The organism is Marinitoga sp. 1155, assembly GCF_001021175.1.
Classification (GTDB): domain Bacteria; phylum Thermotogota; class Thermotogae; order Petrotogales; family Petrotogaceae; genus Marinitoga.
The window spans coordinates 1-47,499 of record NZ_AZAX01000018.1 but is presented as its reverse complement, the minus strand read 5'-3'; the positions used below and the strand labels follow the sequence as shown (position 1 = coordinate 47,499).

Genomic DNA, 47,499 nt, shown 5'->3' with positions numbered 1-47,499 from the left:
AATTTCTTTGTAAGAAGATTCTAATTCTTCGTTCATAGCATTAATTTCTTCAAATGATGTCATAATATCTTCAGCCATTTTTTGATATTCAGTCATCAACTCATTAATTTCTTTAATTTCACACTTTTCCATAATTTTATCAAATTCAAGGTAACGTGTTTTCTGAAATTTTTTCATATTATCAAGCATTATTTCAAATGGTTTTGATATCTGTTTTGATACTTTATGTGCTTTTTTAACTATTGATATAATAACTATACTTAACAATATAAAAAATAAAATAATGCTTATTATTATTGAACTTCGATATTTATTAAAATCTAATTTTAATATTATACCAATTGGCCTGAATAAAGTTTTTTCATCTTCATATTTCCATACATAGTAAAATTTTACTTTTTCATTATTTTTTATAACGATATCTTTTTCAGTAGAAAAAACTTTTTCTAAATACTTTTTATCTTCATCTGTTAAATTAGAAAAGTTTTGTGACAATCCTTCAAATTCATGCGTACATATATTGATATCTGAAATAAAGTCATATTCATTTTTTAAATTTGCTAAATTATTTATTGTTTTTTTTATTTTATCTATAGATAGTATGGAGCTTAAAACATAAAAATTCTCATCTGTTTTTATATATATATTTCTTAGTAATTTGTCAGATTTTAAATCTAATTCTATTAGATAATTATATTTTTGAAGATTAATCAGTTTATTTTTTAATTTTAGATCTATAGACTCAATATTTACTTTTTTTATGACATTATTTTCTCTATTTGATTTGTATGATGTTGAAACAAATTTTTCTATTGATTCATTTATATCCTGTGATGTTTTTATTTCATTCATTAATGTATCTAATTTTTCATAAAAAACAGAATCAAAATCATATAGCGCATTATATAATGAATTAAATGCAAATCTTATTAGACTTTCTGTATTATTTCTTAGTGATTTTTCTACTTTTAATAAATTTATATAGCTAAATACGCTGACTAAAATTAATACTAAAACAATACTTGTTATAACTATTGTCATTATACTTTTTGATATTAACTGATATAAAGATACCTTTTCTTTTTTCATTTTTAACCTCCAATCTATTATCGTTGATTACTTTATAAATCCATTTAATCCTCCGTTTATATCTGAATATAATATTATTCCTAAAATGTCATTTGGATTTTTCTGATATCCTACTGATATCAAAGCTTTATCATCAAATAATATTGTTTTTAAAATTCTTTCATCAAAAGTTTCACCATAATAATTTTCTTTTATAATAATACCATCATCTTTATTTAATAGTAATATAAATCCATCAAAGTCATCATTTTTTTCTAATGTATATCCTGATATAATAATTTTCTTATTTATGATATTTGCCGATAATCCTCTTGCAGATTTTTTTAAAAGATAATCTTTTCTCCATATTTTATTGAAATCTTTATCGGTTTTAATTATTAATACTTTCCATGGAAATCCATTTATTGTTGTACTATAGCCTATAATATAATAAAATTCATTGTCTTTTAAAATAGTATTACCATATTCATTTAACTGTTCTTTTCCATATTTTAATATTGTATAATCACTGTAATTTAATTTATTTAATTTAATGATGAAAATATTTTCATTATTATTTGCTGTAGAATTGGTATTTCCGAGTAAGTATATATAGTTTTTATCATAATTTATATCCGTTATAACTTCGTCATTGTACCATGTAATTTTAAATTCGTTTAATTTATCAAGATTTTCATTAATTTCAGTTAGATATCCTGTTCTTTTATTTTTTTCTATTATGAATCCTGTAACATAAATATTTTCGAAATTATCTTTTATAATTTTTATGAATTCACCTTTATTATTGAATACTTTTGATTTTATTAATATTCCTGAGTTATTTACTATATAAATCACTGGTTTATAATCCTGTGTTCCTACTATATAAAATTCATTATTTATGTATTCCGCTGTATTTATTTTTACATTAGATGATATGTTTATTTCTTTCTGGAAAAGTATGTCTCCTTCTTCATTAAAACTTATTATTATTATATTTTGATTTATTTTTTCATTTTGTCCTATAATATAAATTTTTTTATTAACAGTTACAATGTCTTTTAATATTAATATTTTACCTTCTGTCATTTTTTTAAACCATGTATCAACTGTTATATTTTCCTCTATATCTATATTGCTTATTTTGAAAATATCTTTTTCAAGATTATTGGTGTTGTTTGTTTTTACAGGAATCAAAGCTTTTTTAGTTGATGAATATATATATATAATATCCAGTGAAAAAAGAATTACTATTATTATTAAAATAAACAACAAAATTTTTTTCATATTTTTTCTCCTTTATATATTATTTATATTGGTGCAGGTGCTATGATAGTGTTGTTAGTTAATAACAGTGTATACATGTTTATAATAGGGTATTTTAATGTGTTGAAAGTTTTGAAAATAATTAAATGTAACTTTTATTATTTTGGTTCAAAGTACATAATACGAATATATGTTCTATATTTTTAGTTGATAATATTTAAATTGTTCATAAGTAAATAACTTTTAACGTTGATTGTTAGTATTCCTGTTATAATTTATCAACCATAAAAATATATATGTTGAAAGTTTTAACAACAACTATAATAGTTATAAACATTTTTGGTTGTTAACTTCTGAAATTACTATTATCAGGAATTTTAATATGATAACAAAAGTTCATAACTATAAACAAATACATTACAATTATAACATACTGCGTTGAAAATAAAAAAACAGAATAAAAACTTTTATGAATCCATATATCGTTACATGATGATTAAACTTTGATTTAAAAAGAGTTTTAGAAACAATAATTATCATATATTTAATATGTGAGTAAAAAATATACATCATAATTTAATCTTTATAGTTTAAAGTTGACTGTAAAGATTAAGAATAGATAATATCAGGAGGTTGAGACGGTTGAAAAACACATTGAAATATATTCTCGCATTACCATTTTTACAGGTATTTGTTCAGGTGGGAATAGCATCATCTTTTCCACAATTAACTGAAATTTTTGGTTCAACATGGTTAGCAAGTACATATATAGGAATAACCCCTTTAATATCCATTATTTTTGGTTCTTTTTGGGGAAAGGTATTAGAGAAAAAAGGTGAAAGTAAAACATTTTTATATTCAATGGCATTATGGACTACAGCATTATATTTATCTGGATTATCTTTAAAATTACCAATATTGGCAATAATTTTTCGTGCAATCCAGGGAATAGCTGATTCTGCACTATTTTCTAATGCATTAACAGTAATAACAAAATCAAATTTTTCTGCAAAAGAACAGTCAAAATATTTTGGTTTAGTTGAATTTCTGGCAAGTTTTGGAGCCGTTATAGGTCCTCTTGTAATAGGTACGGGTTTTATTTATATGTCACATTATATTTTAATGACAGTTGGTGTAATATTATTTATAGCCACATTGTTTGTTTATAAACAGTTGCCTGTTATAGATATTCATCCTGAAAAAGTAAAAAAACAGGTAGCAAAGTTTTCACCAAGAATATTTTTAGCTGCTTTTTTTGGTATTTTAACATTAGCTGTAATAGTTGGATTTCAGGCTACAATGCCATTTTTTATAGAAAAATATATTCATAATCCTATATTTGGAAAAATATATATATCAATATTTGCATTATCTTTAATGCTTGGAAATTTATTTAAACATAAAATAAGTGGAGTGAGAATTTGGATACCTCTTGCTACGTTTTCAACTTTAATATTTGCGATGTTTGCTAATTCAATATCGATGTTTTTATTCCTATTTTTGATAATTATATCAGGATTGTTCCTTGGTCTATCTTTAACAATGAGTAGTGAATATGCGTCATATCTATCAGTTGGTTTTGAAGAAAAAGGAATGGCAGTATTTTCAGCTTTTAGAATAAGTGGAAACTTTTTTGGGCCATATCTATCTATTTTTTATTCAATGGGTGGTATGAATTTCTTTATATTAATATTATCTATGATTAGTTTATTATCAACAGCATTCTTATTTAATTATAAAAAAAATTTTGATGAAGTAAAAGAAATATAAATTAACAAAAAACCCCTTATTGGGGTTTTTTGTATATAATAACTGTATTTTTAAATTTTTTAGCTTTATACATTGCCATATCAGCATATTTAATTAATGTATCTATATTTTCAGAGTGTTCAGGGAATAATGAAACACCAATACTTAATGAAATAGAAAAAGAACATTTATTTGTACTAAATTTCCTGTATATTTTTTCTGACATTTTTTTTGTTATTGTATGTATATCTTTTAATTCTTTATATTGAGCTAATACAACAAATTCATCTCCACCGAATCTTGAAATAAGATCAGAATTCCTTAAAGAATTTCTTAGAATATTTGAAAATTCTATTAAAATTTCATCTCCTTTATCATGTCCAAAATTGTCGTTCACTTTTTTAAAATTATCAATATCAATAAACATTAAAGCATATTTTAAACTATTTCTTTTTGCAATTGCAAGTATGTTTTTTGAATTTTCAAAGAATAGAGTTCTATTAGGCAGTCCAGTTAATATATCATGAGTAGCCAGATGTTTAAGTTTTTTCTCAAGATTATTTCTTTCGGTATAATCTTCCATAATAATTATACCTCCAATAATATAATTATCTTTTTTTAAAGGAGCAAATTTAGCTCGTAAAATAATTTTTTTTCCAGAAATGAAAGATGTATATTCTCCTTCATAATAAGAAATTTTACCTTTTAAAACATTAAAAATATTATCTTTTATAATTTTATTTGGTAGTGTGGATAGATCAAATTCGATAATATCATTTTTTTTCAAATTTAAGACATTTAACGAACTTGGATTTGCCATAATCACTTTTAAATTAGTATTAAAAATTATTATACCAACAGGAGAATTTTCAAATATTGTTTGAAATAAGCTCAGATTTTTATCCAGTTCATCTTTAACCTTTATCAGTTTATAATAATTAATAATAATAAATATAGCCATAATAATGCTAAAAAATAGCGTGAAAATATCAATAAATAAAAAAGTTATTTTTTCCTTTAAAATGGAAGATATATTTGAATCCAGACTTGATAGTTCATAATTTATTATGTTTTGAAAATAATTTACAAGCATGCTCAGATTTTTAAAAACATCTTTTGAATTTAATTCATATAGTTTTGGAGATTTTTTCTCAAAAAGTTCATAATAATTCCATAAACTTTTATAACCTTCAAAGTTATAAAAATTATTTAATTTTTCATATGTTTCTTTTGTAAATGATAAACCCTTAAATTTCGGAAATTCAATAAGCGAATAAAAACTTCTATCCAATAAATAATATTCTTTTTCACTTATTTTCATTTTTTTATATACAATGACTGAAAATATACCTCGAAATTCACCAGAATATTCCTTAATCCTTTCGAGAAAGTATATGGAAGACAACCATTTTCCTGTTTCTGAAACAGTTTTTTGCTTTATGGAATAATTATAAAAATCAAGGAGATCATTTATTATTGTTGTGTAATTTATAAAAATATTTATATTATTATCTTTTCCTATATTTTTTCGCAATAAATTGAGTTTTTTTTCAATATCCTCCAATTTTTTATAATAAAAATCTTCGAGGTTTAAATTTTTAATATTTTCAAGATATTTATTAAATAGATTTCTTTCTTTTACCAATTCATCGTAAACGCTTTTTTCACCATTTACATACATATTAACAAGTCCTCTTTCATTCTGAAGATGAAAGACAGCTGAAGATATATTTTTTATTAGAGATATTGAGTTTTTCATATTATTGAGCAATTTTTTATCATTATTCATCTGAAATAATGAGTTTACGGAAATAATTAGTAATCCAAGTGTAAGTAATAACACAATGATAAGATTAAAAGTTTTTGTTTTCATATAAATCACCACATAATAATTTTTATAATATATTTAAGATTTATTTTTCAATTAATTCTGCAATTTTATAAACTGTATATTTTACAGCAGGGGTTCTGTATGGAATTGTTGTTGAATCTAATTTAACAAGCCAATCATTTGTTTTTTTATATATTGATATATAATATTGTTGCATGAAGTCATCATCAGTAGAAACAACCCTGAGTAAGAACCTATCATTTAATAAATCTTCATACACAGAGCTTACTGTAAAGGTTATGTTGTTATCTTTGAATGTTTTATCTTTTAAACTTTTTAATTTTTCTATATCAATATCTTTTATATTTTTATGAGGCAAATCGCTCACTCCCTCCAGAACTCTTTTTATTTTAAAACTTTTTAATTTTTTTGCAATAAATAAATATTTATTTCTACCTTCATTGTCCCATTTTAACTCATATTTTGTTTTTATAGGTCTATTAAAATTTTTGATAATTTCTTGCGTTTCAAAAAATTCAGAATTACTGAAATTCTCATAAACTTCTTGAGCATACCAATCTACATCAGTTGCTAATTCTATTGTCCCGCCTTTTTTTAAAACATCAGCCAGAGTATTAATAAACGATGTAATAAAAATTCTTCTTTCTTTATGTCGTTTTTTCGGCCATGGACAGGGAAAATTCACTATTAATTTTGAAATTGAATTAGATGAAAATAATTCTCTTATTAAAAGACGTGCATCTCCCTGAATAACACGAGCATTTTTAATATTATTTTTATGAAAATTAATTTGTGCTTTGTACAAAGCTGTCAAAGAGGTTTCAAATCCAATAAAGTTAATATCCGGATTAGATTTTGCAAGTGCAGCCATATATTCTCCACTGCCAAATCCTATTTCAACATATATTTTTCTTTTATTTCCAAATATTTCGTTCCATTTTATAGGATATGTATCATATTGCTGGGGTTTCATAAAATATTTTAATACCCCAATTTTATCATGCATTAAAAATCCTCCTTTTTTTAAGTCTAAATTTAATATTATCATAATAAACAAAAGATATTATTATTTTTATGTAAAAATAATAATAGTTGATGTAGTAATTAAATTTTTACAATGATATAAAAATATGATATAATATAAAAAAGAAATAATATTAAATTAAGAAAGGGGTGAAAAAATGAAAATAAAAACAAAAATATCTATAATGGTAATTTTAGGTATTATTATTTTTTCGATTATTGGATTTTTTGTTATTAAAGAAACGAGAGGTTTAAAACTTCAATGGGAAGATTATGTAAATACAGTAACTAAAAGGCAGGATCTCCTTTCGGATATTAAAGAACAATTTGGATATGGTGGAGGTATACATTTATTCAAAAATTATGTTTTAAGAGGGGATGAAAAATATATAACAAGATTTTTTGATCGAGAAGAAAAAGTGATGAAAGATTTTGAAATGTATAAAAATATTCCAGATGTTACTCAGGAAGAGATAAAATATCTTAAAGTAATTGAAGAAACTTTTAAATTATATGGTGAAAATATAAAATTAGCTGCCGAATTGAAAAAACAGGGTCTAAGCATATCAGAAATAGATAAAAAAATAAAAATAGATGATGGCCCGGCTTTAAATGCGTTTGATGAACTGGAAAAAATCAATACACAATTGACAAAAATAAAAACAGAGAATTTTGATGGTTCTATATTATTCCTTGAAATGATAATAATTGGAATATCGATAATAATAATTTTAGCATTGATATTGCTGTATATTTTTATTTCAAAATTAATGAACCCATTGTATAGTGTCAGGAATAAATTGGGTGAATTATCAGAAAATGGTGGGGATTTAGTTTCTAAACTTGAGTATTCTAAGAATGATGAAATAGGTGAAATATCAAAATTCTTTAATATATTTATTGATTCATTCAGACAATCATTAAAGGATTTCTTTAATAGATTTAGAAATAATATATCACAATTTAACTCAATAAACCGTGAATTAAAGAATTTTGATGATAATTTTGAAAAAGCCCTTAATTCTTTAAAAAATAATATTGAGTCTTTAAATAATATAACAAGTTATGTTGAACAACAAAATGCAAGTACTTATGAAATATCAGATAATATTCAAAGTTTAGCCAATACAGCTGTGGAATTAAGTGGAATTGCTCATAATATCAATGAAGTTGCTAATAATGGTAAAGTTGGTCTTGATAGGGTTAATGAAACTATGGGAAATATTACAGAAAACATGATACCAATTGTTAATAAAGTAAAGTCAGTAGCTGAAAAAGCTGAAATCATAAATGATGTAGTTGAAACTATAACTAATATTTCTGAACAGACAAATCTATTGGCGTTAAATGCTGCAATAGAAGCTGCAAGAGCAGGTGAAGCAGGAAAGGGTTTTGCTGTTGTCGCTGATGAAATTAGAAAGTTAGCAGAGGAAAGTAGAAAAGCTGCTGAAAGTATAAGAGAAAATCTTGGAGAGGTTATGACTGGTGTAAATGAAACATCAGAAATGGTTATGGATATGTCTGAAAATATAAAAGGTGTTTCTTCTGTAAACAAAGAAACAGCAGATCAATTATATGAACTTATAGATTCTGTTGAAAAAATTTCTAATTATTCAGATAATTTAGCTGCAAGTGCTCAGGAACAGGGTGCAGCAGTTGAGGAATTAACAGCATCGTCACAAAATATTACAGAACTTGTAAATGCTCTAAAAGAAGATATGAAAGAAGTAATCGAAGAGCAGATTTATATAAAAGATAGAAATACAGAGTTGTTAAATATAGTAGAAAAAGAATCATTTGAATTAATAAAAACAGTAGATATATTTTCATCGTTTAAATTATTTACAAAACAGGATTTAATAGAAGAATTAAAAAAGGCAAAAGAGTCACATACAGATTGGGTGAAAAGATTTGAGGAATCAACAAATGAAAATTTAAGATTATTATCAGAAAGTAGTTCTGATAAGTGTGGTTTTGGTATTTTGATAAGGGTTATATCTCAAAATCTTCCAGATGAATTAAAATCAATATGGAGAGATATTTTAAAATTGCACAAAGATTTGCATGAATATGCAAATAGTTTTGAGTATAAAAATAAAGAAAAGAATATCGCTCTGCTTGATGAAGTAAAGGAAACATCACAAAGTTTAAAAACACTTCTTGATAAAGCTATCAATATATTGAATAAATAACCGTGGATTATTTATAAAATTATCTCTTGACAAAGAATGTAACATGTGTTAAAATTACTGCAAATGAATTTGAGGTGATGTTGTATGTTAATGAAAAAATTATTTCAAGATTATAATTTAAATAGCTATTATTATTGGTATGGAAATGGCATCCACTGTGATGGCCTCCATACCTCTTTTGTTATACCTATTTGAGGAATGAAGGCTAAATAAAAAAGGTGGATGCTTTATAGCATCCACTTTTTTTTATATTTTTTTGTCTTATTTTCTAAAAAAATATTATTGTAATAAATATTATGGAGGTGGTATTATGAAAAAATTTTTTGTAGTATGGGTATTGTTATTATCTTTAGTTAGTTTTTCTATTACAGTTGGAATTACACAGATTATTGACCATCCAGCATTAAACCAGGTTCAAAAAGCTATTATAAAAACTATCAAAGAAGAAAATCCAAATGTGGAAATTATTATTCAAAATGCTCAAGGTTCTTTTCAAAATGCAGTATCTATTGCACAAGAATTTAATAATACTGCAGATATAATAGTTGCAATCACTACACCCAGTGCTCAAGCAGCAGCAAATGTTATTAAAGATAAGCCTTTAATTTTTTCTGCTGTTACAGATCCAATTAGTGCGGGTTTAATAAAAAATTTTGGTAAAAACAATGGAAATATAGTTGGTTTAAGTGATCTATTACCTGTACATATTCATTTATCAATTCTAAAAAAGTTGATTCCAAATGCAAAAAATATAGGAATAATTTTTAATCCTGGTGAAACTAACTCAAAAACACTTTTAAACCTTTCAAAAAAATTTGCAAAAGATTTAAAACTAAATATAGTAGAGATTCCTGGAACCACTTCTTCTGAAATGATAAATTCTTTGAATTCAAAAATAAATGATATAGATGCTGTTTATATATTTACAGATAATTTATTGGCTTCATCAATAGAAAGTATTGGAAAAATATTAAATGAGAATAAAATTCCATCTATTTCAGGAGATATAGAATTAGCAAAAGCTGCTAAAAGTATTGTGGGTTTTGGATTTGACTATTATTCTTTGGGGAAAGAAACTGGAAAAATGGTAAATTTGATTATAAAAGGTTCAAAACCATCTGATTTAGAATCAAAAACTATGGATATGAATGCTTTAATCTTGTTTATAAATTTAAAATCAGCAAATAATTTAAATATAGATATTCCTGATTCTTTATTAGAAAAAGCTGATGAAGTAGTGAGGTGAAACAATGATTCAGATATTAGAACAAGCTCTTATTTTATCAATACTCTCGTTAGGTGTATATATTACATTTAAAATTATAGATACCCCGGATTTGACTGTAGATGGTTCATATGTTTTAGGTGGTTCTGTCGCTGTTTCTTTAATGTATATCGGGATACCATGGGGATTATCTATATTTATTGGGTCATTTGCCGGAGGACTATCTGGAATATTAACAGGAATAATACATGCAAAAACAAAAATAAATCCTTTATTGGCGAGTATTCTTGTTATGACAATGTTATATTCAATAAATATTAGAATTATGGATGGTCCTAATTTGCCAATACCAAAAATTCAAAAAGAAAGTTCAGTTTCGTTATCAGGAACAAAATTAGATGAAATGTTTGAAATGAATAATACAACTATATCTTTAGGAAAAGAAAATAAATCTTTTACAAAAAATTTTTTAGAAACAAATACATTTATAAAATTACTGATATTTTCCATGTCTTCATATTTTTTGTTATTTTTATTTTTAAAAACAGAATTAGGACTTTCACTAAGGGCTTTTGGTTCTAATAAATATGGAATAATTTCATTTGGTATAAAACCAGAATTTTTAAGTATTTTAGGATTGTTTTTAGGTAATTTTTTTGCAGGATTAAGTGGTTCTTTATTTTCAATGTATGCCGGATTTTCAGATGTAAATATGGGACAAGGAATGCTTGTAACAGGACTTGCAACAGTTATTTTAGGAGAAATTATTTTAGGAAAGAAAGAATATTTTTATAAATTACCAGCTCCTTTTTTCGGAGCAATTATATACAGTATTATTATAACCATGGTTATTAAATATGGATATAAGATAGGTTTTAAATCAAGCGATTTAAAATTAACTACTGTACTTTTTATAATTGGTGTTATTCTTTCAAGAAGATTGGAGGTAACAAAATGGTTGAACTTAAAGAAATTACAGTTATCTACAACCACAATCAGGTAAATGAAAAAATTGCTTTAAAAAATTTAAATTTGAAAATTGAAAAGGGTGATTTTATCTCTATTATAGGTTCAAATGGAGCAGGAAAATCAACTTTGTTTAAGGTATTATCAGGTACGATAAAACCTTTTTCCGGAGAGTATTTTCTTGATGGAGAAAGTATGAACAAAATATCTTCGCATCTTCTGGCAAAAAGAATAAGTATTGTGTATCAGAACCCAGAAATGGGAGTTTTTCCAGATTTAACAATAAAAGAGAATTTAATTCTTGGATCTAAAAAAGGGTTTAGAGGTTTAAAATTTGGAAAAATGCCTTCTCTGGATTTATTAAAGAGTTTAAATATGAAATTAGAAAATAGATTGAATACAAAAGTTAGAGAATTATCTGGTGGTCAAAAACAGGCTTTAGCATTGATTTTAGCTGTATTATCAAATCCTAAAATCTTATTACTTGATGAACATACAGCAGCTTTAGATCCTGATTCAACAGAAATTATAATGAATCTAACAAAACAAATTAATGAAAAATTAGGAATTACAATTCTTATGATTACACATGATTTAAATATAGCTCAAAAATTTGGACAAAAAGTATTAAAAATGGAAGAAGGCAAGCTTGTTGAAAAAATTTTAAATGTTGCATAAATTAATAGACCGTCTAAAAAGTCTCAAATGAAACGAAGGCTCGAAGATTGCCCTTAACACACCTACGGTGGGTTATTGGATTAAAAAATTAGATTTTAATAAAAAAACTTTTGAGCTATCGCTCGCTTACAGCGGGTAATTGGAAAAAATAATTTTTATTATATAATTATAAATCCTTTTCCCTTAGATTTTTTATACCTAAAAAATCTAAGCGTAAATGAAAGCCGTCAAAATTACATGGATGTAATGCCGCGAAACAATACACGATGTATTGTTTGAGCGACGGCTGAGAATGAATAATTTTAAGGATAATCGCTGTCTGAGTGAATTTGACTTTTTAGACAGTCTTTAAATTAAAACAAATTGAGGTGGAATGCCTCAATTTGTTGTTTCCAATGAAAAATCAATATATTTTACTTCTGTTGTTAATTTTCCCATTGAAATTATGTCAATATTATCATCAACATATTCAAGATAATTATCTTCACTAATTCCACCAGAAACTTCTATAATTATTTGCGGATATCTTTCTTTTAATTCTCGGGCAAGAATTTTTGCATTTTTTGAATCAAAATTATCAAGCATAATAATGTCTACGCCAGATTTTACTGCAAGAAATGCATCATCTTTACTTTCAACTTCTATCTCTATTTTTTTTGTAAAAGATTTATATTTTTTCACAGCACTTATGGCATTTTCCACACCGCCATATAATTTTATATGGTTATCCTTTATCATTATACTTTCTGATAAACTCCATCGATGAGTGTCGCCACCACCATGTAACACAGCAATTTTTTCAAGGTTTCCCAGTCCTGGAAATACTTTTCTTGTAGCAGCAAGTTTTGTTTTTCCATTAATCTTACTAACTAATTTATTTGTTTTTGTTGCAATAGCACTCATTAAAGAAAGTATGTTTAACATTGTTCTTTCAACCGTTAAAATATTATAAGCATTCCCACTTATTTTACCTATAATTCCACTTTTAACAAAATTACCATCTTTAAAATAAAACTCTGTTTTTATTTTATATTCTTTTAATAACTTTTCTATTATTTCTATTCCAGATAATACAACATTTGAGTTTTTTAAAATTATTGTTCCTCTTGCTTCTTTTCTTTTTAATTCATATGAAGCAATGTCAAAAAATGGATTATCTTTTTCTATCCATTCTTTTAATAGATTTATTTCATATTCAAACATATAATCACTCCATTATTTTAAACATGTTTAGAATTGGAATTTTTGCCTTTTCTATAATTTCTTGTGGTAAGGTTATTTCATGTTCTTCATTCAATAAAGAAAGATATACATTTTTCAGGTTATTTTTCTTCATATTATTACATATTGCTAATTCTTTTAATGGATAGAATTTTTTATTTTTAAATGTTTTTTGCAACTTATGAATCATTCCAACTTCTGTTCCAATTATAAACTCATTGGATCCATCTGTTTCTGGAAATTTCATCATCTGACCTGTACTACCCACATATTCACATAAATCTCTCACTTCTTTAGGCGACTCTGGATGTATTATTATTTTTGCGTTTGGATACTTTTCTTTTACTATTTTTACATCTTCTGTTGAAAATCTATTATGTACATAACAATATCCAGTCCCACCAGGAATTGGAATAATTTTTTTCCCAGTTTTTTCTGCGACATATGAACCAAGATTTTTATCTGGACCAAATAATATTGTATCTGCATCTATTTTTTTTACCACATCAACGGCATTGGCTGATGTACATGTGTAATCAGCAAGTGCTTTACATTCTGCAGTGCTGTTTACATATAATACAACAGGAGCGTTTGAAAATCTTTTTTTGTATTCTTTTATTATTTCTGGTGTTAGAGAATTTGCCATTGGACATGTGGATCCTGTTGTTGGAACTATTATCTTTTTTTCTGGGTTTAATATTTTCAATGTTTCTGCCATGAAATCCACACCAAGAAATAGTATTTTATCGTTTTCTATTTCTGTTGCAAGTTTTGCAAGTTGTAATGAATCCCCTGTTATATCTGCTAAATCCTGTAATTCATCAATTTGATAATTATGGGCTAATATTGTATAATCCTTTTTCTTTTTTAACTCTTTTATTTTTTTTATTAAAAAATCTTTTTCAACAACTGTTTCTGTTATCATTTTTATCCTCCTATTTTGAATTTTGAGTGAATGTTTTTCAATAATCCAACTATAGATAATGGTGCCAGATAACTGGTTTTTGGATTTTTTGATGGATAATTTTCAAATTTAAATGTATAATTTCCAACCTTTGATTTTATTTCTATTGAATGTACATTTCTTTCAATAAAAGGATCTGCTATAATTTTAACTTTTACCTTTTCAAAATTTTTTATTGCCAATGCCAGCGTAACAGCAACATTTATATTTTTAGGGAATCTTTCAATAGCTTCTATTGAATTACCTTCAAAAATTATTTTTTCTTTTTTAATATCAATCCCAAGACTTTTTGGTGTTTTTCGTGTTATTAATGTGATTGTATTTATTTTATCGCTTATGGTTCTTATTAGATCAATTCCACCGATTGCTCCAGATACAACATAAACATTAATATTTTTGTTATTTAATTTTTTCACAAAATTATATCTAAAAATTTTATCTGCAAAAGCGCCTGTACTTAAGACAATTAAATTTTTATTCATATCAAGGAGTTTTAGTCCATAATTCTTTAATGCTTCAACAGATGCTACTTCTATAATATAATCAACATCAGTAGTTTCTAAGTTTTTAATATCTAAATATTCGATTTCATTATGTATTTCTTTTAGTTTTTCAAATTGCTTGAAATTTTTATCATATACATAAACCTTTTCGAAATTCAATTCATCCAGAATAATTTTTGCAGAATTTCCCGCTCCTAAAAGAAATACTTTCAAAATATCGCCTCCATGTCTTTATTATACTTTATTATAAAGACTGTCTAAAAAGTCTAAAATGAAATGAAGGCTCGAAGATTGCCTTAAAATTATGAATGAAAGCCGTCAAAAAAACAGGACGTTTTTTTGAGTGAAGCTTTTTCATGGATGAAAAATCTGAGCGACGGCTGAGAATGAATAATTTTAAGGATAAGCAATCGAGCTGCCTGAGTGAATTTGACTTTTTGGACACCTTTTACTTTATTATACAATAACTGTAAATTTTTGTCAATAGAAAAAAATTTCGTAATGAATAATAAACAAATTTATAAATATGTTATAATATTTATATACTTATAAAAATTAAGGGAAGTGATAAAATTTATAATAAAAAATTACTAACCACATATATATTATATATAATGCTATTTTTCACAATAATATTTCCAAAAACATTACTTGTTCTGGGTGGTGGAGGTGCAGCAGGAGCTTATGAAATTGGAGTTTTAAAATATATTATTGAAAATAACATTAAAATAGATGGAATATATGGAGTTTCAGCAGGTGCGTTGAATGGTGCAGGTTTTGTTATGGGAAAATTGGATAAAGTTGAAGAATTATGGAAAAATATAAGCTCAGAAGATGTTTTTGATCTCGATATAAATGATCATAGTAAAAAATTAAAGCCTTTTATTTTTGACCCTTCTCCTCTTTATACTTTTTTAAATACGATAATATCTGAAGAATTAATATTAAATTCAAGATATGATTATGGGATACTAACATTTAATATAACCGATTTTAAACCTGTTTTTGTCAGAAAGAATGAAATGAAAGGAAGAATGGTAGATTATATATTCGCTAGTGCAAGTTATCCGTTATTTGGAGCAATTGAAATAGAAGGAAAGAAATATACAGATGGTGGTGTGTTTTCAAATGTATATCCGGCATTATTGGCAGAGAAATATGGATATGATAAAGTAATAGGCGTATTTCCAGTAATAGATAACCCAACAGATTGGTTATTAATTACATTTTTATTAACAAAGAAAAATGTAATCATAATAAGACCTTCAGATTCAGTTCCATTTCCTTTGAATTTTTCAGGTGAGTATTCCAAAAAATTAATAGATTTGGGTTATAAAGATTCCGAAAATAAATTAAAGAGATGGAAATGATTATTTCCATCTCTTTTTAATATCTTCCACTAATTTTTGTGCTGTAGGTGTAGTCGCAATTCCACCATTTCCCGTTTCTCTTAAATCTTCATGCATCATCTTTCCAACCCTATACATTGCATCTACAACTTCATCAAATGGTATGACACTTTCTATCCCAGCTAATGCCATTTCAGCTGTAGTAATTGCTACGTTAGCTGCTGATGCATTTCTTTTTACACACGGAATTTCAACAAACCCACCTACAGGATCACAAACAAGTCCCATTAATGATTTTAGTGCTAATGATGCAGCGTGGCCACATTTTTCAGCATCTTTTGAAAAATAATAGGTTAAAGCAGCAGATGCCATTGCCGCTGCTGTTCCAATTTCAGCCTGACACCCGCCAGCAGCACCGGAAATTGTAGATTTTTTAGCAATAATATTACCTATTGCACCACTAATTATAAATGATGAAACTATGTCTTCCATTTTGGCATTGTGAACTTTTTTTAAGGCAAATAATATTGCAGGAACAACTCCGCATGAACCTGCTGTTGGACATGCTACTATTCTTCCCATCGATGCATTGTTTTCTGCTGTTGATAATGCAGTTATAGTTGCTACATAATTAAATTCTCCCAATATTTTTGGATTGTGATTTATCAATTTAGATGCATTATTTCCTGTTAATCCCGTCAAACTTTCATGTTTTTTTCCATAATTTTTTTCTGCTTCTGTTATCATAACTTCAACTAATCTTTTCATGTTATTTTTTATTATAACAGGATCCATGCCTGTTTCGACCATTTCTTCAGTTAAAATTATTTCATCAAATGGAATATTAGTTTCTTTCCACATTTCCAGAATATGTTTAAATGTCACTATTATCACTTCCAACATAAAAATATTTAATGACACATTCTAAATTTTCCAGCTCATTAAAATTGGTTGGTTTCTCGTCAAGTTCTAATATGGTTAAAGCACGTCCTTCCAGAATATTCGTTCTTTTTAAATAAAGATTGGCAACATTAACTTGTATTAATTTTAAAATATTTTCTAACGCACCTTTCACATCTTTATTAACAATTATTAATGTATTATAATCTCCTGATAAATCGCAATCAACACCGTTTATTTTTGTTATTTTAATAGAACCTCCGCCAATTGAACTTCCCTGAACTTCATTCATTTTATCTCCTTTTTTCATTCTAATTAATAATGTATTTGGATGAACATCCCCTAAATCTGCTTCTATAAATTTATATTTTAAATTTTTTCTTTTGGCAAGGTCATATGCGTTTTTTATTTCATAGTCATACTCTCTTAATCCTAAAATGCCGGCAATTAATGCTCTATCTGTACCATGACCCAGATATGTTTTTGAAAAGGATCCATGTAAAAAAAACTCAACATTATCGGGTTTTTCACCAAACAATTTATAAGCAAATCGGGCTATTTTTAATGCTCCTAGTGTATGAGAACTCGATGGACCAACCATTACCGGACCAACAACATCCAACATAGACATAAAATCACCTCAAAAATTAATAGTTTCTATATTATTATACCATGTTAAGAATAAAAATGCTCAATTATCAATACATAAAAGAAATCTCCCTTTATCGGGAGATTTTGTTATCAAGCTTTAATAGATTTGGTAATAATATTAATGTAAATAAGGAAGCACTTAGCATGCCAACCCACATTATAATTGATAAGTATGTATGGAATGTGAATGGTGAAGCATTCAATACTGAAAGTCCAAAAGCCAGGCCAAGAGCGTTTGCCATAATAGGTTTCTGTACAACATCAAATGTTTTTTCAATAGGATTTTCTACCTTATTTTTATAGTATCTATATGTTCCTATCATATGTATAGCGTAATCCACACCGACACCTATTGTTATATTCGCCATTAAAGCACTTTGAATATTTAAAGGAATTTTCAATAATGCCATTGTTCCAAATTCAACGATCAAAGCACCCATTAATGGTAAAATTGCAAAAAATGATGTTTTTAATTTTCTAATCATGAAAAATACGGAAATAAATACCAGAAATACACTTAAAAATATGCTTTTAACCTGACTGGTCAATACTGTTGTATTCATTTCATCAAAGACATATCCCATTCCAGTAACGTTTATATTTTTAAATATTTTTTTCTCTTTGAGCTTATTTATAGTATTTTTTACCATTTTTAAAGTATTTTCTGAATTATCTTTTGTTATTATAATACCTAAATAACTTTTCCCTTTTGTGAGGTCAAATAAAGGAATTGATGGGTTATTTTTTACAGCATTTTTTATTATTAAAATTTGTATGGGATTTGGGTATGTTTTAAATTTAAAGAATTCTTTTCCCATTATTTCAAGAAAATCCTGGGGGTAATTAAATTCATTTATTGTATTTGATAGACTTTTCTCTAAAGTTTTCATCTCTTTATAATAAATCTTATCAAGTGGTTCTTTTGTTGTTTCAAAATCTACCATTATAGGTATATTAAAATCAAAAATATTTTTCAACTTTTCATAGTCTTTTCTTACTTTGGTATAGTTTTTAAACATGGAGATTTGATCAAATTTGATATTTATAGTTGGAATGAGCAAAGCAAAAAATAATATAATGATTATAAATACAAAAATACCTTTTTTATTCCATAATTTTTTTGTAAAATCAACGTTAAACATATGTGTTCTTTTTCTTTTTAATTCCACATTACCAGAAATAATTAAAGGTAAAATATATAAGGTTGCAATTCCAGCAAAACCTATACCAAATGAAGACCATATCCCCATTTCTTTCATCATATTGGAATTAATAAATATCATTGATATAAAACCTATAATTGTTGTTATTGTTGTCATAATCATAGCAATTCCAGTGCTTCGTAATGTTTCTATTATTGATAGTCTTTTATTTAACCCATTTTCTCTATATTCTATAAAATGTGTTAAAAAATGCATACCATCAGCACTACCCATTATTATTGTAAATATTGGAACTAAAATTGTGGATATTCCCACTTCCTTTCCAGACCATCCCATTAATCCCATTGTCCATAGAGCACCCAAACCTGCTGGAATTATAGAAAAAAAAGCAACCTTTTTTGAACCCAATTGCATTGAGAATATAAATAACATAACAATAAATGCAAAGGGTGGCAGGAATATAACCATGTTAAATAAATAATCAAAGAGTTTTTTTGTAAAAAAAAGTGTACCTGCACTATAATATGTCACATCTTTTAATTTTTTTTCAATCTCATCCACAACTTTAAAATCTTCACTTTTTAATGGTATAGTCAATAATGTATAATATATATTATTTTTCACTTTTAAAAATTTTTCTTTAAATAATGTTATCTGATTTAATCTATTTAAAAAAGAAATATTTATATCATCAGCATTTTTAATGTTATAACCAGGTAATGACTGTGGAAATAAACTCGATATAAAATTAACACCATTTATTTTTTCAATATCTCTTTGAAGTTGCCAGATTTTTTTATATGTTTTTATATCTTCAAGTGGATTTTTTTCAATTTCTAGCATTACAATTAATTGATCGGATAGATCGTATTTTTTCTCTATTAGATCATAACTTTTTATATAATTTGAGTCTGTAGGTAAAAATGTTTTCATATCTACATTTATTTTTATGTGAAACAAGCCAATTAAGGCAATTAAATTGATAATCCCCAGCAAAAATAGTAGTTTTTTCTTATTTTTGAGCAAAAGATCAACATACTTTTCCATTATTCCATCTCCTCTTCAAATTTTTTCAAAACACCATATAAATATATATCTGCTATATAATCGGGATATATTTTATAAAAATCATCATCTATTTTAGTTTCTACAATTTGAGGAATTAAATCTTTTAATAAAAAATGTGAAAAAATCATACCACTTAAAGCTGGACCAATGATATCATATCGTATATTTTTATTCTCCTTTTTAAATTTATCCTGTAGTACTTTTTTGAAAATTATATTTTTAAGTTTTTTTGTTCGCAAATTCAAAAGTTCATTTTCACTTTCTGGAATATAAATCATTATAATTTTAAACAATTTTTCATTTTCCCTTAAAGCCTGAATTAAAGATTTTATTGCAAGACGTAATCTCTTTTCAAAATCTTTTTCTATTATATGTTCATTTTCAAGCAGTTCGTTCATTCGAGAAAAAAATACTTCTATAATTTCTTTTAAGATCCCTTTTTTTGATCCAAAATGATAATTAATCATGGATATACTTACATTTGCTTTTTTGGCAATTTCTCTAACTCCTGTGGCTTCAAATCCCTTTTTAGAAAATAAATCTACAGCACTTTTAAAAATTCTTTCTTTAATGCTTTCGATATAATCACCCCCAATCGAACGTTCGTTCGATTTTATTATACTCTTTTTTTTTATTTTTGTCAAATTATTAGGAAGATACAAGAATGTATTCTCATGAAAAAATGAAAAATATGCGAATTAAGGCATATATTTGTAAGGAAACCAATAATAAAAAAACCCCAGGAAAATTCCTGGAGTTTTTTTATTATGAGAACGTAACATTATGATTTTTTGTTGGTTTAACCAGCATTAACGTTTAAGCATTTTCACCTAAATATTCTTTAACTCTTTTTGTCAATCTTGCTTTTTTTCTATTTGCGTTATTTCTATGTATAACACCTTTTTTAGCAGCTTTGTCTATAACAGAGAAAGCATTGCTTAACAATTCATTTAAAACTTCTTTTTCCTGCTTTTCTTCAATAGCTAATAATACCTTTTTGATAGAGTTTTTAACTCTTGTTTTATAACTTTTGTTTCTCAATCTTCTTTTAGCTGTTTGTCTTACTCTTTTTTTAGCAGATTTTACATTTGGCACGTTAAAATTCCTCCTTTATATTATTTTATTATTATAATTATAATCCAAATGCAGTTTTTAATTCATTAACTTTATCGGTTTTTTCCCATGGAAATTCTACATCATTTCTTCCAAAATGTCCATAAGCAGCGGTCTTTTTATACATTGGCTTTAATAAATCTAAATTTTTAATAATAGCACCAGGTCTAAAATCAAACATTTCAGTTACAACGTTGTATAATCTTTCTTCATCAACTTTAGCAGTTCCTTTGGTATCAATTAAGATAGAAACAGGTTTTGCTACACCAATAGCATAACCTAATTGAATCATAACTTCATCAGCTAATCCAGCAGCTACTATATTTTTTGCAACATATCGAGCCATATAATGAGCGGATCTATCAACTTTTGTTGGATCTTTACCAGAGAATGCTCCTCCTCCATGTGGTACCCAACCACCATATGTATCGACTATTATTTTTCTTCCTGTTAAACCGGTATCAGCATGAGGACCGCCTAATACAAATCTTCCAGTTGGATTAACCAGAATTCTTGTATTTTTTGTCAATAAATTTTCTGGAATAATAGGTTTTATTACATGTTCAATTAATGCTTCTCTTATTTCTTCTATAGTAACATCTGGTTCATGTTGTGTAGAAATTAATACAGTCTCAACTTCAATAGGTTTACCATTTTCATCATATTCTACAGTAACCTGTGTTTTTCCGTCAGGTCTTAAAAATTTCAATGTACCATTTTTTCTAACTTCTGATAATCTGTATGCCAGTTTATGAGCTAAAACTATAGGTAATGGCATTAATTCTGGAGTTTCATTTGTAGCATAACCAAACATAATTCCCTGATCTCCAGCACCTAATTTTTCATAGGGGTCTTCATCCTTCATTTCTCCAGTTTTAGCTTCTAATGCTTTATCTACACCCATAGCAATATCCGGTGATTGTTCATCAATTGAAACTAAAACAGCAGATGTTTCACCGTCAAAACCATATTTTGCTCGTGTATATCCAATTTCTAAAATTGTTTGTCTTACAATTTTGGGTATATCAACATATGCTTTTGTCGAAATTTCTCCAGCTACCATTGCAACACCAGTTGTTACTAATGTTTCAACAGCAACTCTTGAAAATGGATCTTTTTCTAATAAAGCATCTAATATTGCGTCTGAAATTTGGTCAGCAACTTTATCTGGGTGTCCTTCAGTAACACTTTCACTTGTGAAAAGTCTTTTTTTCAATTTTCTTCCTCCTTTTAATTTTTGATTATATTATAATTTAATCGATATCCAGATTACTATTATACCAAAAATATACATCAATAGACTTATATAAAATTAATTTTAAAATAAAATCTATTGTATTTTAAGTTACATTTCTTTTACTAATACTAATTTATAAACCTTTACACTTCCCCATATATCTTCAAGAATTAATTCAGCAGGATTTCTATCTTTTAATGTAAATGCAATTTCATTCCATCTATTTACTTTAATAGGAGTTATGAACGATGATGAGTATAACTTAAGCCAGTATGTAAAAATATTTGAACCATATCCAAAAACAGTATTGGCAGAATACATTTCATCTGCTCTTATAGCATCAAATTCAATTTCATAAACAAGCTCATCGTTTACGCGTAGGGAAATTTTTCTTGGAATAATTTTCGTATTATTTCCAATTTTTTCATCAGCTTTTACTTCTAATTTTGGAAGAGTAGCAAATGGAATTTCAGTAATTTGATCTTCAAGTAATTTAAATGTTCTATTATTTGACCTGATTTCAAGAGCTTCTAATTTTCTTGGTCTCATTTCAATATAATCAACAAATTCTAAAGCGTCTCTAACAATTTCAATTTCTTCATTTCCAGATTTTCTGAGTTCTCTAACTTCAAAATGCACATGTGGAACTTCTGCTTCTCCAGATTTTCCTGAATAAGCAATTTCTTCACCTTTTGATACTCTAATTTCATCCTCAGGAAATTTAACTTCTGCAAAAGTATTTCCAACCTCGCTGATTACAGAATTAGCAATTTCAGATAGTATACCTTTAAACGAATTTAAATGTGCATAAACAGTTATTAAATCATAATCTGGATGATATAGAAAAATAGTATTTCCATAAACTTTGTGGTTTAACCATATCTTATATACATAACCGTCAGCAGCTGCATTTACAGGATATCCAATTCTTGAAAATGATGAAAAATCAATACCAAGGTGAAAATGAGGTTTATCCCCAGTATCTCTATATTCTCCAAAAGATGAAGTAAGATATGAATCTTTTACTGGTGGTAAAAATCTTTGTGAAAAAGATAAAATGAAACTAAAAAGAATAATCAAAATAATAAATAATTTTTTCATAACATACCTCCTAAATATATACTCAACTATCCAGAAGAAAAATCTTCTGGATAAAATTGATTATTCTATTATTATAAATTAAGCTTATTGTCCACTATTATCTTGCTGGAATAACCTTACATATTTCATTGGCACAATCATTTTTATCGCATGTTTATATACAAGTGATTGCTGTCCTTTTTTTTCCAGTAATATGGTAAAATTATCAAAGGATTTTATAAAACCAGTTGTTTGAAATCCGCCTTCAAAGTAAATTTTACATTCAATTTTATTTGTTCTCAACAAATTTAAAAATCTTTCTTGTAAATTAAATTTTTCAGCCATTTTAACTCCCCCTTTAAGATGAATTTTAATTAATTATAAATTTAAAAAAATCAAATCTCTAATTTTCTTTATCGCATATTTTTCTTCTGATAAATTTATCCATACTGCATTATCATATCCTCTAAAATATATAATCTGCCGTCTGGCATAACGTCTTGTATTTCTTTTTATAAGATGTATCATTTTATCATAATCATATTTCCCCTCAATATATTCTAATACTTCTTTATATCCAATAGTATTCAAAGAATTTAAGTTTTTGTTATATCCCATGTCAATTAGTTTTTTTACTTCATCAATTAATCCATTTTTTATCATTAATTCAACTCTTAAATTTATTCTTTCATGAAGCTCTTTTCTATCTCTATCCAGTATAATTATATTAAATTCATAGGGGGAATGTGCTTTGTGATTTTTTATTAATTCAGACATTCTTTTTCCAGATATAATATATATTTCTAAAGCTCTGATACTTCGTTTTAAATCATTTTGATGTATTCTTAAATAACTTTCAGGATCAACATCTTTTAATATTTCTCTTATGATTCCTGGTTGTTTTGCCTCTAATTTTCTTAAATAACTTCTCAATGTTAACGAAGACGGTGATTCAAAAAAACCTTTATATATAGAATCGAAATATAGCCCAGTTCCACCTGATATTATTGGAATTTTTCCTCTATTTAAAATATCTTTAATACTCTTTAAAGCGTCTAATCTATACATATATGCATTATAATATTGATTCGGTTCTATAAAATCAATTAAATGATGTTTTATTTTTTCCTGTTCATATTTTGTAGGTTTGGCTGTGCCGATATCCATATATTTATATATCTGTCTTGAATCACATGATACAACTTCAAAATCATCTCCAAATTCTGTGAGAATTCCAGTTTTTCCAACTGCGGTAGGACCTAATATTACAGGTATTTTCATTTTAGATAAATCACCCCGTAAAATACACCTGAATTTTTGCTCCCATCAATTTTATCAAATTTATATTTATTCCATATAGAATCCTTCACATGAGCTTTTATAATAACTTTACTTTTTGCAACTCTTTTCATTTCTTCGATGTCTGAAGGTTCTAATGTTTCATAAACAGCAAACTTTCTCAATGGATTTAGCGCAGAAGATTCAAATACAGGGTTTTCAAACATTGGATCACAATATATAATATCATAACTTTTATCCTTTTGATTCCTTATAAAGTGTTTATAATTATCATTTATTACTTCAATTTTATTTGAAGCTTCTTTTAACCATTTTATTTTATATGGATAATAATTTATACTTTCTTTAACAACAAAATATATAGGGAATGAACCTTCAAGACCTATTAATTTTCCATTGTCTAATTGAGAAGCAATTAATAAAGCTTCACTACCAAGACCAAAAGTTAAATCTAAAATAATTTCATTTCCTTTTAATTCTAAATTATTCAGTAAATAATCTTTTTTATCTGAAACAAAATTTTTCATTCTTATTTTTACAATAGAAGGGTGAAAGAAAAATTCAAAATCCCCTTTTTTAACCTTAACGGTTAGATTTTTTTCCACTACAAAGAATATATTATCGGTTTTTAAATGTCTTCTATTTTTATATATTAAACCATATTCTTTAGCGAGTTGTTTGGCTCGCTGTAGTTGTTCCTTCGATGGTTTGTGGGACGTAGTTATAATTAATTTTTCCATTTTCTATTGTCACACCCTTTTCTTCTAATAATTTTTTAATCATATCTCTTTCTTTTTCTATTTCATAAAGACGTTTTTGTAAATGTTCAAATTCATTGCGAGTTTTTTTATATTCATTAACTAATTCATTATAAATGAATAGCATACGAATCATTTGAATACTGAAATATATTATAACAAATATAATAGAAAATATTATTATAACTTTTATAAAATTAATATTCTTTCTTTTTTTCTTTTTTTTTCCAACAATGATTTTTTTTCTTTCCATGTTTATCCTTTCAATCCTGAGCGTGCTATTCCTGCCACAAAATATTTTTGCATGAAAATAAACAATATAATTATCGGTATTACAGAGAATGTTGAAGCAGCCATTAATAGATTATATAATGTACCAGATTCTGTTGTGAATGTTTGTAATCCTACAGCTAAGGTGCGCATTTCTGGAGATTTGGTAACGATTAATACCCATAAGAATGCATTCCAGCTTCCTACAAATTTTAATAAAGCACCTGTAATTAATGCAGGTTTACTTAAAGGAACCATAACAGTCCATAAGAATCGCCAGCTTGAACTTCCATCTATTTTAGCAGCATCCCATAAATCATTTGGAATTGTCAAAAACTGCTGTCTTAATAAAAATATAGCAAATACACTGACTATCCACGGTATTATTAATGCATAATAAGTATCAAGCCATCTAAATTTACTTATTGTTATAAAGTTTGGAACAAGCATAACTTCCCCTGGAACCATCATTGTTGCTAAAAATAATGTGAATAAAATATTTTTACCCCAGAATTCAAGTTTAGCAAACGCAAAAGCAGCCATTGCTGCAATAATAATTTCAAAAATAGTTGTAGATGTTGCCATGAATAAGGTATTTATATAATATTTTGAAAAAGGTGCAGCGTTCCATGCATCAACATAATTTTGAAAAACATTTGCAAAGATTTCTGTTGGTGTAAAATTAGCTTTCATTGTTGGTATATCATCAAGAAACCATACAGCATATAAATCTTTATAATATATTTCAATAGTAGAATAGTTTCTATAGTAAACTTTATCAATAAAAGAAGGCGCATTAGTTAAGTTAACTATGGAAATCGAATCCGAATAAACCTTATTGAATTTTTCAAGGATTTTATTATAGTCATTTCTGATGCTAGACAGTTTTAATAATTTTGATTTATCGATATTTTTTTCATTTATAAAGTCAAGATCAAAAGTATTTAAATAGTTATTGATATTATCAACATTTACATTATTTATTTTAGAAAGACTTCTGATTATCATCAATGCTCGCGATAAATCTTCTGAATTAATATTTAAAATAGATAATGCTTGGTCATTAAAGTCGTGTTCTAAATTTAATACAAAGTTATCTTTAATTTTTAATATATCGATATTTTTATCTATTTCATTTTTTAATTCATCTGGTATATCTGATGATTCAAGTTTTTTAAGGAAATTAGCTTTCATTATTTCTTTAGTTGGAACCTTGAATTGTATTGTTAAGTCATTAGAAGTATATTTTTGAACATCATTAAATTTATTTTCAAAAAATGCTTTAAATTTCAAAGAATTTTTGTTATAGATTATTGAATTATAAATATTTTTTTCCAGTAATCTATTGACATTTCTTAAATACATATCAGTGAATGATACAAAATCGATAGAATTTAATTTTTCAATTATATGAGCGATTTCATCATTTGAAATTATTCCGGTACCTTTTGAATATTTTTCTATTAAAGCAGATACGTCGGATAAACTGTTTTTTAATTTTAAAAGATAATTTTTTAACTCATCTTTTTTTCTTAATTTTTCATTTTTTATTACTGAGTTATCAGTATCTTTAACTCTGAGATATGGGACTCTATTTAAAGAAATCTTTAAAAATTTATCAATGTAATTGATAGAATTTTTAATTTCTTTATCCATAGATTTTAATATTTGAGATTTTTTAAATAATCCATTTGAGGATGAATATAAGCCAAAATAAAAATTCTCAAAACTTTGTGGATTTTCTTCTAATAGATTTATTTTATTGGATAATTCTTTTATTAAAGGAAATTTAGCATTATATTCCTTTATTTCTTTAATTAAAGTATTGATGTTTTCATTATCAGCATAATTAATTTTTGTAAAAGTTAAGGTAACTAAACCTCTTTTTATTGGATCATCTTCAACGATAAAAACCTTTTTATACGGATTATATATATCCCCACTTTGAGAGGCTCTGAATTCAGCTAAACTAAGACTTCCCTGATTACCAAGTGTTGTTGAAGGTACATTTTTAATGTTTACTGAAATTTCAGATTTGAAATTTTTTGATGTCCATCTTGGTGGCCATTGTGCTATTTCGCTACCGGTTTTAAATGAAGTTACAACCATCCAGGCAAATGGCATTGCCATTACAATAGCTCCACCAATAACCAACAAATATACAATTAAAGTACCCATAGTATTAGCAAATTTATTCCAGGACATTATAAGACCCCCTTAAGAATCGTAATGGACACGTTTTTTCCCAGCTACAAATTGTATAAAGGTGAAAATCAGTATAATACCAAATAATACATATGCAGCTGCACTTGCCTGTCCCATTCTCTGTTCACCATAGAATTTTTCAAAAACATAATAAACAACTGTCAAACCACTATTGTTGTATGGACCCGGGAGTCCTGAATAAAGAACAAAAATTTCAGAGAACACTTTAAATGCACCAATCATAGAAACAATTAAAATAAAGAATGTTGTTGGAGAAAGTAAAGGCCATGTTATATAAGCAAATTTTTGCCATGTTGTTGCGCCGTCAACCTCTGCAGCTTCATAATAACTTTTATCTATATTTTGAAGTCCTGCAAGGAAAATTATAGAGTAATATCCTACCAGTTTCCATATAGAAATAATAGCTATTGTTGGAATTGTCCATTTTTCATCCTTTAACCATAAAACTTTATCTACGCCGAAAAATGACAGAATGTAATTTAACAAACCATTGTCATTAAATATCCATTGCCAGACCAATGAAACGGCAACAACACTAGTTACAAAAGGGATAAAGTATATAGTTCTAAAAACAACTTTTCCCCTGATTTCCTGATAAAACAATAAAGCTATTATTAAAGACAAAAATATTGTTATAGGCATTGATAATAACACGTAATAACTTGTATTCCATATAGCTTTCAAAAAGTCAGCTTCTTCTTTTGCCATACTTAAATAATTCACAATTTCTGGTATTTTTATAAATTTTATTCCGACAATATAAATAATTAAAAATAATATTAATCTCAATAATAATTTATCAGGTGTTCCTTCTATTTTTTTCATTGCAGCAATTGCGACATATGAAAAAGCGAGCCATAGAAATATAATCCATTGAAATTGATAATTAATATAGTTCCAAAGAATAAACGTAAATAATCCTAAAATAGAATTAAAAATTATAAAACTTTTAATTTTTTTATCAGGAATTCTTCTCAAATCCAATAAAGTATTCAAAAAATATGCTGTAAAAAATACTATAAAAAAAGTACCTAAAAAAGCAACATTAAATGTTAAATCAACGGGATGTTTTAATTTAAAAAGTTGAGTATAATTGTCAAAACCTATAAACTGAGGGTTTGCCTGATTTTTAAAATCCCATTTGAAAAAACTCAAAACAAATGAATATATAATAGGCCAGAAAACAAAAATAGATAAAATAATCATAGATGGTAAAATATATAAATATGCAGTTAAACTTTCGCGTGTACGTCTCCATGCATGTGGAGAAAGAAAGTATCTGGATACTTTCATAAAAATTACCAATAATAGGGCAATAACAACACCTATAACAGGAATAAGAATCTCAGCTGGCATATACTTTCCTCCAATCAACCAAAAATTTTGTAACACCTATTTTACCATATTATATAATAAAAAGTCAATTTTTATTTATTTCAATTTTTCCGCTAATTTTATTAATTGACTTACTATTTCATCAAATGAAGGTCTTTCAAATGTTCCCTGTTTTAGAAATGCATTGATATTATCAATTTCCCTTTTTGCAATATCAATTTTTTTGTTAGTTCCCTCTTTATATGCGCCAACTTCTATTAAATCCTTTGCATCATTATATGTTGCCATAATGTCCCGAACCGTATAAGCAGCATCAAGGTGTTCAGCCGAAACAACAGATGACATTAATCTGCTTATACTTGATAAAACATCTATCGCTGGATAATGCGAAGATTCTGCCAATCTTCTAGATAAAATAATATGTCCATCTACAATACCTCTAACAGTATCAGAAATTGGTTCATTAAAATCATCGCCTTCAACCAGAACAGTATAAATTGCAGTTATACTACCTTTATCAGAATTACCGGCTCTTTCCAATATTTTAGGTAATTCCGCAAAAACACTTGGAGTATATCCTCGTGTTGCTGGGGGTTCGCCTATTGAAAGCCCTATTTCTCTTTGAGCCATAGCCCAACGTGTTAAAGAGTCTACCATTAGCATAACATTATATCCGAGATCTCTGAAAAACTCTGCAATAGTAGTTGCGCTGAGTAAAGCTTTGGTTCTCATCAAAGCTGGTTGATCAGAAGTTGAAACGACGACAATTGAACGTTTTAAACCTTCTTCGCCTAAATCTCTTTCAATAAATTCTCTAACTTCTCTTCCTCGTTCACCTATTAATGAGATTACATTAATATCAGCAGATGTATTTCTTGCAATCATACCCAATAATGTACTTTTTCCAACACCACTACCGGCAAAAATTCCGATTCTTTGACCCTGCCCAAGGGTTATTAAGCCATCTATAGCTTTAACTCCAACAGATAAAGGATTTTCTATTTTATTTCTTATTAAAGGATTTGGAGGCGGAGAATATATAGAACGATATTTTTCAATATGTAGGGGCTTTCCATCTATTGGTCTTCCTATTCCATCTAAAACTCTTCCTAATAGGTTTTGAGTAATTCCAATTGATACCTTTCTGTTTAATTTTTTTACCTTAGCTCCAACATAAAGGCCATGAACATCTTCAAAAGGCATCAATAAAACTCTATTTCCAACAAAACCTACAACTTCACATAGTGCAGTATTTCCATCTTTTAATGTTATAGAACACAAATCGCCAAGAGACACATCTGGTCCCCTGGATTCTATAACAACGCCTGTAATCCTATCTACAATTCCTTCCAGCGAAAAAAAATCTAAAGCGGTAATTTTTTTGCTTATATTTTCATAAATATCATTATAATTTTTCATCATTTAATTCTTCCTCAATTATAGTATTAACCTGCTTAATAATATTATCTTTATTAATAATAATTTTTCCCATATCCGTATGTACAGAAAGAGAAAAATCCGGCAAAGTGATATCTTCTATTATTTCAATATTATCTAAAGAGTCAAATTTTTCTATCAATTGTGAGTAATTATTTATAATATTGGAACTAACATGTATTTTTATTTTATCAAAATTAATAAATTTTTCTATAATTTTATTTAATGAATTTTCTATCCATTTTGGAGAAGATAAAATTTCAATATCCAGAAATTTATTGATCAATAGTTTTAATATATTAAATAAAAGTATTCTTGCATTGTATAGTTCTAAATTTATAGACTGTTCAAAAGAGGACAATAATTGATTGAGCTGTTGTGAATATTGCTCAATCAATAAATTAAGCTCATTTTCCGCCTGTTCTTTGCCTTCTCTTCTTGCTTTTTCAATTTCTTCAGCATAGGCTAAATGAGCTTCGTTAATAATATTTTCTGCCTCATGTTTTGCATTTTCTATTATTTCTGAGGCTTTTCTTTCAGCATCTTCAATAATTTTTTTTGCAATTTCTTCAGCGCTTTCTTTTTCTAACTCCTGTGTATTTTCTGGTGATTCAAAAATAATATATTGGCCTTTGATTATTTTTCTATTAAACAATTAATTCTTCTCCTCCTCCACCAGCAATAATAATTTCACCGGATTCTTCTAATTTTCTGATAATTGCAACAATTCTTTGCTGTGCTTCATCAACATCTTTTAGTCTGACAGGTCCCATAAATTCTAATTCTTCCACAATCATTTGACTTGCTCTTTGGGACATATTAGATAGAATTTTATCTTTTAATTCTTCTGATGCACCTTTTAGTGATAGCGTTAAATCACGAGTATCAACTTCTCTGAGTATTCTTTGAATAGTTCTGTCATCAAGTTTGAGGATATCTTCAAATACAAACATTTTCTTTCTAATTTCTTCTGATAATTTTGGATCTGATTCTGATAATCTATCAAAAATATTTTTTGATACGGTTCTATCAATATTATTCATAATTTCGGCAGTTGTTTCTATTCCACCAACTTGACTGAATGGTTGGGCAGCAAATGATGATAATCTATCTTTCATACGACTTTCCACCTCCTTAACAACATCTGGGGTGGCTCTATCCATAATAGAAATTCTTTTAATTACGTCAACCTGAAGATCCTCAGGCAAGCCAGCAATAACCTGCGCAGCAGCAGATGGTGGCAGATAACATAATACCAGTGCAACAGTTTGGGGATGTTCATTTTGTAAAACATTTGTAATTTGAGCAATATCGATTCTTTTTAAGAAATCAAAAGGTTTAACTTGTAAATTTGTAACGAGATTTTCAATAATTTTAATTGCCTGTTCAGGACCAAATGCTTCCTCAAGCAATTTTTTGGCATAATCAACGCCACCTTCTTTAATAAATTCTTTTACTTTCATCAATTCAAAAAATTCATTTAAAACTGCGCTTTTTTCTTCATCAGATATTTTTCCCAGATTGGCGACTTCCAGTGTCAGCATTTCCACCTCTTCTTCATTTAATTCTTGTAATAATTTTGAAGCTCTATCTGGTCCAACTAAAACCACAAGAATAGCTGCTTTTCTCAAACCTGTAGTAACGTTACCTTTTTCTGCAGCCATAAAATCACCTCTTTATTGATTAATCCAGTATTTTAATATTTCGACAACATCATCAAGACTTTGATCGACTGTTTTTTCAAGTTTTTCAAAAATTTTTTGATCTTCACTAATTTCTGTAGTTTTCGGTTCAATTTCCTCAATAATTCTACTTGCAGCTTCTTCGAGTTTTTTCTTTCTTTCAATAAGTGTTTTTCTTGCTTTTCTTTTCTTATTAACATTTATTATTCCGATAATCAACAATATTAAAACAAAAATAAAAATTACAGAAATAATGGTTATAGCAGTAATTGTTTTAGCCCTTTCAGACTGTTGAATAATCTTTTGATATTCAGATTCTAAATCTTTGTTAAATTTGGTGAATAATATATTAATATTAGCAGGAGTCGCACCAGTAGCAGTTGAAATAGCGCTTTTAATCTGAGCTTTAGTGGTTTCATTTTCTGGAATAGGTGACTTATCTAAATCTATGAAAACAGTAATGGATTTTTGAGCAATCTCGCCATTTTTATCTTCCGTAACCTTTTGGTATATTTCATTGAAATCGTAGTTTGTAATTGTTTTCGACGTTTTATAAGTATCGCCATTTTGATTGTCTGGTGTTTGTGTGGTATAAGGAGGAACATTTGAATCTACACCTGGAACATTTGATATACCTGAAAAATTCTTTCTTTCTTCAGATTCTTTTTGTTCACTAACAATAATTCCTGTATTTTTATTAACAGGTTGAACTTTTCTTGCTTCTTCTTCTATTTTTTGCCAGTTTAATTCAACTTCTGGAATAACAACAATGGCTCCCATACCGAAAACTCTTTGTAATTTATTTTCTATTTTTTCTGTATAATATTCTTCTATTTTTCTTTTTAAATCAAATTTTGTAGCTGCATCAGCAATATTACCTTCTGATATAACCTGAGCGCTTAAATTTCGAGAATTATTATCGACTACCTTTACATCTCTAGGATCAAGATTTTGTACAGCGCCTGCAACAAAATCCATTATAGCTTTAACCTGCGCAGAGTCTATTGTAGCACCAGGCTCAAGAAATAATAAAACAGAGGCAGTTGGTTTTGATTGTTCAGCAGGAGTATAATAAGTTCTTGCAGGCAGAACAATATGTACTCTTGCATACTGTATGCCCTTCATAGTTGAAATAGATTTAGATAATTCACCCTCAAGAGCAATCTGATAATTTACCTGTTTATCATAACTTGTTGCTCCAAAACTCTGTTTTTGAAGCAATTCATACCCCTGTATTTGATTTCCCAAAACACCATTTAAAGCTAATTTCATCCATAGTTCATATTTGTTGTATTTTTCAGGCACCTGAATAGAACCGCCTGGACCAACCTTATATGGAATATTTAACTCTTCTAATTTCGATATAATTTTTCCACCCTGTTGTTCGTCAACACCACTTATTAAGACCTGATAATTAGGTCTTAAGTTTAATATAATTAAAATTGTTAACAAAAATATAACTGTTGCAATTATGATAGAATATATAATTTTTTGATTTGGAGAAAAATTTTCCCAATAATCTTTTATAGTTTGAAAAAAACCCATGAACTCACCTCTAAAGACTCATATAAATACCAATTCTATAATCAGAATTTAGAATTATTCCGAATTTTATGTCGTATACAGAAAAACCAGTAATAAAGATAAATTTATCATCTATATAAGATTTTATCCATATTCCATTTTTATACTCAATGTTCAGATAATAAGAATTCATAAATTTTAAGTTATTTAAAGATAATATATTTTGTGACCAGGGATAACCAAGGCGTAAATAGAGGTTTAAATTATTTCCATATGATGAACCTATTGAGAAATCGGATTTTGGAAAATACATCAAACCATAGGTAATATTTAATTTGTTAAATTTAGTGGAATAGTTTTCTTTGATAAAAGATAAATTTTGAGTGGAATAAACTTCAAAATTTTTATAAGCAAGTCCGGAATATGTATTTAGTTCAAAATAATTTAGCGATACTTTTCCATTAATCCCAATTAAAAATGGAGAGTAAATTTCGGTATTCTTATAAAATTTTTGAGCTTTTTTTACTTTTTTATAATAATTCAAACCTGAAGAATTTATTCCTCTTTTTAAAACAGATGTTGGTCCCTGATAATAGGCTGCTATTTGCTGTTTTTCAGATTGAAAAATTTTATATAAATAACTATGATAAGCAGCGGCGCCAGTTAGGTTATCAATTGGGTTAAATAAATTATGAATACCAAAATCCTGTGCAACTATAGGTTTTAACTGTAGAAGTCCAACGGCATGACTTGAAGAAATAGCATGTGTATAATAATTAGACTCAACATACATCTGGCCTCCTATTAACTTTCTATCCTGTGACCAGACGTAATTCAGTAATTCAGATGAACTCATATAAGAATATTTTCCTAAAAATGTGTATTCAAAATTCAAAAACATGGAGTCTGTATATAACTCCATGTGTAATCCTGGTTTATAAAAAATCTTATTATATATATCAATTTTTTCTGAAAATGAGAATATAGAAATAAAAAGAAATATTAGAAAAAAAAACCTTTTCACCTATAATTCACCCAATAAAGATAAAATTATTTCAGCTATTTTTTCACCAGTTTTATTTGCTATTTCTATAACTTCCTCAGCTGTGACTGGTTTTAATTCATCCGGTACAGCTTTATCAGTAACAGCGGATAGACCTAAAATTCTTATTCCTCCATGATTTGCAACAATAACTTCAGGAACTGTAGACATTCCTACTAAATCAGCACCAAAATTTCTCATCATTTTTAATTCAGCAGGTGTTTCAAATGTAGGACCGGTAATACCAAGATAAACACCGGTATATACAGGAATTCCTAATTTCTTTGCTACGGATATAGCTTTTTCTGTTAATTCTCTATCATAAGGTTCACTCATATCAGGAAATCTTGGTCCCCATTCTTCACAATTTTGTCCAATTAATGGATTATCTCCCATAAAGTTAATCTGATCTGTTATTATACAGGGATTACCAACTTCAAAATTTGGATTCATACCACCAGCAGCATTTGTTACTATCAGGATTTTTATGCCTAATTCCTGCATAACTCTAATTGGAAATGTAACTTCCTTCATAGTATATCCTTCGTAATAGTGGAACCTTCCATTCATTAACATAACATTTTTTCCAGATATACTGCCAAACATCAATTCGCCTTTATGACCAGGTGCTGTTGAAACAGGAAAATTCGGAATATCGGTATATGATATACTTAATGAATTTTCTAATTTTTCGGAAATTCCGTGTAATCCTGATCCCAATACAATTGCAATTTCTGGTTGATTTGATATTTTTTCTTTTATATATTTAGCAGCTTCTTTTACATTCTTTACATATTCGTTAATATCATTCATAAAAACACCTCCAGAGATAATAATAACATTATATATTATATCACAAATATTATTCTACATAACCAATAAATGGTAAATTTCGATATTTTTCTTCGTAGTCAAGTCCGTAACCAATAACGAAATAATTATCTATTTCAAAACCGGGAAAGTCTACATTTATTCCGTGATCATGAGCATTTTTTATAAGGAGAGAGGTTAGTTTTATTGAAGCAGGATTTTGCTTTTTAAATTCATTGATTAAAAACCTAATTGTATTGCCAGTATCCACAATATCTTCAATAAGAAGTATATGCTTTCCTTCAAGTGGTTCGTTTGTCCAGCTATTTACGGTTATTTTACCTGTTGAAGATGTACCGCCATGATAGCTTGAAACCCTTACAAAATAATATACCATATCATGATTTATATGTTTAACTAAATCAGAAAAAAAATGAACAGAACCCTTTAATGCACATACAGCAACAATCTCTTCATCAATATTTTTATAATATTCTGTTATTTGCTTTCCTAATTCTTTTGCCTTTTCAAGTATTTGCTTTTCAGTCAATAATACCTTTAATTTTTTTGGATTAATCTCCATTTAAATCCGCTCCTTTCTTACTGAAACTTCACCAGCATAAATTTTCTCTATTTTTCCATCAAAATCTATTTCCAAATAATCACCATGTATTGAAACAATTTTACCACGTTTTTCAATACTTTGCGATATTACTTTTATAAAATCTCCATGTCTAATGTTAAGATTTTTTATCCATAACTTTGTGAAAATGGAAATTTTATCTTTTTTAAAATATTTTAGATAATATTTATAATATGCTGTCGAATTAATCTGTTTTAACAACTTTTTTAGATTTAACTCTTTGTTTTTTTCTTCAACATAGCTTGTAGCTATGTTTTTTAAATCATCTGGAATTATATTATTCACATTTAGTCCAATTCCAACAATAATAGCAGAAACGATGTTGCCAGTATAAATACCCTCGCCTAAAATACCACATATTTTTTTATTATTTACCAATAAATCATTTGGCCATTTTATAACTGTTTCAAGTCTATATTTAGATAAAACATATTTAATAGACATGGTGTATAACCTTACATAATGCCAGGGATTCATGGGTCGATTTTTTGGTTTAAATAATACAGAAAACCATAAACCTCCCCTTTGGGATATCCATTTTCTTTTCATTCTACCATAACCACCTGTTTGTTTAGAAGCCCAGACTATAGTTTCAGAAGGAAGTTTTTTCCAGTATTTTTTTAAGTATGCATTGGTTGAATCTATTGTATCAAAATATATAATATTATCCCCTATTATTTTTGATCACTGCCTTCAATGGGTTTAAAAACATTTTTTATTTCAGGAAAAATACCATTTTTTACTTCTTTTGAATAATTTTCAATAGCTTCTTTAAATAAATCAAAACCATTCAAATATTTTTTTAAAAATTTAGGTTCAAAGTCTTTATTCAGACCAAGAAAATCGTGCCATACTAACACCTGCCCATCACAAAATCTTCCAGCACCAATGCCAATTGTTGGAATAGAAATAGATTCTGTAATTTTTTTTGCAACAGGTTCTGTAACCATTTCTAAAACAAGAGAAAATGCGCCAGCATCATCAAGTGCAACAGCACTTTCTATAAGTAAATCTTCTTCTGTTTTTGTTTTACCTTTAGAAGAAATACCTATTTGTTTATATGATTGCGGGGTAAATCCAATATGACCCATTACAGGAATTCCGAATTCTACCATTTTTTTTATTAAAGGAGCAACATTATAACCTCCTTCAAGCTTAACTGCATCAGCTCCAGCTTTTAATATTAATCCGGCATTTTTTATTGCTTCACTTTCAGAAATTTGATAACTCAAAAACGGCATATCTCCAACAACAAATGTATTAGGAGCCCCTTTTTTTACAGCTTTTATAAAAATTAACATTTCATCCATACCTATTTTGATAGTATCCTCATTACCAAGCATAACATTAGAGGCAGAATCTCCAACTAAAATCACATCAATTCCAGCAGCTTCTGCAATTTTGGCGCTGATATAATCATAGGCTGTTATCATTGCGATTTTTTCTTTATTTTTCATTTTTAGTATTTTTTTTATACTCATATCATTCATCCTCCTTAATTTTATAGAGTAAATCTATAAAAAAATCATAAACTTCAACATTTCCAAAAATTTTATTAAATTCTTCACGTTCTTTGTTTATAGTATATGTATCATTTCTTGAAACAGGGCCAGTTAAAGCGTCTTTTAAACCTTTTTCTTTTATATTATTTAAAGATATAATGGAAAGGTCAATTAAATGGTTAATAGTATCAATTTCAATTTCATTATATAAAACCTTTGACATTTTAATTAATCCATAAGAAAAATTAGAAGCTATAACTGCAGCCAGATGATATAAAACTTTTTTATTTTGTGGTATTATAACATATTTTCCATCTAAAATATCAATTAAATTTTTTGCATATTCAATTCCTTTAGAATTTCCTTCTATACCCCATACTATATTCTTTAAAGCATCACATTTTAAGGGTGAAGAAAACGGGAAATTAGGATGCATAGAAAAATGAGGAATATCACCAAAAAAATTTGAATCTAAAATACCACTGCAATGTCCAACCGCTTCTATATTGCAATTTTTTATTTCAGCCCATACATTTTTAATTTTTTCATCCTGTGTTGTTATTATAACAATGCCAGAAATATTACTTTTATCATCATCTTTGGAAAATAATTTAATAGAAATATTTTTCTTTTTAAAACAGTTGAATAAAGTTTTTCCAACCCTACCTGGTCCAATAATATTTATCATAATAACCTCCTGAAAATTTTTTGTCATTTATATTATAACATAGGCTGTCTAAAAAGTCTCAAATGAAACGAAGGTTCGAAGATTGCCCTTAACGCACCTACGGTGGATTATAGGTTTAAAAATTTTGATTTTAATTAAAAAAACATTTGAGCTATCGCTCTCCTTTTCCCTTAGATTTTTTATCCTAAAAAATCTAAGCGTGAATGAAAGCCGTCAAAAAAACAGGACGTTTTTTTGAGTGAAGCTTTTTCATGGATGAAAAATCTGAGCGACGGCTGAGAATGAATAATTTTAAGGATAAGCAATCAAGCTGCCTGAGTGAATTTGACTTTTTGGACACCGTAATTATAACATTTAACGCCTCACTATTTTAGTGAGGCGTTGATAATTTTTTACATATAAAAAGTATAATTTGACTTTTTGGATGGTTATCATACTTTAAATCTCTTAATAAGATTTTTAAATTCATTATCAACTTTGTTTAGTGAATCCATATCAGAGCTTATTTCGTTTGAAATATTAACAAGGTTATCAATATTTTTTGTTATCCCATCAATATTATCAACAACATTTTCTATTGCCTGACTCACAGAAGCAATAGACTTTGAAATTTCCTCAGCAGAATAACTTTGATTGGATGACATATCTGTTATTTCTTCCATCATATTACTGATATCACCAATTTGTGTCAATATATCTTCTAATTTTTTACCAATTTCATATACTCGTGATTCAGCGTTTTTGGAAGTTTGAACAACATCGACAATTTTATTATCAATTTCTTTTACATAATCTGTAGTGGAATTTAATATTTCTGCTATTTTATCTGTTGTATTTTTGCTTTCGCTCGCTAAAGATCTGATTTCATCGGCAACAACGGCAAACCCCTTTCCAGCTTCTCCTGCCCTTGCAGCTTCTATCGCAGCGTTTAATGCAAGTAAATTTGTTTGTTCTGCTATTGATAATATATCATTTACAATTTCGCCGATATTTGTTGTAAATTTTGATAGATCTTTTACTTTTTCTGCTGTTTCAGTTACACCATTTGTTATTTTAGAAATAGAATCAACGATTTTTTTAATATCTTCTTTTCCTTCAGAAGCTGATTTATTAACGTTTACAGAGATATTCGCAGCATTTTGAATTAAATCAGATACATTTTTTGAAAGTTCAGCAACCTTTTTTGCTTCATTGCTTACTTCATTAACAGAAGTAAATGTATTGTTAGCATTATTATAAATTTTATCAGCTTTGTTGTTTAGTTCAGTAGAAGTTTTGCTTAATATACCGGATATATCAAATAATGAAGATATAATATTAGACAAATTTTTAGATGAGTCTATAATCTTTCTGACAACATTTCTCAGAGAATTTACAGTATCTTTTACAGACAAACTAATCTGTCCAATTTCTGATTTTTTATTAAAGCCAGATACTTTAAAACGCAAATCACCATTTTCGACCTTTTTTAATTCATTATTTAGGATTTTTATCTCACGAGAAAGCATATTTCCAAGAAATACTGAAATAAAGAATCCAGCAATAATAAATGCCAAACCAATATATATTAAAAATTGAAATGTGTTGTTTTTTTCTTTTATAATAGTGTTTTTTGATTTTTCTGTTTCACTGTTTAATTTGGCTTCAACATTTTTAATAGTTTTCTCATAATTGCTTACTATGGTTTTAATGTTTTCATCCAGTTTGTTTAAACTTGTTTCTTTCTGAGAAGTCATCTCATTATTTATATCATTTAGTTTTTCTGTCATTAAATTTCCAATAATAGAATCTATATTACTTTTAAAGTCAGTTATAGGAGCTTCTGTATAAAAAACAAATTCCAGGTTTTTCACCTTAATATTTTGTGCAGCTTCAACCTTGTTTTCTTTGCTATAAACACCAATTTTAAAGGATTTTTTTTCATTGGAATATGGATATATAACCTTTCCATTTTTTTCCAATAAATAGACTTTACTATTATTTGACAGAGGTTTTAAAGCAGTTTTTATAGTTTTTAATAAATTACCAGTTAATGTCAGTATTCCTTTAAATTCTCCTGCAATAAATATAGGAGTACTTATATTAAAATCAAAGGTTTTATAATCGAAATCAGAAATTACAAAAGACCCTTCTTTGGCTTTTTCAATATTTGAAAAGAATTTTTCATCAATATAATCTCCAGAATCAAATATTATATCCGAATTATTATCAACTTCCAATAAAATAGCTCCGCTATAATCTGTAAGTATGAACTTTTTAAATACAGTATTATTACTATTATTTGTAGTTATGAAAAAGGTACCTATATCATTTCCAATAGATTCAGCAGATCCTAAATCAAAATCATATAAATCGTAAAAGTTTTTTATTGATGGTAGCATATATAAACTTTCAACATAGTTATAAATCTGAGTTTTAATATCGCTTTCTATAATTTGTATTCTGGATTTTAGTTTTTTAGAAATCTCAGAAAGAGCCAATTTTTCTGCCTCGTTTTTTAATTCATTTATAATAGTGTTATTGAAATCATCAAGGTTTTCTTGAACAAAAGTCTGAGTGTTATTTACAATATTTTCAGTCTCTTTTTTTATTGTAGTATTCATAAATGTTTCTGTTTGAACTTTCATATCAGAAAAAGCTGTTGAAATTGTATTATTTACAGAATCAAAAGAATCCTCTATAACATTTATTATTTTTGTCATACCCTGATTATATATAGATAAAATAATAGTAACCATTATCAGAACAACAATCAGAATAGATAGAATAATCTTGCTTTTTAAAGTATTTATCATATTTATATCAACTCCTTAAAAAACTACGGCTACTTTGCAACATTATTTATAAACTCATCATAAATTAAATCATTTATATCAATTTTTTTCCTTGATACTTTGTATTCATACATAGTTTCATTAACTTCATTCCACACATTTCTATTAAATGTTCCTATTAATTTTTCTGATTTTAAACCAGATTTGACTAATTTTATAACTTCTGTAGCCTCATACAATAAATGATCTTTTGATAATTTTTGTGTATTATATTTATTTAAAATAATATCAACAATTTTTTCTTTGTTATTTATAGCATATAACCAGCCTTTATATGTAGCTTTAACAAATTTTTTTACAATATCTGGATGGCTGTTTAAGTAAGATTCTGAAACAAATAATGTATCTCCAAAAAAGTGAATATTATAATCGGAAGGTTTAATAACATTGACTTCAAACCCAGCTAATCTTGCTAAATTTGGCTCGTTTGTTATATATACAGGAATTACATCAAATTCCCCTTTATAAAATGAGTCCATATTAAATGTCCATCTTTTAAATGTAACATCTTTTTTTGAAAGTCCGGCTTTTTTCAACAATAATTGAGACTCTAAGTAAGAGAAACCAGCGCTACCTAAAATTTTCCCTTTAAAATCCTGAGGTGTTTTTATTCCTGAACTTTTTAAAGACATAAAACTTACAGGTTCTTCCTGGAATATAACCATAATAGCTTTGATTTTTTTTCCAGCAGCTTTTGTTTGGATAATATTAGCCCCTTCGAGACCAAAATCCACTTTACCAGTAAGCACATTTTTCAAAGGACTTACAGTTGGTCCTCCCTGTATTATTGAAACATCAAGACCTTCTTCAGAGTAAAATCCCATTTCTTTTGCTGCATAAAATCCTGCAAATTGAAACTGATGAAACCACTTTAATTGTAACGTTATGTTTTCTGAAAATCCTAAAACACCAATAATTAAGAATAAAGAAACCAAAAAAAATGTTAAAAAGTTCTTCATCTTATTCCCCCCTTTAAAAATATTTGTGTTTTTAAATTTTTGTACAATCTATTTTTAACTCTTTGAAAAATTTGCTTATAGTAATTATAACATATCATTATATATTATGCAATAAAATATTAGTTTATTTGGATTTGATGTGATTGAGAATTAAGATAAGTGAAATATGGTATAATTGTAATAATAAATAACAGGAAGGTGAAGAAATGAATAAGTTTTTAATAGTAATTGTACTTTTACTTACAACAATATCTTTTCCTATATTAAAGGTTGGAATAGCATTAACAGAGCCTTATGCCTACTTTGAAGAAACCACAGAGGGATATTTGCTAAAAGGTATAGATATTGATATAATAAAGATGCTTTCTAAAGATTTAAATGAAAAGGTCGATATATATATTTATTCTTTTCCAGATCTAATAGAAAATGCATTGAATGATATGGATATTATAATAGGGGGTATTCACATAACCGATGAAAGAAAAAAATATATCAACTTTTCCATACCCTATTTAACAACAGGTCTTGTTATTCTAAAATTAAAGGATAATAAAAATAATGAATTGAAAACTTTTGCTGTAAAAAATGATTCAACGGGATATAAAACTGTTTTGAGCTGGAAAAAATCTGGAAAAGATATTATTTATACCGTATATGAAACCAATGAAGAATGTTTGAATTCTATTTTAAACAAAAATGCAGAAGGGGCTTTTTTTGATTTGGTGAATGCAATATATTTGATGAAAAAATATCCTATTGAAATATATGGTGAGCCTTTAACAAAAAATGATGTAGGTATAGGTGTAAAGGATAAAGAGCTTTTAAATAAAATAAATATGTCAATCTTAAAGTATAGACAGAAGAATTTAATAGGGAGATAGATATGCAGGATAAAACTACTATCAGTAAATGGTTTAAAAAAAATTTAAAGATAATATTTTTTTTAACATTTTCAATAATGTATTTTATATGGATCATATCAATGATCCTTATTGTTCATATAGAGATAGATAAAAGAATGGAGATACAATATAATAAAATTATAAAAACCATAGATATGCAGAAACAAAGAATTCTTAACGAAATAAAATTTATTACTCAAACTTATGCATATTCAGTAGATATAGAAAACTTATTAGAAAGCATAGTAGAAAAAAGCTCTTATATATCAGCTGTTATTGATTATAAACCGTTTATGGATATAAAAAATTCAGCATATCCAAAAAATATAAATCCAGAAGAAAATATTAAAGAAGCAATAAAGAGAAAAGCAGAAAATCTAAAAAATGGAGAATATATATTTATTGATAATGAACATTACATATGTTATGTATTTCCATATTTTTATAAAATGGTAGAAAATTATAATATATTTCAGGGAGTGTTAATTTTTAAAATATCAAAAGAGTCGTTATTAAATGAGATAAAAAATCTTCTTGTAGAAGGAGAACAAATCTTAAAAAATAAACCAGAGAAAATATTTGGAATAAAGTATAAAAATTTTGAATTTTATAATAATAAATATTATTTCATAATAAATTTGAGAAATAGAATTTTTGTATTTTTTGAAATGCTACTTTTAGGCTTAATAATAATAGTTATAATGTATTATATTATAAAAAAATTTGAAATGAAATATTTGAATAAAAATATAATAAAGCCACTTGAAAAGTTTTCAAACTACATTAAAACATCAAAATATGAAATCTATAATGAAAATTTCGAAATTCAGGAGTATGAAAATCTTAAAAATGCATTCAATAAACAGATAAAAGAAATAAACAACAATATTTTAAAATTAGAATCAGCATATGAAGAGACAACAGCTATGAATGAAGAATTAACATCTATGAATGAGGAATTAAATGATTTAAATAACAATCTTGAAACGTATATAGAACGTTTTAACAATATTATGAAAATAATAAGTTCTTTAAGTTTAGAAGATATAGAAGAAAAAGATTTTTTCAATGAGATATTGAATATTTCTGTTAAGTTAATTCCTGGTATTGAATATGGCAGTATTTTGGTAAAAAATAAAGGATATTGGAGTTTTGTTGCAACACTTGGCCATGATTATAATATATTAAAAAAAGTAGCATTTCCAGAAGAAATCTTTATACATCCTGAAAAAATAATGATAAAGGAAAACTTAATGGAACGAGATGAATTATTAATGGAAAAAAAGTATTATGAAATATTAAAAAAGGGTTCTAAACCATATAAAAAGAGTATTTTATGTCCAATGAAAATAAAGGATATAATTATTGGTCAATTAACATTAGATACAAGTAAGGATATTGACTTTTCAGAAGAAACACTTAAATTGATAGAATCATTAAGTATAATCGCAACAACTTTTGTAAGACTGAAAAGAATATCAAAAGAAGAAGGTGTTTTTCATAAAAATATAATTCTTGTATTGATAAAAGCGCTTGAATATTATGACAAATATACCAAAGGTCATTCTGAGAGAGTTGCAAAATATTCTACAGAATTTGCAGAATTTTTGAATTTAAATAAAGAAGAAATAAGAAAGATATATTGGGCAAGTATAACACATGATATAGGTAAGTTTTTTATACCTCAAACTATATTAAACAAACCAGAAAGATTAAGTGATGAAGAATTTGAAATTATAAAAAAACATCCGGTTAAAAGTTCTGAGTTATTATCAAGTAATGCATATCTTGAAGAGTATTCAAAAATAGTAAGGCATCATCATGAAAGATGGGATGGAACAGGCTATCCAGATGGCTTAAAAGGTAAAGAAATACCATACATTTCAAGAATTATAACATTGGCAGATAGTTTTGATGCAATGATTACAATAAGGCCATATAAAAGAGCTTTAAGTATAAGAGATGCCATTGAAGAAATAAAAATAAATTCTGGAACACAATTTGATCCTATTTTAGCATCTAAATTTATCGAATTTTTGAGGAGGAAATATCTGTGAAGATAAAGGTAGAACCATTTGAAAGAATGAGAAGATTTGAATATATTGTTCCTTTAATATATATTTCTTTATTGATTATAGGTATTTTTATGGTGAGAACAGCGACTTATGGCGAATATATAGAAGATAATTATTATAAACAAATAATCTTTTCCATTTTAGGAATAATAGTTTTTTTCTTTACATATTTTTTGAAAGAAAGAATTTTGAAAAGTATAATACCTCATTTATATGGTATAACATTATTATTATTAATATATGTATTGTTTTTCGAACGGGCAAGATATGGTGCCAGGCGCTGGATAAGGATAGGTCCCGTTGGAATTCAACCTTCTCACTTATTTTTAATGTTTACGCTGGTTATTTTAGCGAAATATTTATCAGAAAAAAATAAAAAAGCATACTATATATTATCCTTTACAACATTAATAGGTCTTGCATTGATTTTTAAACAACCTGATTTAGGTATGACATTATTCACCTTTACATTATGGTTTTTATTGACATATGTTTCAGGACAACATGAAAAAACCTGGAAAACATCTTTATTTTTAATGTTGTTTTCAATGCCATTTGCGTTTTATTTTATGCAAGATTATCAAAGAGCGAGAATAATAGGTTTTTTGTTTCCAGAAAAAAATGCAGCAGGTGTCGCATATAATACATTACAATCAATTAAGGCAATAGGATCTGGTGGATTATTTGGAAAAGGATATTTAAATGGTTTTATGAACCTGTCAAACTTTGTTCCAGAAGACCACAATGATTTTATAACAGCTGTAATTGGTGAAGAATTGGGTTTTTTAGGAATTATTTTGATTATATTTTTATATGCTTTATTAATTTATAGATTATATATATACGCTCAAAAAACAGAAAGAAAATTCTGGAAATATATATATTTTGGGACAATAGTAATTATATATTTGCACGTGTATGAAAATATTGGTATGAATCTTGGAATAATGCCTGTTACAGGAGTACCTTTGCCATTAATTTCATATGGTGGAAGTCAAATAATAACATTTTCCTTTTTATTGGGATTGGCAACAAAAGGAATTGCAACAACAGAAATTTTTACGGAGGATAATTATCTGGACAATGAATAAAAAACTAAAGAATAAAGGATGATTTTAATGATTAAAATATATGTGATAGGAAAACCCAAAACAAAGTTTATAAAAATGGGAATAGAACAATATTTAAAGTGGAATAAAAAATATGATAGAATTGAATTGGTAGAGTTACCATTATCAAATGATTTAAATAAAATAACAGTTGAAGAATATAAAAATCAGGATAAAATAAAATTTGAAAAATATTTTTTACCCCAAGTTTTTAAAGTTGTTCTGGATGAAAAAGGAAAACAATTAAGTTCAATAGATTTTGCAAATAAGATTGAAAAATGGAGAATAGGAAGAAAAAATATATCATTTTTTATAGGAGGACCTTTAGGGCATCATGAATATATCAAAAAAAATGCGGATTTTTTGCTTTCAATTTCAAATATGACCTTTACACATGAAATGGCAGTTTTATTATTATTAGAGCAAATATATAGAGCATTTAAAATAAATAACAATGAAAAATATCATTATTAGGAGGGGAATATGCATAAAAGGATCTTTAAAAGATTAGAAAATTACAAAGCAGTTGAAGAATATTTTAAAGATGAAATAAAAGATGAAAAGGCTTTAGACGTAATGAAAAAAGTTTTATTTGATGAGGAAGATGAAGCTTATAGTCTCATAGAAAATGAAGATAGTATAAGATTTTTGAAATTCTATCGTTCTGGCAGTTGTGAATTATGTTACGAAGAATATATTGACAAAAGCAAAGAAAAATTTGAAATGTGGAAAAAAAATCCTCCAAATTTTAGAGATCAAACACTGCAGTTAGAAATTATAATAGAAGTAAAAGAGAAATAAAAGAATATTTAATAATAAATCGGGCGAAATTGCCCGATTTATTTTATTTCCTCAATATACTTCGCTTCTTTACCAACAAAAACGATTATATACTTTTTCATCGTTTCATTTTTTGTGTTTAATTCATATGATTTCTTGTATTTTTCTATTTGTTCTTTTGCCTGTTTTATTTTCATTTTTAATTTTTCTTCTGTGTATCCTTTTTGTTTTATGTATTTTACTTCTATTATCGCTTCATATGGCACTTCTTCGTATCTTTTTATCATTGCTATTTCTATCTCCCCATTTTCTTCTGGTTATTCCATTTTTACCATTGCCTATTGCGTTCATACTAA

At 26.9% G+C, this 47,499-nt stretch carries 44 protein-coding genes; 11 read left to right on the top strand and 33 right to left on the bottom strand.

From position 1 onward, the window contains the following. A partial coding sequence (locus X274_RS06790) for a hypothetical protein (RefSeq protein WP_047266063.1) occupies positions 1 to 1,089 on the bottom strand: 1,089 nt, incomplete at its 3' end. A 27-nt stretch (positions 1,090 to 1,116) separates the two neighbouring features. Then, positions 1,117 to 2,355, bottom strand: a complete 1,239-nt coding sequence (locus X274_RS06785) for a hypothetical protein (RefSeq protein ID WP_047266062.1) — start codon at positions 2,353 to 2,355, stop codon at positions 1,117 to 1,119. Positions 2,356 to 2,976: 621 nt separating this feature from the next. On the opposite strand from X274_RS06785, the gene X274_RS06780 reads away from it, so the two are divergent. Further along, positions 2,977 to 4,104 (top strand): MFS transporter, encoded by a 1,128-nt coding sequence (locus X274_RS06780; RefSeq protein WP_047266061.1) that lies wholly within the window; start codon positions 2,977 to 2,979, stop codon positions 4,102 to 4,104. A gap of 16 nt (positions 4,105 to 4,120) precedes the next feature. Here X274_RS06780 and X274_RS11605 read toward each other — a convergent pair whose 3' ends face one another. Then, on the bottom strand, positions 4,121 to 5,956 hold the full coding sequence (locus X274_RS11605) for a diguanylate cyclase (protein ID WP_052913226.1): 1,836 nt from the start codon (positions 5,954 to 5,956) through the stop codon (positions 4,121 to 4,123). A 40-nt stretch (positions 5,957 to 5,996) separates the two neighbouring features. Beyond that, entirely contained in the window at positions 5,997 to 6,941 is a 945-nt protein-coding gene (gene trmB / locus X274_RS06770; RefSeq protein WP_052913225.1) for a tRNA (guanosine(46)-N7)-methyltransferase TrmB, read from the bottom strand. Between the two features lie 175 nt (positions 6,942 to 7,116). On the opposite strand from trmB, the gene X274_RS06765 reads away from it, so the two are divergent. From X274_RS06765 to X274_RS06750, 4 genes are all read left to right on the top strand, one after another. After that, on the top strand, positions 7,117 to 9,150 hold the full coding sequence (locus tag X274_RS06765) for a methyl-accepting chemotaxis protein (protein ID WP_047266060.1): 2,034 nt from the start codon (positions 7,117 to 7,119) through the stop codon (positions 9,148 to 9,150). 310 nt (positions 9,151 to 9,460) lie between these two features. Beyond that, positions 9,461 to 10,396, top strand: a complete 936-nt coding sequence (locus X274_RS06760; RefSeq protein WP_047266059.1) for an ABC transporter substrate-binding protein — start codon at positions 9,461 to 9,463, stop codon at positions 10,394 to 10,396. Positions 10,397 to 10,400: 4 nt separating this feature from the next. Beyond that, entirely contained in the window at positions 10,401 to 11,378 is a 978-nt protein-coding gene (locus X274_RS06755) for an ABC transporter permease (RefSeq protein ID WP_052913224.1), read from the top strand. Further along, a complete protein-coding gene (locus X274_RS06750; RefSeq protein ID WP_047266058.1) occupies positions 11,330 to 12,019 on the top strand; it encodes an ABC transporter ATP-binding protein in 690 nt (229 codons plus the stop codon). Before X274_RS06755 ends, X274_RS06750 begins: the two co-directional genes overlap by 49 nt. A gap of 378 nt (positions 12,020 to 12,397) precedes the next feature. Here X274_RS06750 and nadC read toward each other — a convergent pair whose 3' ends face one another. Genes nadC through nadX form a run of 3 tightly spaced genes read right to left on the bottom strand, consistent with a single transcriptional unit; the run spans position 12,398 to position 14,920 of the window. Further along, the gene (gene nadC / locus X274_RS06745; protein WP_047266057.1) at positions 12,398 to 13,222 is read right to left on the bottom strand and encodes a carboxylating nicotinate-nucleotide diphosphorylase; all 825 of its coding nucleotides are present in this window, start codon (positions 13,220 to 13,222) and stop codon (positions 12,398 to 12,400) included. Positions 13,223 to 13,226: 4 nt separating this feature from the next. Continuing rightward, positions 13,227 to 14,165, bottom strand: a complete 939-nt coding sequence (nadA, locus tag X274_RS06740) for a quinolinate synthase NadA (RefSeq protein ID WP_047266056.1) — start codon at positions 14,163 to 14,165, stop codon at positions 13,227 to 13,229. A gap of 2 nt (positions 14,166 to 14,167) precedes the next feature. Then, positions 14,168 to 14,920 (bottom strand): aspartate dehydrogenase, encoded by a 753-nt coding sequence (gene nadX, locus X274_RS06735; RefSeq protein WP_047266055.1) that lies wholly within the window; start codon positions 14,918 to 14,920, stop codon positions 14,168 to 14,170. A 401-nt stretch (positions 14,921 to 15,321) separates the two neighbouring features. On the opposite strand from nadX, the gene X274_RS06730 reads away from it, so the two are divergent. Further along, positions 15,322 to 16,077, top strand: a complete 756-nt coding sequence (locus X274_RS06730) for a patatin-like phospholipase family protein (RefSeq protein WP_047266054.1) — start codon at positions 15,322 to 15,324, stop codon at positions 16,075 to 16,077. On the opposite strand, the gene sdaAA is transcribed toward X274_RS06730, so the two are convergent. The 25 genes from sdaAA to X274_RS06605 all read right to left on the bottom strand — a co-directional run bounded on the left by sdaAA (position 16,078) and on the right by X274_RS06605 (position 42,277). Beyond that, the gene (sdaAA, locus tag X274_RS06725) at positions 16,078 to 16,959 is read right to left on the bottom strand and encodes an L-serine ammonia-lyase, iron-sulfur-dependent, subunit alpha (protein WP_217683671.1); all 882 of its coding nucleotides are present in this window, start codon (positions 16,957 to 16,959) and stop codon (positions 16,078 to 16,080) included. Beyond that, a complete protein-coding gene (gene sdaAB, locus X274_RS06720; RefSeq protein ID WP_047266052.1) occupies positions 16,931 to 17,587 on the bottom strand; it encodes an L-serine ammonia-lyase, iron-sulfur-dependent subunit beta in 657 nt (218 codons plus the stop codon). The genes sdaAA and sdaAB overlap by 29 nt, the downstream gene beginning before the upstream one ends. A 91-nt stretch (positions 17,588 to 17,678) precedes the next feature. Then, complete coding sequence (locus X274_RS06715) at positions 17,679 to 19,817, bottom strand: efflux RND transporter permease subunit (protein ID WP_047266051.1); 2,139 nt, start codon at positions 19,815 to 19,817, stop codon at positions 17,679 to 17,681. After that, positions 19,817 to 20,482 (bottom strand): TetR/AcrR family transcriptional regulator, encoded by a 666-nt coding sequence (locus tag X274_RS11600; RefSeq protein ID WP_175420051.1) that lies wholly within the window; start codon positions 20,480 to 20,482, stop codon positions 19,817 to 19,819. The genes X274_RS06715 and X274_RS11600 overlap by 1 nt, the downstream gene beginning before the upstream one ends. 172 nt (positions 20,483 to 20,654) lie before the next feature. Then, the gene (rpsT, locus tag X274_RS06705) at positions 20,655 to 20,933 is read right to left on the bottom strand and encodes a 30S ribosomal protein S20 (RefSeq protein WP_047266050.1); all 279 of its coding nucleotides are present in this window, start codon (positions 20,931 to 20,933) and stop codon (positions 20,655 to 20,657) included. A 37-nt stretch (positions 20,934 to 20,970) separates the two neighbouring features. Next, positions 20,971 to 22,167 carry a methionine adenosyltransferase gene (metK, locus tag X274_RS06700; protein WP_047266049.1) on the bottom strand — a complete coding sequence of 399 codons (1,197 nt, stop codon included), beginning with the start codon at positions 22,165 to 22,167 and terminating at the stop codon, positions 20,971 to 20,973. Positions 22,168 to 22,296: 129 nt separating this feature from the next. Then, positions 22,297 to 23,289: a M23 family metallopeptidase gene (locus X274_RS06695; protein ID WP_047266048.1), complete on the bottom strand. Its 993-nt coding sequence runs from the start codon at positions 23,287 to 23,289 to the stop codon at positions 22,297 to 22,299. An 84-nt stretch (positions 23,290 to 23,373) separates the two neighbouring features. Beyond that, on the bottom strand, positions 23,374 to 23,613 hold the full coding sequence (hfq, locus tag X274_RS06690; protein ID WP_047266047.1) for an RNA chaperone Hfq: 240 nt from the start codon (positions 23,611 to 23,613) through the stop codon (positions 23,374 to 23,376). Positions 23,614 to 23,646: 33 nt separating this feature from the next. Then, complete coding sequence (gene miaA, locus X274_RS06685; protein WP_047266046.1) at positions 23,647 to 24,549, bottom strand: tRNA (adenosine(37)-N6)-dimethylallyltransferase MiaA; 903 nt, start codon at positions 24,547 to 24,549, stop codon at positions 23,647 to 23,649. Next, positions 24,546 to 25,307, bottom strand: a complete 762-nt coding sequence (locus X274_RS06680) for a class I SAM-dependent methyltransferase (protein ID WP_047266045.1) — start codon at positions 25,305 to 25,307, stop codon at positions 24,546 to 24,548. The genes miaA and X274_RS06680 overlap by 4 nt, the downstream gene beginning before the upstream one ends. Then, positions 25,234 to 25,578 (bottom strand): hypothetical protein, encoded by a 345-nt coding sequence (locus X274_RS06675; protein WP_047266044.1) that lies wholly within the window; start codon positions 25,576 to 25,578, stop codon positions 25,234 to 25,236. The genes X274_RS06680 and X274_RS06675 overlap by 74 nt, the downstream gene beginning before the upstream one ends. A 2-nt stretch (positions 25,579 to 25,580) precedes the next feature. Further along, entirely contained in the window at positions 25,581 to 27,800 is a 2,220-nt protein-coding gene (locus X274_RS11780) for a carbohydrate ABC transporter permease (RefSeq protein WP_084822668.1), read from the bottom strand. Between the two features lie 12 nt (positions 27,801 to 27,812). Next, the gene (locus tag X274_RS06665; protein ID WP_047266069.1) at positions 27,813 to 29,114 is read right to left on the bottom strand and encodes a carbohydrate ABC transporter permease; all 1,302 of its coding nucleotides are present in this window, start codon (positions 29,112 to 29,114) and stop codon (positions 27,813 to 27,815) included. A gap of 138 nt (positions 29,115 to 29,252) precedes the next feature. After that, positions 29,253 to 30,575 carry a flagellar protein export ATPase FliI gene (gene fliI, locus X274_RS06660; RefSeq protein ID WP_047266068.1) on the bottom strand — a complete coding sequence of 441 codons (1,323 nt, stop codon included), beginning with the start codon at positions 30,573 to 30,575 and terminating at the stop codon, positions 29,253 to 29,255. Next, entirely contained in the window at positions 30,562 to 31,248 is a 687-nt protein-coding gene (locus X274_RS06655; RefSeq protein ID WP_047266043.1) for a hypothetical protein, read from the bottom strand. The genes fliI and X274_RS06655 overlap by 14 nt, the downstream gene beginning before the upstream one ends. After that, positions 31,241 to 32,257 (bottom strand): flagellar motor switch protein FliG, encoded by a 1,017-nt coding sequence (gene fliG, locus X274_RS06650; RefSeq protein ID WP_047266042.1) that lies wholly within the window; start codon positions 32,255 to 32,257, stop codon positions 31,241 to 31,243. The genes X274_RS06655 and fliG overlap by 8 nt, the downstream gene beginning before the upstream one ends. Before the next feature lie 12 nt (positions 32,258 to 32,269). Further along, the gene (gene fliF / locus X274_RS06645; protein ID WP_047266041.1) at positions 32,270 to 33,820 is read right to left on the bottom strand and encodes a flagellar basal-body MS-ring/collar protein FliF; all 1,551 of its coding nucleotides are present in this window, start codon (positions 33,818 to 33,820) and stop codon (positions 32,270 to 32,272) included. Positions 33,821 to 33,830: 10 nt separating this feature from the next. Next, positions 33,831 to 34,823: a lytic transglycosylase domain-containing protein gene (locus X274_RS11590; protein WP_052913222.1), complete on the bottom strand. Its 993-nt coding sequence runs from the start codon at positions 34,821 to 34,823 to the stop codon at positions 33,831 to 33,833. Continuing rightward, the gene (locus X274_RS06635) at positions 34,824 to 35,654 is read right to left on the bottom strand and encodes a purine-nucleoside phosphorylase (protein WP_047266040.1); all 831 of its coding nucleotides are present in this window, start codon (positions 35,652 to 35,654) and stop codon (positions 34,824 to 34,826) included. 49 nt (positions 35,655 to 35,703) lie between these two features. Further along, on the bottom strand, positions 35,704 to 36,234 hold the full coding sequence (gene hpt, locus X274_RS06630; RefSeq protein ID WP_047266039.1) for a hypoxanthine phosphoribosyltransferase: 531 nt from the start codon (positions 36,232 to 36,234) through the stop codon (positions 35,704 to 35,706). Then, positions 36,235 to 36,954 carry a biotin--[acetyl-CoA-carboxylase] ligase gene (locus X274_RS06625; RefSeq protein ID WP_255350149.1) on the bottom strand — a complete coding sequence of 240 codons (720 nt, stop codon included), beginning with the start codon at positions 36,952 to 36,954 and terminating at the stop codon, positions 36,235 to 36,237. It lies immediately after the preceding gene. Positions 36,955 to 36,968: 14 nt separating this feature from the next. After that, positions 36,969 to 37,775, bottom strand: coding sequence for a 3-methyl-2-oxobutanoate hydroxymethyltransferase (gene panB / locus X274_RS06620; RefSeq protein WP_047266037.1), 807 nt, complete (start codon positions 37,773 to 37,775; stop codon positions 36,969 to 36,971). Position 37,776: 1 nt separating this feature from the next. Continuing rightward, positions 37,777 to 38,484 carry a DUF2520 domain-containing protein gene (locus X274_RS06615; protein ID WP_052913221.1) on the bottom strand — a complete coding sequence of 236 codons (708 nt, stop codon included), beginning with the start codon at positions 38,482 to 38,484 and terminating at the stop codon, positions 37,777 to 37,779. A gap of 431 nt (positions 38,485 to 38,915) precedes the next feature. Beyond that, entirely contained in the window at positions 38,916 to 41,279 is a 2,364-nt protein-coding gene (locus X274_RS06610) for a methyl-accepting chemotaxis protein (protein WP_047266036.1), read from the bottom strand. A gap of 29 nt (positions 41,280 to 41,308) precedes the next feature. Next, positions 41,309 to 42,277 carry an ABC transporter substrate-binding protein gene (locus X274_RS06605; protein ID WP_047266035.1) on the bottom strand — a complete coding sequence of 323 codons (969 nt, stop codon included), beginning with the start codon at positions 42,275 to 42,277 and terminating at the stop codon, positions 41,309 to 41,311. A 206-nt stretch (positions 42,278 to 42,483) separates the two neighbouring features. On the opposite strand from X274_RS06605, the gene X274_RS06600 reads away from it, so the two are divergent. From X274_RS06600 to X274_RS06580, 5 genes are read left to right on the top strand one after another with little or no spacing between them, the layout of a single operon-like run. Then, the gene (locus X274_RS06600) at positions 42,484 to 43,158 is read left to right on the top strand and encodes a substrate-binding periplasmic protein (RefSeq protein ID WP_047266034.1); all 675 of its coding nucleotides are present in this window, start codon (positions 42,484 to 42,486) and stop codon (positions 43,156 to 43,158) included. 2 nt (positions 43,159 to 43,160) lie between these two features. Further along, complete coding sequence (locus tag X274_RS11585) at positions 43,161 to 45,236, top strand: HD-GYP domain-containing protein (protein ID WP_052913220.1); 2,076 nt, start codon at positions 43,161 to 43,163, stop codon at positions 45,234 to 45,236. Next, entirely contained in the window at positions 45,233 to 46,345 is a 1,113-nt protein-coding gene (locus tag X274_RS06590) for an FtsW/RodA/SpoVE family cell cycle protein (protein WP_052913219.1), read from the top strand. Before X274_RS11585 ends, X274_RS06590 begins: the two co-directional genes overlap by 4 nt. A 27-nt stretch (positions 46,346 to 46,372) precedes the next feature. After that, positions 46,373 to 46,837, top strand: coding sequence for a 23S rRNA (pseudouridine(1915)-N(3))-methyltransferase RlmH (locus X274_RS06585; RefSeq protein WP_052913218.1), 465 nt, complete (start codon positions 46,373 to 46,375; stop codon positions 46,835 to 46,837). 9 nt (positions 46,838 to 46,846) lie between these two features. Continuing rightward, positions 46,847 to 47,164, top strand: coding sequence for a hypothetical protein (locus X274_RS06580; protein ID WP_047266032.1), 318 nt, complete (start codon positions 46,847 to 46,849; stop codon positions 47,162 to 47,164). Between the two features lie 38 nt (positions 47,165 to 47,202). Here X274_RS06580 and X274_RS06575 read toward each other — a convergent pair whose 3' ends face one another. Further along, complete coding sequence (locus X274_RS06575; RefSeq protein ID WP_255350148.1) at positions 47,203 to 47,442, bottom strand: PD-(D/E)XK nuclease domain-containing protein; 240 nt, start codon at positions 47,440 to 47,442, stop codon at positions 47,203 to 47,205. Positions 47,443 to 47,499: the final 57 nt, after the last annotated feature.

Bases quoted from the DNA above. Each gene is read 5' to 3' on its own strand.
- X274_RS06785 (WP_047266062.1), bottom strand. From the start codon at position 2,355: ATGAAAAAAATTTTGTTGTTTATTTTAATAATAATAGTAATTCTTTTT.
- X274_RS11605 (WP_052913226.1), bottom strand. From the start codon at position 5,956: ATGAAAACAAAAACTTTTAATCTTATCATTGTGTTATTACTTACACTT.
- trmB (WP_052913225.1), bottom strand. From the start codon at position 6,941: ATGCATGATAAAATTGGGGTATTAAAATATTTTATGAAACCCCAGCAA.
- X274_RS06765 (WP_047266060.1), top strand. From the start codon at position 7,117: ATGAAAATAAAAACAAAAATATCTATAATGGTAATTTTAGGTATTATT.
- X274_RS06760 (WP_047266059.1), top strand. From the start codon at position 9,461: ATGAAAAAATTTTTTGTAGTATGGGTATTGTTATTATCTTTAGTTAGT.
- X274_RS06755 (WP_052913224.1), top strand. From the start codon at position 10,401: ATGATTCAGATATTAGAACAAGCTCTTATTTTATCAATACTCTCGTTA.
- X274_RS06750 (WP_047266058.1), top strand. From the start codon at position 11,330: ATGGTTGAACTTAAAGAAATTACAGTTATCTACAACCACAATCAGGTA.
- nadC (WP_047266057.1), bottom strand. From the start codon at position 13,222: ATGTTTGAATATGAAATAAATCTATTAAAAGAATGGATAGAAAAAGAT.
- nadA (WP_047266056.1), bottom strand. From the start codon at position 14,165: ATGATAACAGAAACAGTTGTTGAAAAAGATTTTTTAATAAAAAAAATA.
- X274_RS06730 (WP_047266054.1), top strand. From the start codon at position 15,322: ATGCTATTTTTCACAATAATATTTCCAAAAACATTACTTGTTCTGGGT.
- sdaAA (WP_217683671.1), bottom strand. From the start codon at position 16,959: ATGTTGGAAGTGATAATAGTGACATTTAAACATATTCTGGAAATGTGG.
- sdaAB (WP_047266052.1), bottom strand. From the start codon at position 17,587: ATGTCTATGTTGGATGTTGTTGGTCCGGTAATGGTTGGTCCATCGAGT.
- X274_RS06715 (WP_047266051.1), bottom strand. From the start codon at position 19,817: ATGGAAAAGTATGTTGATCTTTTGCTCAAAAATAAGAAAAAACTACTA.
- X274_RS06695 (WP_047266048.1), bottom strand. From the start codon at position 23,289: ATGAAAAAATTATTTATTATTTTGATTATTCTTTTTAGTTTCATTTTA.
- hfq (WP_047266047.1), bottom strand. From the start codon at position 23,613: ATGGCTGAAAAATTTAATTTACAAGAAAGATTTTTAAATTTGTTGAGA.
- miaA (WP_047266046.1), bottom strand. From the start codon at position 24,549: ATGAAAATACCTGTAATATTAGGTCCTACCGCAGTTGGAAAAACTGGA.
- X274_RS06680 (WP_047266045.1), bottom strand. From the start codon at position 25,307: ATGGAAAAATTAATTATAACTACGTCCCACAAACCATCGAAGGAACAA.
- X274_RS06675 (WP_047266044.1), bottom strand. From the start codon at position 25,578: ATGGAAAGAAAAAAAATCATTGTTGGAAAAAAAAAGAAAAAAAGAAAG.
- X274_RS11780 (WP_084822668.1), bottom strand. From the start codon at position 27,800: ATGTCCTGGAATAAATTTGCTAATACTATGGGTACTTTAATTGTATAT.
- X274_RS06665 (WP_047266069.1), bottom strand. From the start codon at position 29,114: ATGAAAGTATCCAGATACTTTCTTTCTCCACATGCATGGAGACGTACA.
- fliI (WP_047266068.1), bottom strand. From the start codon at position 30,575: ATGAAAAATTATAATGATATTTATGAAAATATAAGCAAAAAAATTACC.
- fliG (WP_047266042.1), bottom strand. From the start codon at position 32,257: ATGGCTGCAGAAAAAGGTAACGTTACTACAGGTTTGAGAAAAGCAGCT.
- fliF (WP_047266041.1), bottom strand. From the start codon at position 33,820: ATGGGTTTTTTTCAAACTATAAAAGATTATTGGGAAAATTTTTCTCCA.
- X274_RS06635 (WP_047266040.1), bottom strand. From the start codon at position 35,654: ATGAATGATATTAACGAATATGTAAAGAATGTAAAAGAAGCTGCTAAA.
- hpt (WP_047266039.1), bottom strand. From the start codon at position 36,234: ATGGAGATTAATCCAAAAAAATTAAAGGTATTATTGACTGAAAAGCAA.
- panB (WP_047266037.1), bottom strand. From the start codon at position 37,775: ATGAGTATAAAAAAAATACTAAAAATGAAAAATAAAGAAAAAATCGCA.
- X274_RS06615 (WP_052913221.1), bottom strand. From the start codon at position 38,484: ATGATAAATATTATTGGACCAGGTAGGGTTGGAAAAACTTTATTCAAC.
- X274_RS06610 (WP_047266036.1), bottom strand. From the start codon at position 41,279: ATGATAAATACTTTAAAAAGCAAGATTATTCTATCTATTCTGATTGTT.
- X274_RS06605 (WP_047266035.1), bottom strand. From the start codon at position 42,277: ATGAAGAACTTTTTAACATTTTTTTTGGTTTCTTTATTCTTAATTATT.
- X274_RS06600 (WP_047266034.1), top strand. From the start codon at position 42,484: ATGAATAAGTTTTTAATAGTAATTGTACTTTTACTTACAACAATATCT.
- X274_RS11585 (WP_052913220.1), top strand. From the start codon at position 43,161: ATGCAGGATAAAACTACTATCAGTAAATGGTTTAAAAAAAATTTAAAG.
- X274_RS06585 (WP_052913218.1), top strand. From the start codon at position 46,373: ATGATTAAAATATATGTGATAGGAAAACCCAAAACAAAGTTTATAAAA.
- X274_RS06580 (WP_047266032.1), top strand. From the start codon at position 46,847: ATGCATAAAAGGATCTTTAAAAGATTAGAAAATTACAAAGCAGTTGAA.